The following is a 51386-nucleotide window of genomic DNA, read 5'->3' as shown; positions in this document are numbered from 1 at the left end:
TCATCCCCTAATCTTTTTAATTTCATTGCAGTAAATTTAAAGGCTTATATTTTCAGCAGTCTCTCTAGAAGGTGCTTTTATTTCTTTTTTGATTGGTACAGTTGCCCTGTTCTTTTTAGTAGTGTTTTTCGGCAAGGGTAATTTAGGAGGGATGTTCGCAGTCCCTAAATGGCAGCTGCTCGGTGGTTTGCTCGGTGCGCTCTATGTAAGTATCATGGTTGTTGCTGTCCCCAACATTGGTGTTGCCCCCGCGCTTGTGGCGGTCATTGCTGGACAGCTGATGTTCGGGGCGGTCATTGATCATTTTGGGTTGTTCGGTGGGAAATCTATTCCCCTGGATATAAAAAAGATGGTTGCTATTGTGCTGTTATTTGTATCGCTATTCTTGTTTAACCATAAGTAAACGGCAAAACTCCACTTCCAAAAGGTTGTGGAGTTTTCGCTGTCAAAGCTGTTTATAAAATACTTTTTCGATATTGTATTTAGACTGTAGTTTATTGATTATGTAGGTTTCATAAATTTCTCTGTCCATTGGGTCTTCCACAATGCAAATTTCGATTTTATAAACCTCATCCCTGTGGTTTTTGATCGGTGACACATTATCCTCAAAATGTTTCTTCACTCTTTGTCTTAATTTCCTGGCTTTGCCAACGAATAAGAGTTCATCATTGATATTAAAAAATAGAAAGATTCCCCCTTTGTCCCTTGGGATCTGGTGCAAATCTATGAATCCATATATGCTTTTAATTTCCGGTTCGTCAGCCTGTCTTATTTGCGTGCGCTGTGTAATCGTAATATCAGGTTCTGGTATTTCTATTTTTATCATATTAGCACTTCCTCTTTTTTTAATCACTCATGCAGGTTAGAGTACATTTTATTTTATCCCATTATGTGTACTCAATTCCAGTATATAGCGGGTGAACCGGAGAATTTCATATAAATTGTCTCCGTAAAGCATGAATTCAATTGTGTTAGGGAAGATAATAATTAGGCAACCGCATACCAGTATGGAAATTAATCAGATAGGGAGTGGCGGAATGGAAAAAATTCAAGTAGGCGAAATTTTTACAATTAGCGACGAAACTGAACAGGAGCAGGAAGTTGAAGTTTTGGGGCTATTGACGATTGAAGATACAGATTATGTCGCTGTAAGCTTCGTGGAAGACATCGAGCAGGCGGGTGAAGACGATATTGATGTTTTCTTTATGAAGGTCGACAATGATGGTGATTTATCAGCAATCGAAACTGACGCGGAATTTGAGAAAGTATCCGCTGCTTTTGAAGCAATGATGGAAGAAGAGGATTGATTTCTGAGAGAAGAGGGGTGTGATATCCCTCTTTTTTCTATTCACCAGCTTCTTGAAAAGGAATGTCATCATACAGATCTGATTCCTTGCTAAAAGCCCTACCGTATGATCTTCCCAGTCCAGCGCCTCCGGACTACTGGAGTCCAGGTTCAAACGCTAAACTCCCGGATGGACACTCCTGCTCCCCTTTTGATGACAACGGCAAGCATACCAGTATATTTTTGTTTAGAACAAGGAACAATTAAACAGTATTGGTAATGGGACAGTAAAGAACTGTTGAGGGGGAATTTGAGTGGCTGAATTTTACAGGATGCCTTCAGCTGAGGCTTTGAGAGTCCTGGAAGTTTCGGATGAAGGATTAAAAACGGCTGATGTGCAAAGCAGGCGTGAAAAATATGGCTTTAATGAACTGGCGGAAGCAGAACGCATAAGCACTATTCAAGTGTTTTTTGAACAGTTCAGGGATTTCCTTGTTATCATTCTATTAGTGGCTGCCATTATTTCCGCTTTCTTAGGAAAGTATGAAAGTACGATTGTGATTTTAATCGTAGTTATCCTGAATGCTATCCTTGGGACAGTACAGCACGTTAAGGCAGAACAGTCTTTAAACAGCCTGAAGGCTCTGTCTTCTCCAACAGCAAAGGTGCTGAGGGATGGGCAAAAAATTGAGATACCGTCACGGGAACTTATAGTCGGGGATATATTGTATCTGGACGCAGGTGACTATGTAAGTGCAGATGGCAGGATCATCGAAAACTACAGCTTGCAGGTCAATGAGAGTTCCCTGACAGGCGAATCGGTAAGTTCGATAAAGTCGACAGAGCCAATTGACGACGATAATGTGCCGCTTGGTGACAGAAAGAATATGGTATTTTCGGGTAGTTTTGTCACTTATGGCCGGGCCGTTGTGCTAGTGACAGAAATAGGGATGAAGACAGAGATTGGCAAAATTGCGAACTTGCTGGAGAGTGCACAAGATAAGAAAACCCCCCTGCAGGAGAATTTGGACAATTTTGGGAAGAAGCTTGCCATTGTCATTATTGCAGTATCATTAATTATTTTTGCACTTGATATTTTTAGAGGGCGGGAAATCGCTGCGTCATTTATGTTCGCGGTCTCACTTGCAGTTGCGGCAATTCCGGAGGCGTTGAGCTCGATCGTAACGATTGTGCTCGCCTTTGGAACCCAGAAAATGGCGAAGGAAAATGCGATTATCAGGAAGCTCCATGCGGTGGAAAGCCTTGGCAGCATTTCAGTCATTTGCTCTGACAAAACAGGGACCCTTACGCAAAATAAAATGACGGTCCAAAAGGTGTATGTCCTGGACAAGGTACTTGAGTACGACAAATTGGACAGGGAAAATCCCGTCGAGAAGGATGTCATATTAAAGGCCCTTTTGTGCAATGATGCCCTGACGACGGAAAAGAAAGAAATAGGGGACCCGACAGAAATAGCGTTGGTTAACCTGGGCGAAGTCTATAACCTGGACGAACAGGCGATCAGGGACAACTATCCAAGGCTGCAGGAGATTCCGTTCGACTCTGACAGGAAGCTGATGAGTACAGTCAATAGATTCAATGATAAGGTAGTGATGATAACGAAGGGAGCCCTCGATGTACTGCTGTCAAAGGTAATTAAGATAGAGACCTCTGAAGGCGTCAGGGATTTTACGGACGATGACAAGAAAAATATTGAAAGCGTCAATCAGGATTTTTCGAGCAAAGGTTTAAGGGTTTTGGCGTTTGCTTATAAAGAGGTGGACGAGCATAAAAAAGTCGGCCTTGACGATGAAAACGACCTAATATTTGCAGGATTGACAGCGATGATGGATCCCCCAAGAGAGGAGTCGAAGGGAGCGGTCGAAAGCTGTATTCAGGCAGGCATCAAGCCAGTGATGATAACGGGAGACCACAAAATAACGGCAAGTGCGATTGCCAGCCAGATCGGAATTTTGAGGAATGCGTCCGAAGCGGTTGAGGGATCTGAACTCGATAAATACAGTGATTCAGAACTGATGCAAAAAGTAGAGGAATACTCTGTTTACGCAAGGGTATCCCCAGAACACAAAATCAGGATCGTCAAAGCATGGCAGGAAAAAGGCAATGTAGTTGCCATGACAGGTGACGGTGTAAACGATGGACCTGCCCTGAGACAGGCGGACATTGGGATTGCAATGGGAATAACCGGAACGGAAGTGGCAAAGGACGCGTCATCAATGGTATTGACAGATGACAATTTCTCCACGATTGTCAAGGCAATCGCAAATGGGCGGAGTATATACGAGAATATCAAGAATTCGATAAGATTTCTATTGGCAGGCAATACAGCGGGTATACTCTCAGTCCTGTATGCTTCAATTGGGGCTTTGCCTGTCCCGTTTGCGCCTGTCCATCTGTTGTTCATCAATCTGCTCACTGACAGCCTGCCCGCGATAGCGATTGGCCTGGAGCCCCATAATAAAAATATTATGAAAGAAAAGCCCAGAGATATAAAACAGCCTCTGTTAAGCAAAGAATTCGCAGCGAGAGTCATCATTGAAGGATTGCTGATCGGGACGGCAACCATCATTGCTTTTCATATAGGCCTGTCAACCGGGGATGCCGGCTTGGCCAGCACGATGGCATTTGCTACGTTATGTCTGTCGAGGCTCATTCACGGGTTCAATGCAAGGTCGACGAAACCGCTTTTCAGGATAGGGCTGTTCACTAATAAATATCTTTGGTATGCGGTCATTCTTGGAGTGGTGCTGCTGCATGCTGTTTTGCTGATAGATCCGCTAAGGGACGTTTTCGAAGTGGAACCTCTCAGCCCCGAACAGCTTTACTATGTATATGGGCTATCGCTGATGCCCCTTATCGTAATTCAATTGTACCGGGCCATTTTTGTACGGGACTGAACCGCCCTCACTGTTTGCGTTTAACTGTTCAAGCTAATATGGATAAAAATTATTTACCCAATAAATACTAATATAAGATGGTTTACAGGGGGTTGAAAACGGATGAACAAGTTGACGACAAAAGAGTTGGCCTTTATTGAGGACGAAATAAGGGCAGAGGAAATTATAGCGAAGACAATGAACTGGTGCGCTTTCCAATGCAAGGATCGGGATTTACGGCACAGACTGGAAAACATGGCAGAGCAGCATCAATTAAAAATTGCTGATCTTGCTCAATATTTTAACCGTTCCCAATTAACTCATTAACGCATGAAAGGGGGTGCAGCGCATGCCAAATAACATAGCAGGCCGCGGATTGACGGACAGGGAAATGCTCCAGCTTTGCCTGGAGCTTGAGAAGGGACGTTGCAGGAGCGTCAGTAATACGATGTTGGAAACAACCCATAAAGAACTGCGTGAAATATATGAACAGTGCTTTGAAAATGCGAGCGCCAATCAATACGAGCTTTTTGAAATCATGAATGGCAGAGGATGGTACGAAACAGAGCTCGCTACAACAGAACAAATGCACAACGTCCAGGAACTTATGCAAAATAACTTGCACCCAGATTCACAGTTCTAGCAAAACACTATTATGATGGCCAAATTTAGGCTGCCGCGTTGATAAACCGCAAAGTGATCACTCATTTTGCGGTTTTTTCATTGCGGTAAACTATATTGAAAAAATAGCAACGTAAACCAAAGAAGAAAGTTTATGGGGAAAATATCAGGCAATAAAAGAAATAGTATTCCTGCTTCATCATACACATTGCCATTATGCTTACTTGTTCATATGTCCATTCGCATCAAAATGCTGCAGGGTAAAAGGATAATCCATCAGGAGGTATGAACCATGCACGAAGAGCTATTAACAACCAGCCACAGGCCTTTTCCGCTCCCTAATCTGCCCTGGGTCATGACGCAAAGATGGGATAATGTGCTGTTTCTCCACTGGCCCGTTCCGGCAGAAGCCCTAATCAATAAAATTCCCGACAGTCTTGAACTGGACTTATATAATGGGACTGCATGGATTGGGATTGTGCCATTTCACGTTAAAGGTATGAGATTAAGGGCAATGCCGCCTGTACCGATGCTGAGCTCGTTTCTTGAGCTGAATGTCAGGACCTACGTAAAATACAAAAGCAGGACTGGTGTGTATTTTTTTTCGATGGATGCGGATAGCCGTTTAGCTGTAATGGGAGCGAAAGCAACGTATAATTTACCATATATGAACGCAAAAATGAGCATTGGGAGAGAAGACGGACTGGTCAAGTTTTTTAGCAAGCGACAGCAAGAAGGCCAGCCTGATGAAAGCTTCGACTGCCATTATAAACCTGTATCATCCATCTATTTCAGTGGAGAAGGCAGTCTTGATGAGTGGCTGACAGAGCGCTATTGCTTATGGACGGAAAATGGCAAGAAGCTGATCAGGACAGACATTCACCATAAAAAGTGGAGGCTGCAGAAGGCAGAAGCACATATCAGGGACAACACCATGGCCCGGTTCCTGCCTCCCTCCATACTTAAAACCGAGCCGTTAATCCATTATTCGCTAACACAACAAGCATTATTTTGGCCTCCAATAGCTGAAGATTAACGTAGTTTAAGCCTGCTTGAGCTGGAATAAATTCGTGGAATGCCAAAACCCTGTTTCACCTGTATATGGAGGTGAAACAGGGTTTTGGCATGTCCTTAATGTAAAAAATCGGGTTTCATTTGCCGCACGCGGGTTTTTTCTATATAGATTGTTGTATGTATGTGTGGCTGTTGTTTGACCTATATGAGGTACTACTTGAGGGATACAACAATTAGTACTTATTGTGTAAATTTATGTATTATTCATGAAACCGCTGGATTTTTTTATATTTTTTGAAATATTATGATTTTTAAAGTATGAATGCGGATTCATTAATTTATTTCCTGGCAGTACTATACCAAATTTATAATGGCGGTCCAAAACCAAAAATGGAGGTGTTAGTATGAATGTTTTCAGCCTGCTAGCTGCTGAGTTTTCAAAAATCGCGGCCAACAAGGCATTGCTGGGGTCCATGATTGCCGCGCTGCTTGTACCTGTGGTGTATGGAGGGATTTTGTTATCGGCTAAATGGGGCCCTTATGACAACCTGTCCAATTTGCCGGTGGCTGTGGTCAACAATGACAAAGGAGCGATGTCCGGGGAAACGCCTGTCAACGTCGGCAAAGACCTCGTTGAGAATTTGGAGGATGGGAAAGCATTAGGCTGGAATTTTGTTGATTCCGCGACTGCGATGAAGGGCCTCCAGAACAATAAATATTATATGGTCATTGTCCTGCCTGAGGACCTGTCGGAACGAGTGAAGACAGTAATGGATCCTGATCCAAAAAAGCTAAAAATCGAATACATCCAAAATGAAGGTCTTAATTTCCTAGCATCAAAGGTTACCGAAACCGCTACTGAAAGAATTCGGGAGCAGCTTGCGGATTCAGTTACAAAAGAATATACCACAACAGTTTTTTCAAGCCTTGATGATGTGGCAGAGGGTTTCCAGAAAGCTGCAGACGGTTCAGCACAGCTTGCAGACGGAACGACCCAGCTCAAGGATGGCACAACCCAATTAAACCAATCAGTTGTTGAAAAATCACCCGATATTGTAAGGCTCGCCGATGGTGCAAACCAGCTGAAAGCTGGGACAGGGCAGATGTACAGCTCGCTTTCTGATAAGCAGGCGGATATTACTAAATTGGCGAACGGCACGAAAGAGCTAAAGAATGGAACCGCCACCCTGTTGAAAGGCCTGCAGGATAAGTCCGGGGACATCGCGAAGCTGGCTGATGGATCACAGCAGCTGCATGCCGGAACTATGACCCTCAAGGATGGAACCGGCCAGATATTAGATGGTTTGAAAAAGGCACAGGCAGGGAGCCAGGGCTTAAAAGACGGCCTTGCCGGGCGTTTACAGTCCGGGACTGCAGATGTTGCTGCTGGAGCGTTGGCATTAGAGGAAGGCATTAAAAAATACCAGGAATTTAATGTCACAACTAAATTAGACCCAAATTTTCAACTAATTGTAGAAGGAGCTGAAAAGTTACGAATAGGTTCAGCTAAAGTTGCTCAGGGAGTTGTAGAAACGGCAGTGCCTGGAGCAACCGATTTAAATGAAGGTTTAAATAAGCTTGTCGCCGGGCAGATAAAAGTAGACGAGGGAGCCGCCAAATTGGAAGCCGGCGCCAGGCAAATCGCTGATGGAAATGGCAAGGTCAACAGCGGCTGGAAGGAACTGACTGGCGGGGTTACCCGGTTGGATGCGGGTGCTGCCCAAATCTCGGACGGCAATGCGAAAGTAGATGAAGGATGGAAAGCGCTTACGGCAGGTGCGGCAAAAATTGATAATGGCATGGGACAGGTCAGCAACGGTACATCAACTGTAAATAAAGGCTGGGGCACCTTGTCAGAGGGCACTACCAAATTGAACGACGGTGCCGGAAAAGTGAATGACGGAAGCAACAAGCTTGCCGCAGGACTGAAGGAAGGTGCCGATAAAACAAGCGGCCTAACACCGGACAAGAAAACGCAGGCATGTTTGCAGCCCCAGTTGAACTCGTAGGCAGCCAAATTAATGGGTATAAACATTATCGTGATTCGACTGCTCCATATGTACTTACATTGGGACTATTTGCCGGAATCCTCGTCATGTCCATGTTTATTGATTTTAACAGGCCGTCACACATTTCAGGTTTCAGATGGTTCGCGGTGAAATTCATGAAGTTGGCCTCACTGGCAATCGCCCAGGCAATTCTTCTGTTGGCAGTTGTTGTTTTACTTCTGAAACTTCATGTGACCAATCCAGTTGGGGTGATCATATTTGCCATTGTAGTGAGCGTCGTGTTTTCATCGATTGTGCTGTTCCTGGCCTCCTTCGGCAAAAACTTCGGCCGGTTTATCGCGTTGGCTTTGGTCGTTCTCCAGTTATCCATTACCGGTGCAAACCTGCCAATCGACATGCTGCCTGAATTGCACAGAGGGATAAGCAAGTTCCTGCCGTTTACTTATTCGATCGCCGGGTTTAAGTCGGTCATCTCGTTGAATGATTTTGGCGGAGCGCTGTGGAACATGGTCATTTTGCTAGGTTACCTGGTAGGCTTTTCAACTCTGTCATTAATTGTGCTGCTCGTCAAAGGCAGGGTCCGTAAACAAGATCCTGAATTAGCTATATCGTAAATGATTTATTCAGGAAAAAGGAAAAGGCAGTACTCCCATCAATCAGAGAGTCCTGCCTTTTCTATATGTCTGCCTTTTCGATTTCTTCCAAAATGGCGGCTGTCAAGCTGTATGGTCCTTTTGAGTCATGCCCCGCTTCCCACAGCATCATGCCTCCGAAACCGTGGTCCAGTGCCAGTCTCGTTTTCTTTTGAACGGTATCGTAACCATTATAGTGGTATGTTGTGCCATTCATGCTGACATTGTCACTGGCTGCTTTGTCTGGATTAGTGTCAATGATTGCATCATATGATACCTGTTTTATCGCCGGGTCTTCTGGCTGGGCGTAAAACGGCACACCAAGCACAAGTTTTTCTTTAGGAATGTCATGAGTATCAAAAAGGCTTGCCCAATATGCTGCTATTTTTTCAGTGAAAGGGTAAGGAGCCAAATTGGCCGCATTGTATCCGCCATCCCACTGGCCGTCATATGCCATGATGTTCACATGGTCGACATGCTTGAACATTGAAGGCTCATATACAACAAAATGAACCTCTGTTTTTGTGACACTATGAATTTTTGAATGGACGGCAATGGATAGCTCCTTGCTTTGAGGATGAAGCCTTTCGCTTAACTGTTTCATAAAAGCAGCCAGATTAGCGGCATCCTCCTGCGAACGGGGGTGTTCATAATCAATGTCGATGCCATCCAGATTTTCACGTTCTGCAAAACTGGCAAGCTCGTTGACCAGTTTTGTGCGTGAGCCCGGATCGGCAAGCGCTGTCCTAAAATACTCGTACGATTCCCCGCCCTTGATGTGGTACCATCCACCAACCGCAAGGATGACTTTTGTGTCATGCTTTTGTGCTTTTTTCACCATCGTACGTAAATTGTTTAACGCATTGTCCCCATTAAGCAATATGCTGCCATCCTTTGCTGGATGGGCAAACGAAAAAATAACGTGAGTCAATTTAGAGTAATCCACTACATCCGGGTTCCGGAAATCCTGTACATATCCCATTAGTACTTTGGATCTCTGTTCATGTTTTGGCATGGCCTTTTGTTCCGGGTTTGTTTGTGATTGTGGTACGCCGCTCGATTTTAACATGTTTTTACTAGGTTGCGAGAATAAAATTCCCGAAATAAAACCTCCTGTGAAGGTAATAACCATTACCACCGCGAGGAGGAAAAATCGTTTCGTCATAAGATGCACTTCCTCTTGATTTCAGTTAACTGTAAAATTGTATCAAAAAAGACATCAGATGGGTTTGGTAATATCAACCGGTGTATCTTTTGGAGGGCTCTGATTATTAAACTCATAACAAATCAAGCATTTTGAGGTATAATATAATCTATTGAATGACTGATACATATTCAACATAAACGGAACGGATTCTTATCGTTTTTTTTAGTTGAAGCTACAGCTACATTCATATTAATATTTTTGTGTAGATTCAATATTGAAAGCGAGTGTTCATTATGGGACGTAAGTGGAACAATATTAAGGAGAAAAAAGCGTCTAAGGATGCAAATACGAGCCGAGTATATGCAAAATTCGGACGTGAAATTTATGTAGCAGCAAAGCAGGGTGAACCTGATCCGGAATCAAACCAGGCGTTGAAAGTGGTGCTCGAACGGGCTAAAACATACAGCGTACCGAAAACGATCATTGACCGTGCGATTGAAAAAGCAAAGGGCGGTTCAGAGGAAAGCTATGAGGAACTTCGTTATGAAGGTTTCGGACCAAACGGATCAATGGTCATCGTGGATGCACTTACGAATAACGTGAACCGGACTGCATCCGATGTTCGTGCTGCATTCGGGAAAAACGGCGGCAACATGGGTGTGAGCGGATCCGTTTCCTATATGTTTGATGAAACAGCTGTCATTGGACTTGAAGGCAAATCGTCAGATGAGGTTCTTGAACTATTGATGGAAGCAGATGTAGATGTACGTGACATTATCGAAGAAGAAGATTCGGTCATTGTCTATGCCGAGCCTGACCAGTTCCACGCTGTGCAGGAAGCATTCAAAAATGCCGGCATTACTGAATTTACGGTTGCAGAGTTAACCATGCTGGCGCAAAACGACGTCACGGTGCCAGAAGATGCACAGGCAAAATTTGAAAAAATGATTGATGCACTGGAAGATTTAGAAGATGTACGGCAAGTGTACCACAATGTGGATTTAGGTGAATAATATTTGCAAAACAGGCATTTGCTTTTGTTAGCAATGCCTGTTTTTTTATATCCTTAACTTCACAGAAATTTTGTCCCATGGCTAAGACTTATTAAACTGATGGCGCAATGTGTGTACCCATTGATTTAATTAATAAAATATTCATTCTTTGGTATTGTATGCTCTTCTATATTTTGTAACAATGGACTTGTAGCAAAAAATAAGAAAGGATGTGGACTATGTCACAGAAGTTACGCGCTGAATCTGTTGAATTACGCACTCTTGGGTACTTAAACAACCGGATGGACCTCCCTGAGAAAAGTAAGCAGTACTATATTCACCTGAAAAAAGGGTTCGAAGGAGAAGTAATGTTTGATTCATTTACACAAAAGCTTCAGTGTGATTGTATAATAATTAATGATTTATTGATTCAAATTAACAGCACTACTTTCCAAGTAGACACGCTATTGATGTTACCAGATACGATTTATCTATTTGAGGTTAAAAATTATGAAGGAGATTATTATTATGAATCGGATCGAATAAATAAGAAACCAAAATTCGAAATAAGTAATCCACTAACTCAATTGAGTAGATGTGAATCTTTGTTGCGCCAGTTACTCAATAGTCTTGATTACAAAATCAACATTGATGCTTCAGTTGTTTTCATCAACCCTCAATTCACCCTTTACCAAGCCCCTCTTGATATGCCATTTATTTTCCCCTCTCAGATTAATTGTTTTTTCAAGAAAGTAAACACAACGCCCGGTAAGCTAAATTAAAGACACAAGGCGCTTGCAGAAAAATTAATATCGCTCCATATTGACGAGTCACCGTACCAACATCTACAACTCTATGAATATGATCAGTTGCGTAAGGGAATCATCTGTTCAAAATGCAGTTCATTTTTGATTTCTGTGGTTGGAAGAAAATGCGTTTGTAATCAGTGTGCGAAACAAGAACTGCTTGAAGACGCAGTATTACGGAGTATAGCGGAATTTAAGCTTCTCTTCCCTGAACGGAAAATCACCACCAGTTGCATTCACGGGTGGTGTAAAATAATAGACTCAAAAAAGTCGGTAAGGAGAATCCTCTTGCATAATTTTAAAGAGAAAGGCTATAAGCGATGGTCCTACTTTGAGTAATTTTATACTAACGATTGACCTAAAACATTTCGGGGCGGAGACACTCCTTGATTAGGTCGAATAGAAAGGTTCAATGGACTCTAGGGATAAGCATTCCCCGAAAAGGTAGAATAGAAAGGTTCTAACCCCATTAGGAATGAGTAATTCCCGGAGAAGGTCGAATAGAACGGTTCTAATGTACTTTAGGCTTAATAAAATCCTTGAGAAGGTCGAATAGAACGGTTCTAATGTACTTTAGGCTTAAAAAAATCCTTGAGAAGGTCGAATAGAGCGATTCAAATGCACTTTAGGCATAAGCAATGCCCCGCAAAGGTCGAATAGAAAGGTTGTAATAAACTTTTAGCATAAGGAATTCCTTGAAAAGGTCGAATAGAAAGGTTGTAATAGACTTTTAGCATAAGGAATTCCTTGAAAAGGTCGAATAGAAAGGTTGTAATAGACTTTTCGCATAAAGAATTCCTTGAAAAGGTCGAATAGAGCGGTTTTAATGCACTGTAAGGCATAAGCTGATTCTTGATAAGGTCTAATACATAGATTCTAGCGGCTTTTAGGCAAGGGAATTGCTTGATTAGATCGAGTTTATTTGAACTGTAGACAGAGGAATGCCTGGATTTTGTCTGATTACGAGGTTCTCAAGGATATTTTAATAGGTTTCTCCGCTCACTGTTCATTATCAGTTCACGTCAATTTACAATTGTTTTTAGAATATTTAGACTAATAGTTGAATATTTTCAAAATGTTGCTATAATAAATTTTATATTACATACTGACCGGTTAGTAGTGCGTACCGGGGTTAGCATAAAATGAGATTAAAAGATAAAGTGGCCATTGTCACAGGGGAGCTGAGGGAACGGAAACAGGACGAACATAAATGGCCGGTCATTTCCAAGCCCAAATGCGCTGGGAAGGATCGGAACTCCTGAAGAAGTGGCTAATGCGGTTCTATTTCTTGCTTCAGAAGAAGCTTCGTTTATTACGCCTGCAACGCTATCTGTTGACGGGGGCGGACTTACATTTTAGGAAGCTAAAATGATAAGAAGCTAAAAGTCCAGGGGGTAAATTATGGTATAATTTACGTGCATACTATGAGATTGCGAGGAAGCAGCATGAAGGAAAAAATAACAGAGCACAGCATAAGATTATTTGAGGAAAAAGGATTTAGCGAGACTTCCATCCAGGATATTGTCGATTCCATGGGAGTGACCAAGGGCACGTTTTACTATTATTTTTCCAGCAAAGAAGAGCTATTAATGGATATTCATCTTCGATACATTGACGAGCTGCTTAGTCGTCAGGAACAGATTATGACGGATGGTCAATTAAGCTGCAAAGGGAAGCTGTTTGAAATTGTCTATATGTTAATAAGCAGTATAAAAACGAAGCGTTCAAGTGCCAAGATTTTTTTCAGGGAGCTGCACAATCTGAGCGGTGACCGACTTGCACAAATCGTCTCGAAGCGGGATCAGTTCCGGTTTAATGTGGAACATCTTGTCACTGAAGGTATGGATAAAAGGGAATTCCGCGGTGATTTGAACGCGGCGATTGTTACTTTTGGCATACTTGGAGCAGCCAATTGGAGCTATCATTGGTTTAATCCAAGCGGCAGTTATTCAGACCGTGAAGTAGCAGGCATATTCGTCGACATGATTTTAAAAGGAGTAGAATTACACAGGTGAACGAGGGAGCTTCCCTCTTATTATTTTATTAACATACTAACTGGTTGGTATGCTGGAGATGCAATTAACCGGGAGCTATGTATCTGGAATGAGGGATGATGATGCACGAGATTAACGTAACGGTCCGTTTTAGCGAAACGGACGCACTGGGGCATATCAATAATACAAGTTATTTTATCTATCTGGAGGAGGCACGGATCCGCTTTATTGAATCTTTGGGCTACAGGATGGATACAAACGATTGGAACTTCATTCTGGCCTCGACCAAGTGTGATTTTATCAGCCAGGGCTATTTTGATCAAACCTTGACAGTCAAGACCTATGTTTCCCGGATTGGCACGAAAAGTTTTCAGCTTGAGCATGACATTGTTTGTGGACAAACATATCAACTGATTGCCAAGGGTAACGCAGTGATGGTTTTCTTTGATTTTAAAAAACAAAAAAGTGAGATTATGCCCGAACTGCTCAAGGAAGGATTAAAAAGCTTCCTGGTGCATAATTAAAATTTTGAATATTCGATATTTATTCAGCTTGTTTGAGGGGGGAGCAAATTGAGGTTCACGGATACCATTGCCGTAATTACTGGCGGAGGGAGCGGAATTGGTAAGGCCGCAGCAATGCGGCTCGCCAATGAAGGCGCGAAAGTGATTCTGGTCGGCAGAACAAAATCTAAGCTGCAGCAAGCTGCGCGAGAAATAAATTCAGATAAAAGAATCCCGGTAGCAGAAATATTTGCTGCAGATGTTTCGGATGAAGAAGATGTTTCTGAATTAAGCGAGTTTGTAAAGCAGCAATATGGAGATTTGCACGTTTTAATCAATAACGCAGGGGGATCCGTCCATTCCAGGATTATGGATACCGCTCCAAGTGATTGGGATTATGTTCATAAAACCAATTTAAAAAGCGTGTTCCTGGTTTCAAAAATGCTTGGGAAATTGATGTCTGAATCTGCCGAGAACGATGGGGAAGTTTCTCAAAACCGTTCAATTGTGAATGTCGCATCTTTATCAGGGCACCAGGCAGGCGCACACATTCCTCACTACAGTGCGGCTAAAGCAGGGGTGATTAATTTTACTAAGGCTTTGGCATTGGAATTATCTACATTTGGAATTCGCGTAAATTCCGTCTCTCCCGGGTTTGTGGATACACCTTTGACAGAGGAGGGATTGAAGAATGAACAGTTTGTCAAAGCGATAAAGAGAAACACAGCCCTGAAACGGGTTGGAAGGCCTGAGGAAATAGCTAATATCATCGCATTTGTCGCTTCAAGTGAGGCCTCATATATGACAGGCTCAGATGTTCTTGTGGATGGCGGCTGGCTAATTACTTAATAGAAAGGAAGAAAAAGGATGTCAAAAGAGAGCACAATGACTAAAGAGCATCTATTGATTCAGCGAAAAGGAGCGGTCCTGTCGTTAATTTTGAACAGGCCGGAAAGTTTGAATGCCTTCAGCCCCGACATGATCCTCGGACTCACTGAAGCACTTCGTGAGGCGCAGCAAAACCCTGAAGTAAAAGTTGTCGTCCTTTCTGGTGCCGGCCGTTCTTTCAGTGCCGGCGGAGATGTCAAAACCATGGGGCAGGCAAATGCCGTACAGGTTTACGACCATATTGGGAGGCTCAATGAATGCATCCTGACAATCAAAGATACGGAAAAACCCGTCATAGCGGCCGTTCATGGATTCGCGGCCGGAGCAGGCTTTAACCTGGCGCTTGCTTGTGACTTGATCGTGGCAGCTGAAGACAGTAAATTCGCGCTTAGTTTTTCTCAGGTTGGGCTTGTATCTGATGGCGGCGGCTCCTATTTTGTTACCCGGCGCCTGGGCCCGTATCTTGCAAAGCAATTCTTTTTCAGTGGCGAGCCGATTCCTGCTGAAAGGTTATACCAGCTGGGTGTCGTCAATCATCTTGTCCCGATTGAGAAGCTGCAGGAGGAAACACTTAAGCTTGCCTCGAAACTCGCCATTGGGCCGAGCCGCGCTTACGGGATGCAGAAAAAGCTTGTCGACCATGCTTTAAATGCTACTTTGGAGGAAATATTGGAGCAGGAACGTATTACACAAACACTGATGGTTGGAACGGAAGACCACCAGGAAGGGATTTCAGCCTTCAAAGAAAAAAGAAAACCGGAATTCAAAGGACGATAAGGAGACTGAACATGAAAGCTATGCAGCTTAAGGAATATGGAGGCCCTGAAGTATTAAAAATGGTTGAGCTTGAAAGGCCAGTGCCAACAGGCCATCAGGTACTCATTGAAATACACGCCATTGGAGCAAATTACGCGGATACAGCAAGAAGGGAAGGACAGTATGTGGTGCCCACACCTCTTCCATTCGTTCCGGGTGCAGAGGTAGCTGGCGTGATTATTGGGGTGGGAGAGGCTGTCAAAAACGTAAATCCGGGGACGAGGGTAGCGACATTAATTGAATCTGGCGGCTACGCTCAATATGTGCTGGCTGACAGCAGAGGCCTTATCCTGCTGCCGGAACAGCTGGATTTTGAGTTTGCTGTTGCATTGCCTTTGCAGGGGTTAAGTGCCTACCATAGTTTAAAAACGATGGGCCGGCTTGATGAGGGTGAATCGGTTTTGATTCATGCGGCGGCAGGTGGAGTCGGCACCCTAGCAGTCCAACTGGCTAAATTATTTGGTGCCGGAAAAGTGATTGCTACAGCCAGTTCGGTTGAGAAGCTTTCCCTTGCTAAGGAAATGGGTGCAGATGTGCTGGTCAATTACACAGAGGATGGGTGGGAAGAAAAAGTACTCGAAGCGACAGGAGGCAAAGGGGTTAATGTTGCACTAGAAATGGTGGGTGGAGATGTCTTTTACAAAACCCTGAAATGCCTTGCAGCTTTCGGGCGCCTCGTTATTTACGGTGTGGCAAGCGGCGAGCAGAGCAGATTCTACCCGTCTTCGCTTATGGCAAGGAACCAGTCGGTTATCGGATTCTTCCTCCCGCAAATTATGAAAAATCCAAAATTAATCCAGTCCAGCCTGGAGGAGATGCTCAACTATTTATCGGAAGGTCAACTAAAACTGACGATAGGGGGTGTATATCCATTAGACCAGGCCGCCGATGTTCATCGATTGTTACAGTCACGCAAAACGAAAGGCAAATTAATCTTGAAGCCATAGAAAGCTCTAATAAACACGACGAAGATCTATTCTCCAACTATTGACCTGCTGCCTTTAATGCATTCTTGAACTCTATCTATTTTGGTATAGGAGAGGATTTTATGAAGCTAGAGGATTTGCTCGAAATTAATATCACTGAATTCGGTGAATACCCATTTTTAATAAGCAAAGAAAAGCAGTATACAAATGTGGAAACAAAAACTTATGCCGATCAAATTGCTAATGGACTAAAACGGCACGGAATAGAAAGAGGGGACCGTGTCGTGGTGTGCATGCCCAATTGCCCTGAGGTCATTTTTGCCTACCAGGGAATTACGAGAAGCGGTGCAGTCATTGTGCCTGTCATGTTTACCCTCCATCCAAAAGAAATCCGTTTCATTATCCAAAACTGCAATGCGAAAGCGGTCATTACCTCAGCATTTGTAGCCGAAAATATTAAAAGCGCCCTAGATGGACTAGACAGTAAGCCGCTTTTGTTTGTGGCAGACCTGCCATCTGGCAATGGCTTATTGAACCTTTACGATATGATGGAACCAGACAGTCCAAACGGGAATGAACCCGATTCGGATAATAATGGGCTGGCTGTCATTTTATACACATCCGGCACGACGGGAAATCCAAAGGGTGTGCTTTTAACCCATAAAAACTTGTACTCCAACGCAGTTAACTCCGTGGCGCATAACGAAACCGAACAAGGTACCACAATAGGGGTCCTCCCCCTTGCCCATGTTTACGGACTTACCATCTCAAATACGTGTTTTTTAACCGGCAGCTCAATTGTCATCTTTTCCAAATTTGACCTCGATGAAGTGTTTAAAGCGATAGAAAAGTATAAAGTCCGGTCTTTTTCGGCTGTACCTGCTATGATCCATGCCATGCTGGCCAGTCCTAATTCTGACAAATACGATACTTCCTCCCTGGAATGGGTAGGGTCAGGATCAGCTCCTCTGCCGGTTGCACTTCTCAATGCATTTAAAAACAAATTCGGGGCCGATGTCCTTGAAGGATACGGATTGTCGGAAGCGGCACCGGTTGTTACCGCCCATAATACAAACATTGCCATTAAGCCGGGATCCGTCGGAACTCCCATACCGGGTGTAGAAGTAAGGATTGTTGACGAAGAAGGTAAACAAGTACCGGTTGGGGATGTCGGTGAATTGCTTGTCCGTGGCGATAACGTAACGCCTGGATATTACAATAACGAACAGGAGACCAATCGTGTGTTAAGAAATGGCTGGCTGCATACTGGCGATATGGCCAGGCTGGATGACGATGGGTACCTGTATATTGTCGACCGAAAGAAGGATCTCATCATCAGGGGCGGCTTCAATGTATACCCCCGGGATGTTGAAGAGCTGCTGAACGGGCATGGTAAGGTATTTGAAGCTGCTGTCGTGGGTGTGCCTGATGAAAAAATGGGTGAAGAAATCATCGCCTGTGTCGTTAAAAAACCTGGTGCAGCCGTTGCCGAAGAAGAATTGATCCAATATTGCCAGGATCATTTAGCAAAGAACAAAACACCAAGGCGCATCGTGTTTATGGATGCCCTGCCACGAAACGGTGTCGGAAAGATTTTAAAGACCCGGTTAAGGCAAACCGCGGCAGAAGTGATTACACCATCCTAGTGTTTACTCCTATTGAATTCATAACTATTTCCAGAGGGGGATTTATCAGTGGAAAAAAGGACCATATTGACCACAAGTAATAGAGGAATTTTGGAGGATTCATTTCCGTATCGGCTCTATCAAAAAGCGAAAAGGTTTGGCATATGGAATCCTGCTGACATTGATTTCACACAGGATGTGCAGGATTGGCAGAACCTTACAGATGTACAACGGTCAGACATTTTGCGGTTAATATCGCAATTCCAGGCAGGAGAGGAGGCGGTGACGCTTGATTTGCTGCCGCTGATAATGGCGATAGCCAAAGAGGGCAGGCTTGAAGAGGAAATGTTCCTGACAACCTTTCTATTTGAAGAAGCGAAGCACACTGAGTTTTTTAGGCTGGTCCTTAACGCTATCGGGGAAAGGGGAGACCTGTCCGTCTATCATACGGGTACCTATAAAACTATTTTCTACGAAATCCTGCCAACTGCGATGGAGCGTCTTGTCACAGACCAGTCCCCTGAAGCAATTGCAGAGGCATCGACCGTGTACAACATGTTTGTGGAAGGTGTCCTGGCGGAAACAGGCTACTATTCCTTTTACCAGTCACTTGAAGCCGATAGCATCATGCCTGGCCTGCTGGAGGGGATCGGAAATTTGAAAAAGGATGAGTCAAGGCATATCAGCTATGGAACTTTCCTGCTTCAAAGGTTAATATCCGAACATCCGCACCTTTTCGATTTAGTCGCAGCCAAAATGCAGGAACTGACCCCGCTGGCGGTTCAGTTGAACCAGGAAGGTTTTGACGGCCGTGATGTTAGCGAATTTGGAAATCTGCTGGAGGACACCATGAATTTTACGATAAAACAGCTTTCTGTCCGTATGGAAATACTCGCGAGGGCAAAGGACAAAAAGATAGAAGAAATTTATAGATTTTCTGAAAGCGAAGTAGAATTTATTTAATAAAGTTTAGGAGGTTAAATCATGACAGTAAATGTTGATGTAAAAACATTTCCGTTATTTATTAACGGAAAATGGGAGCCGGCAGCCAGCCAGGAAACGTTTGAGGTTTTTAATCCCGCGACGGGTGAGCTTGTTGCCAGAGTGGCAAAGGGAACACAGGAGGATGTTGACAGGGCGGTAGAAGCAGCAAGGAACGCTTTTGACAACACTGATTGGAAAAATATGAAGCCTAAAGAGAGATCAAAAGTGTTATACGCAATCTCCCACCAAATTGCTGCCCATGCCGAAGAGCTTGCTTTTCTGGAAGCAGTCAGTTCCGGCGGTACAGTGAGAAGAATCGGCGGGAATGATATTCTTCAAATGGTTGACCTGTTCCAGACCCTGGCAAAGTTTGTAGAGGAATACCCATTTTCGGAAACGCTTCCAAGCCCTCCGTTCCCTGGGCCAGCCCATAACTTTATCTGGAGGGAGCCAATCGGCGTCTGTGCGGCGATTACACCATGGAACTTGCCGATGATGATTGCGACATGGAAAATTGCCCCGGCGCTTGCGATGGGAAATACGATTGTGGTCAAGCCGGCAAGCTATACACCACTGTCAACCTTGAAGCTTGCAGAGATTATCTCAAAGATTGTGCCGCCAGGGGTCATTAATGTCGTGACCGGCCCTGGCGCGGAGGTAGGCGAAGCACTTGTGAGCCATCCAAAAGTGGATAAGGTTGCATTCACCGGTTCAACTGAGGTAGGACGGAAGGTGATGCAGTTGGCAGCCGGTACAGTTAAGAATACTACTTTGGAGCTCGGAGGGAAATCACCAAATATTATCCTTGACGATGCTGATTTAAGTATCGCACTCCCTGGAAGCCTATTCGGTGTGTTCCTTCATTCCGGCCAGCTGTGTGAATCAGGCACTCGGCTGTTCGTTCCAGACCATTTGCATGATGCTGTGGTTGAAGGGCTCGTCCAGTTGGCAGGTAAAATTATGCTTGGGAATCCACTTGACCCTGCTACAGATGTTGGCCCTGTTATTTCGAAAAAACAGAGGGATACGATCCTTTCTTATATTGAAGCAGGGAAAGCAGAGGGTGCGACCCTTGTTTGTGGCGGCAAAGAACTTACTGTAGAAGGTTGTGAAAACGGGCATTTCATTGAGCCGACCATTTTTACCAATGTAACGAATGAGATGAAAATTGCGCGCGAGGAAATATTTGGCCCGGTTTTATCCGTCATCCGATATAAAGATCTCTATGAAGCGATTAAAATGGCGAATAATTCAATCTATGGACTGGCTGCAGGTGTATGGACCCAGGATGTCAACAAGGCATATGAAGTTGCCAGGAAGCTCCAGGCAGGTGTTGTCTGGATTAATGATTGGCATATGCTCCGGAACGATGCCCCGTTTGGCGGCTATAAGCAAAGCGGGATCGGGCGCGAAATGGGCAAGCATTCGCTTGACGCCTATACCCAGGTAAAGCATGTGCATACTTCAATGGTTCCTGAACTTCATAAACGGATTTGGTATGGCCTATTATTTTCCGATACAAACGAATAACAAATAACAAGTTAATGAGGTGAAGAGGATGCAAACGAAAACGATGTCACAGTTCATGCTGCGTTCCGCCATTTACAGCGGATCCAATACACGGGCGCTTGTTCCCGACCTGTTCCGCGGATTGGGTGCCAAAAGAGTAGTATTGTTTAGCGACAGGGGCCTTGAGAAGGCTGGGGTGGTTGAAAAGGTGTCCCAAATCTTTGAATTGACCCCGAATGGCACTGGCCCTGAGATGGCAGGGGTGTTTTTGGACATTTCCCAGGATGCGGAAAGCAGTGCGGTGAACGATGCGGTCCGCTATGCAAGGGAAGTTGGTGCTGATGCGCTTCTTGCAGTCGGGGGCGGAAGCGTCCTGGACACGGTAAAAGGTGTTAAATACGCGTTGCATAAAGGATTGTCCGACATCAAGGAAGCTGTTCCCGGAGGTTTGCTGTTTGAGCAATTTCCAAAAGCCAATTATATCCCGATTCCCCATATCGCCATTCCGACGACGGCGGGAACCGGATCTGAAGTATCACCGATTGCCGTGATTTTTAATGAAGATATCCAAATGAAGGTTAACATCATCAATCCATTCATCAGTGCGGACATGGCTGTTTTGGACCCTGACCTGACCGTCGGACTCCCCCCGGCGATCACCGCCTTTACCGGATTCGATGCACTCACCCATGCCATAGAGGCGTTTGCCTCCCCTAGTGCAACGGCACTGACTGACGCATATGCGCTTCATGCAATCAGGCTGATTGAAAAGAACCTGCCTTTAGTGGTGGCGGATGGGGCAAATGTCGATGCAAGAATGGAAATGCTTCAGGCAAGCTTAATGGGGATCACTGCTTTCAGCTTTGCTTTAAACGCAATTCCTGTCCATAACTTCGCCCATGCCTACGGGGCCTTATTCCGGATTCCACACGGACTCGCTAATGCCGTCTTCCTGCCTGTTGTGGTGGAATTGGTGCAGGGCCTTTATCTGCCAAAAATTAAAGAACTGGCAGATGCATTAAGGGTAGAGACAAAGAGTGCGGATGACGGCCAAACTGTGCTGGCAAAAGTGGTCGAAAAACTGCGCCTGCTCCAGCATAAAACAGGACTGCCATCCGATTTTGCAGAGTACAATCTATCTGAAGCGGATTTGCAGCAGGCCGCAGCTGCAGTTGCAAAGGATCCGGCGGCTGTGTCTTTCCCTATGCCGAAAGAGCTGATCGAGGCTGTAGGGCAAATGGTTGTTCCGCTGGCTGTAAAATAGAACGAACATCAGCTGAAAGTTTAACTGAAGGGGCGGTCGATCAATCGATTCCCCCTTTTGCTTTGTTAATTTCGGGCCTCCAATATGTATATAAGGAGTATAAAAAATGATGGATTTTTCTTTTAGCGAAGAACAGGAGATTTTGAGAAAAACAGTGCGCAGTTTCGTAGATAAAGAGATTATGCCATATATAAAGGAGTGGGATGAAAATCATCATTTCGAGACAAAAATTATAAACAGGCTGGCTGAACTGGGGCTTATGGGCGTGTGCATTCCTGAGCAGTACGGCGGGAGCGGGATGGATTACAATTCTCTTGCGATTGTCTGTGAGGAGCTGGAACGCGGGGATACAGCGTTCAGGACAGCCGTATCCGTCCATTCCGGGCTTAACAGCTTGACTTTGCTCCAATGGGCAAACGAGCAACAAAAGCTGAGGTATCTTATTCCCCAGTCAAAGGGAGAAAAGGTGGGTGCATTTGGATTGACAGAACCTGCCGCAGGTTCCGATGTTGCCGCCATGCAGACGACCGCAGTGGACAAAGGTGACCATTATGTGCTGAACGGGTCAAAAACATGGATTTCACTTTGTGATGTCGCCGATCACTTTTTAATATTTGCTTATACGGATAAAAGCAGAAAGCATAACGGCATATCGGCCTTCATTGTGGAACGCGGCTGGGAAGGATTTTCCTCAAAAGCGATCAAAGGAAAATTGGGAATCCGGGCGGGCAATACTGGAGAACTGTTTTTTGACAATGTAAAGATACCGAAAGAGAATTTACTCGGAAAAGAAGGGGAAGGGTTTAAAATCGCAATGTCTGCCCTTGATAACGGCCGGTTCACTGTCGCGGCCGGTGCGTGCGGGACCATTATGTCAAGCCTCGAGGCGAGCGTGAAGTATTGCCATGAGCGAACTGCCTTCGGCAAGGAAATTGGACGGCATCAGCTTGTCCAGCAGATGATTGCAAAGATGGAGGCAGGGCTGCAGCAGTCACGACTGCTCGTTTATCGTGCTGGCTGGTTAAAAAACAAAGGGAAACGCAATACCCTAGAAACTTCACTGGCTAAATGGTGCGCATGCGACTATGCCTTTGACGCAGCAAACGATGCGGTACAAATCCATGGAGCTTACGGATTTTCAAATGAATATCCAGTAGAGAGATATTTAAGGAATGCAAAAGCTCCTGCCATTTATGAAGGTACACGTGAAATCCATACGGTCATTCAAGCAGAATACGTGTTAGGCTACCGAGAGGACAAACCATTATCAAGCTCACTTCCAGCGTGGCCGTTTCACTCCTCGGATAAGGAGGCCGATGCCTAGCCACCATTTATCTGATCAACTTCAGGCTTTGTTTTGATAGGATCAGAAGGTAAATCAATATAAAACTTGTTTTTTCTGAAATTTCGAATAAAATAGAAATTGACTACATACCAACTGGTAGGTATGTTTTTGCGGTGGCTACACTAAATATTAACCTAGCAGGTTAGAATGGAGTGAAAGGGATGCACTTACGCCTGACTGATGAGCAAAAAATGGTCCAGAAAACAATTCGAAGGTTTGTGGAAAAAGAGTTGATTCCTCTTGAAAACGATGTTCTCAGAAATGAGCGGGAAGGAAGACCAAGCCTTCCGGGAGGGAAGCTGAAGGAACTTCAATTAAAAGCTAAAGAAGCTGGTTTCTGGGGCATCAATACGCCGGCTGAATATGGCGGCGCTGATCTTGGGCAAATGATGATGGCGATTGTTTTCATGGAAGTATCAAAAACATTTGTTCCTTTCCAGTTCGGGGGATCTGCCGACATCATCCTTTATTATGCGAACGACGAGCAGAAGGAAAAATATTTACTTCCGACCATCAATGGAGAAAAAAAATCCTGCTTTGCCATTACTGAACCCGGAGCTGGTTCAGATACCCGCAATATTAAGATGACCGCAGTAAAAGAAGGCAATGAATGGGTGCTGAACGGCGAAAAAACATTCATTACTGGAGGAAACGAAGCCGATTTTGTCATGGTCATCGCGATAACGGATAAAGAGAAGCACCAGGCATCCATGGGCCGCGACGGGGTTACTTGCTTTATCGCAGACCGGGACATGGGCTGGAAATCAGAGTATATACATACAATGGGAGAATGGGGACCAGCCAGCTTGGTTTTTGATAATGTCCGAGTTCCGGAGGAAAATATTTTAGGAGAAGTAGATGGCGGATATAAGCTTGGTCTTGAATGGATCGGTTTCGCCAGGTGGATTGTAGGGGCCAGGGCTGTGGGCGCCGCTGAACGGCTGCTGCAGATGGCGATTGATTATTCGAAGGAACGCGTCACTTTTGGAAAGCCGATAGCCGAAAGGCAGGCAATCCAATGGATGATTGCCGACTCAGCAGTGGAAATTGAAGCAGCAAGATGGCTGGTATTAAATGCTGCGTTTACACTTGATGCGGGTGAGGATAACCGCCACTTGGCATCAATAGCCAAATTGTACGGATCGAATATGGGGAACCGGGTTGTTGACCGAGTGCTGCAAATTCATGGCGGGATGGGTTACACCCGGGAACTGCCGATAGAAAGATGGTACCGGGAAGCAAGGCTGTGGAGAATTTATGATGGTACGGATGAAATTCAGCGCATGATCATTGCCAGGGGTTTATTGAAAGGCCATGTAAAGCTTGGGCAGTTCGTTTAATTTGAAAGCGGTATCAGATGACATCACTTTAGGAGGCATGAAGATGGCAGGAAGATTTGATGGAAGGGTTGCGTTTGTCACCGGCGGAAGCCGTGGGATAGGAAAAGGGATTGTTGAGCTATTTGCAGAAGAAGGTGCAAAGGTTGCGTTTATTGATTTAAATGAGGAAGCTTTGGGGGAAACAGCCAGGGAGCTTCAGGAAAAAGGCTATCAGGTGCTTTCAAAGGTTGCCAATGTTACAGATCCAGAGCAGGTTGAACAGTCTGTAAAAGAAGTGTATGAAAAGTTCGGCTCAGTCGATATTTTAGTGAATAATGCCGGAGTGATCCGCGATAATCTTCTGTTCAAAATGACGGATTCAGACTGGCAAACGGTCATGGACGTTCACCTTAAGGGGTCTTTTAACGCAGCCCGCGCCGTTCAAAAATATATGGTGGAGAAAAAATACGGGCGGATCATCAATATTTCATCTACGTCGGCACTTGGAAACCGCGGTCAGGCAAATTATGCTGCCGCAAAAGCAGGCTTGCAGGGATTTACAAAAACACTTGCTATTGAACTCGGAAAATATGGAATTACTGCCAATTCAGTCGCACCGGGTTTTATAGAAACCGAAATGACAAAGGAAACGGCAAGACGGATCGGAATTTCCTTTGAAGACTTGATTAGCGCAAGTGTTTCAACCATACCAGCCGGAAGAAGCGGGAAACCAGCGGATATTGCCAATGCAGTTGCATTTTTTGCTGATGAAAAATCCTCCTTTGTTAACGGCCAGGTATTGTATGTTGCCGGCGGCCCTAAAAACTAAACATAAAAGTGAGGCGAAAGGTGTTGTTCAGACAATTTATTGGCAAACGATCGAAAAAAGTAACAAACATCGTCGAGAGAGGCGCAGTTAAAAAATTCGCTGAAGCTATCGGCGATCTTCACGCCATTTATGTGGACGAGGAAACGGGCCGAAGGTCGAGATATCAAAATAATCTAGCCCCGCCTACCTTTCCAAGAGTTTTCGACTACGGAAGCATAGACGGGCTGGATCTGCCAAGCAAAGGCTTGATTCATGGAGAACAAACATATCATTATGAAAGGCCCATACTCGTCGGCGAGGAAATTCTCTGCTATTCGGAAGTGAAAGATTACTTTGAAAAAAAGGGAACACAGGGGGAGATGGGATTCCTGGTTATTCAAAGCTATGGAGAGGACAGAGACGGGAAAACTGTTTTTACTTCTACACAGACCGTCATTATTACAGAAGTTGTAAGGAAGGTGTTGACCGGATGAAAACTTTAGGCGAGCTGCAAGTCGGTGAAGCATTGGAGGAAATCATACTTCCGCCTGTCGACAGGCTTGCTTTGATTAAATATGCCGGGGCATCAGGCGATTACAATCCTATCCATACAATCGACGACGAAGCTAAAAAAGCGGGACTGCCAGGAATCATTGCCCACGGTATGTGGACGATGGGCAACCTGGCGAAGTTATTTACTTCATATTATCAAGAAGGCTTTATACAGGACTATTCGATCCGGTTCAAAGGAATGGTATTTTTAGACGACGTAATTACGCTAAAAGCGGAACTTTACGAGCAAAATGGAAATAAGTCACGCTTCCAGGTACAGGCAGTCAACCAAAAAGGCAAAGAGGTACTAAAAGGAGAAGTATTGTACCACCATTACTCCGATTAATGGATTTGGATTTTTAACACAAAGGTGGCAGTGAGCCCGGCACAGGGTGCTGGGTTCATTGCTACCGTTGGATATCGAGTGTCCATCCCATTTTTTGAATTTTACTAATTACATACCAACTAGTTAGTATGTTGTAATTCCGAAAACGAGGTGATAATCATTGAATTTTAATCATTCCGACAAAGTCAAGGAATACCAAGCCAGGTTGACAATTTTTATGGATCAATATGTATATCCAAATGAAAGCCTTTTTGAGGAGCAGCTCGACAAAAATGACCGTTTTTCAAAAGTTCCCACCATTATGGAAAAACTCAAAGAAAAGGCTAAAGAAAAGGGATTATGGAATCTTTTTTTGCCGGACAGTGAATTTGGAAAAGGGCTGACGAATCTGGAATATGCCCCCCTGTGTGAAATTATGGGAAGGTCCAGCCTTGCCCCGGAAGTGTTCAACTGTTCCTCACCTGATACAGGCAATATGGAAGTCCTTGTACGCTACGGCTCGGAGGAGCAAAAAGAAACATGGCTAAAACCGCTCCTGAATGGCGAGATCCGTTCCTGTTTTTCCATGACGGAACCGGATGTGGCTTCATCTGACGCAACGAATATAAGGGCAAGCATTGTCCGCGAGGGTGATGAGTATGTAATTAACGGGACAAAATGGTGGTCATCCGGAGCAGGTGATCCCCGCTGCAAAATTGCCATTGTCATGGGCAAAAGTGACCCATCCGCTCCCCAATATGAGCAGCAAACTATGATACTGGTGCCTTTAAATACCCCTGGTGTGAAGATTAAACGAATGCTGCCCGTCTTTGGATACGACCATGCACCGCATGGCCATGCTGAAATTGAATTCAATGACGTGCGGGTGCCAGCTTCAAACATAATTTGGGGAGAAGGAAAGGGCTTTGCCATTGCCCAGGGCCGGTTGGGGCCTGGAAGGATCCATCATTGCATGAGGACGATCGGGGCGGCTGAAAGAGCGTTAGAAGAATTATGCAAGCGGGTACAGCAGAGGACAGCATTTGGAAAAAGGCTCTCCGAACAGGGAGTTGTCCAGGAATGGATTGCAGAATCAAGAATGGAGATTGAGCAGGCAAGACTGCTTACGCTCAAGGCTGCCTACATGATGGATACTGTCGGCAATAAAGAAGCGAAAGCTGAAATCGCCATGATCAAGGTGATTGCGCCGAACATGGCTCTAAAAGTGATTGATCGTGCCATTCAGGCATTCGGCGCTGCAGGAGTGAGTGATGATTTCACCCTTGCATCAGCATGGGCAAATATCAGGACATTGAGATTGGCAGATGGGCCCGATGAGGTGCACAAAAGGGCGATCGCAAAATATGAGCTGAAGAAACATCAATTGTGATACGGAGGAGGATTTTCTCATGCATGTGAAAGACTTATTTGACATAACAGGTAAAGTGGCGATTGTGACAGGTGGCGGGCGTGGGCTGGGTCAGCAGATCGCTGAAGGTTATGCAGAAGCAGGCGCTCATGTAGTGGTGTGTTCAAGAAACCTTGAAGCTTGCGAAGAAGTTAGCATTCGTATCAGAGAGCTTGGCACGGAATCCTTAGCATTAAAATGTGACATTACCAACCCTGTGGATGTCCAGAATGTTGTCGATAAAACGATGGAAAAATTCGGCCGCATTGACATCCTTGTCAACAATAGCGGTGCTTCGTGGGGTGCACCGGTTGAAGAAATGCCTCTGGAAGCCTGGCAAAAGGTGATGAATGTAAATGTTACCGGAACTTTTTTGATGTCCCAGGCTGGAGGACGGGTGATGCTCGAACAGCAGTCCGGAAAGATTATCAATATTGCTTCTATAGCAGGCCTGAAGGGCTCCGATCCAAAATATATGGATGCCATTGGGTACAGTGCAAGTAAAGGAGCGGTAATTGCTTTTACAAAGGATTTAGCGGCCAAATGGGGGCCGCGGGGTGTTTATGTAAACGCGATAGCACCGGGGTTTTTCCCGACAAAAATGTCAAAGGTCCTGATAGAAAAGGGAGGAGAACGGATTCTTGCAGGAACCCCGTTAAGGAAATTCGGTTCTGACACCGATCTGAAAGGCGTAGCCCTGTTCCTGGCTGCTCCCGCATCTGATTTTGTTACCGGGGATATCATCGAAGTTGATGGTGGAGCCCACGTATTATGAAGTGGTTAGTGAGATTTGCAGGAAAGCTTTCAAGTTTTTAAGAAAAGGAGAGGCATTTATGGCGTCTGATACCATCCCAATCCGAAAAGGTGAAGAATTGGATGTTGCTGTGATTGAGTCCTTTTTGAGATTACATTTACCTGATCTGCCGGAGGAGCCATTGACAATCAGTCAATTCAGTGTCGGCCGTTCCAACCTGACATACGAGCTGAAAATAGGTGGCTGGGAAGCCGTTTTAAGAAGGCCTCCTCTTGGGCCGGTTGCACCGAAAGCCCATGACATGGAAAGGGAATACAGAATCCTCAAAGAAATTCATCCCCACTTCCCGGTGGCTCCCAAGCCATTTATTTTTGCGGAGGAAAGAGTGATAGGCAGCCCGTTTTTCATAATGGAAAGAAAACACGGGATTGTATTGGATACTGAATTTCCTGAAGGTATTATCCCTACAGAAGAAATATGCAGGAGCTTATCTGAAACAATGGTTCATAACCTTGTATTATTGCACAATATTGACTTTAAAAAAACCGGATTAACCGAAATGACCAAACCGGACGGATTCATGGAAAGGCAAGTTACCGGCTGGATAAGACGTTATGAAAGGGTGGAAACGGATCAAATCCATGGCATCGAAAACCTGAAACAATGGCTGTTGAAAAATATGCCGGCATCACGTGAACCAGCAATCATCCACTATGATTACAAATTAAACAATTCCATGTTTGATGAGAAGTTAAGCAAAATGGTCGGGCTGTTCGACTGGGAAATGACTACAGTCGGGGACCCGCTCGCAGACCTTGGTGCTGCGATGAGCTACTGGATTGAACCTGATGACCCCGAATTATTAAAAAAAGGCATGGGTAAACCGCCTGTCACGGCCACCCCAGGGTTTCTGACGAGAAACGAGTTTATGGAGCGCTATGCGAAAAGAAGCGGCAGGGATCTTTCACAGATGAATTTTTATTTAACCTTTGCCTACTTCAAACTGGCAGTAATTTGCCAGCAAATCTATTACAGGTGGAAGAATGGACAGACGCAGGATGAACGGTTTGCGGGCATGAATGCTTTTACAGACAGTTTGATCCAATACTCCCTTTATACAGCTCAAATGAAATGAATGAGGAGCAAAATTCATGTTGAAAATTCACCTTCTGTTGAAGAAGGAAGACATCGACCGGCAAAAAATGCGGGAGAACAAAGTGGCAGTGGTTTTTGATGTTTTGCTCGCTACCTCAACTGTTGCTTCCGCCCTTGAATTTGGTGCAAAAGAAGTCATTCCTGTTTTGGACGGGACCGAGGCAAGGCAGGAAGCGACGGGAAGGGAAGACGGCAGTTTTGTTCTTGTGGGAGAGTACCAGGGGGTAACCATCGATGGCTTTCTGTCACCGAACCCGCTTGAACTAAAACACCTGGTTCAAGGGAAAACCGTTATCCTGTCAACCACAAACGGTACAATCGCCCTCAAGAACAGTTCCATGGCGGGTGCAGTGTATGCGGCGTCACTCCTCAACAGCAGGGCAGTCGTAAATCATATCTTGCAAGATTCCGAGGCTAAAACCATCATATTGGTTTGTTCAGGATCTTCTAATCAATTCAATGTGGAGGATTTTTACGGAGCTGGTTATTTCATCGACTGCCTGACGGACCTGCACAGGGACAAGATTGAAATGACAGATTCAGCGTTTGCTTCCCACCTCTTCTACAAATCGAATAAAGATAACGCTGCATATATTTTATCATGTTCACGTGTAGGAAAAATGCTATCAAAATATGGCTTTGATAAAGAAATTGAATTTGCTGCCCAGAAGAGCCTTTTTGACGTGGTTCCTTTTCTATGTGATGGAAAGCGGATTGTGACAATTTAGCCTGACAGAACACTTTCATTCTATATTAAGGAGATGAGCAAATGTCTTTGAAACCGGAAGCGAAAGCGTTGTTGGAAATGTTTGAAGCAAAGGGCCTTCCCCCCATTGAACAGCAGCCTCTGGAGGCAGCCCGGCATGGGTTCGAAACGTCTTGTAAGCTTTTAAGCAAAGCAGAAAAGCGAGCCAGGACAGAGGACAGAAGAATTCAAGGATTTAAGGGTGACATTGGTATCAGGATTTACACACCTGAAGGAAATGAATCAACAGAAAGTCCCGCACTTGTTTATTTTCATGGCGGTGGCTGGGTAATTGGCAGCATCGAGACACATGATGCGCTGTGCCATAAACTCGCGACAGAAGGAAATTTCACTCTTGTTTCTGTTGATTACAGCCTGTCCCCCGAAAGCAAGTTCCCTGTAGCTGTTGAAGATGCTTACCTGGCTGTACAGTGGGTTTGGGAACATGCTTCTGAATTCGGCATTAATCGTAAGTCCATAGCTGTCGGCGGTGATAGTGCGGGAGGGAATCTTGCAGCTGTCGTCTGTTACTTGGCTATTCAAAGGAAAACACCTTTCATCGCATACCAAATGCTCTTTTATCCCTCGACTGGATTTGAGGCTACTTCCTCTTATGAAAAATATGGAGAAGGCTATTATTTAACAAAGTCAACCATGAGTTGGTTTGTCGAACAATATTTGAATGACCCCTCGGAAACACAAAATCCTTTGGCGGCACCAATTTTAATTCCGGATGACATTACTCCATCCCTTCCTCCTGCCTATATCATGACAGCTGAGTATGACCCGTTATGTGATGGCGGAGAGCAATATGCAAAGAAATTGGAAAAGGCCGGTGTCGATACAAAATATACATGCGTACCTGGCATGATCCACGGATTTCTTTGCATGACTGAATTCCTGGCTGACGGAAAAGAGGCAATTAAACAAGCGGCTAATGAATTTAGGGCGAGGGTTTCTAACAGGGTGCATTCCACTTAATAATGTACTTGTATGGTGGATATTCCCGACCGGGTTCCTTACTGCCGGGTTTTTATGGCCAATACTTGCTGGTGTCCGCCGCGTGTGCAGAAGGGAACCAGCAAAGCATTTACCCAAACAGTAGAATACGTGTTTACAGAGGTGAGTGAAATGGCTCGGAAAGAAGTCTATATTATCGATGCCGTAAGAACGCCAATTGGCCGGTATAAGGGAGCCTTAAAGTCTGTAAGGCCGGATGATATGGCGGCTGCCGTCATAAAGGCTCTGATGAGCAGGAATCCGGAGGTGCCCGTAAATGAAATTGAAGACGTCGTTCTTGGGAATGCAAATGGCGCTGGGGAAGAAAATCGGAATGTAGCAAGAATGGCAGCCCTCCTTGCTGGACTACCTGTGGAGATTGGTGGAACAACGATTAATCGTTTATGCGGTTCCGGGCTGGATGCTGTGAATTATGCGGCGCGGGCAATCATGGCTGGTGAAGGGGATGTTTTTATCGCCGGAGGAGTAGAAAGCATGACAAGAGCACCTTTTGTCATGGGTAAACCGGATACTGATTTCCCGCGCGGCAACATGGAGATTTATGATACAACAATAGGGTGGAGATTTATCAATCCGTTGCTTGACGAGAAATACGGTACGGACAGCATGCCACAAACCGCTGAAAATGTCGCACGAAAATATAATATATCCCGCGAAGATCAAGATAATTTTGCATTTTTAAGCCAGATGAAGGCAAAAAAGGCAATAGTAAATCAGAAGTTTCAAAACGAAATTGTCCCCATTGAAATTATAGGCCGAAAAGGGACTGTGGAAATATTTGCAAAAGATGAACACCCAAGGCCTGCAACTTCAAAGGAAGCCTTGAAACAGTTGAACCCCATTTTCGCAAATGGGACAGTGACAGCGGGGAATGCATCCGGGATCAATGACGGAGCATCGGTCCTCCTGCTGATGAGCGCATATAAAATGGAGCAGTTGGCTATGAAGCCATTGGGGAAATACGTCGTATCGGCTGTCGCAGGACTTGAACCTCGTTTAATGGGCCTGGGGCCCATCTATGCTTCCCGAAAGGCGCTCGCGAGGGCAAACATTTCGATTCAGGATATCGGCCTTGTAGAGCTGAATGAGGCTTTTGCTTCCCAGGCTTTAGCATGTACCAGGCAGCTGAAGCTTAACCCGGAAACAGTAAATGTAAATGGTGGTTCCATTGCACTTGGACATCCTCTCGGTGCAAGCGGGGCCAGAATTTTAACGACGCTTCTGCATGAAATGAACAGACGCGATGACGTAAAATTTGGACTTGCAACAATGTGCATCGGAGTTGGCCAGGGAATTGCCACAATTGTTGAAAAGGCTTGATCGATACTTTTTTAATTCCATTCCAGAGTAGAATAGCAGACATAAGCTCATATCAAATGCTTGTTGTGGCTATCCCAGCTGGCTGTGCCAATTATTAATCCTGACTCAATGTAACTGCGTTGGACATGGCAAAATAATCCCTTCAAACCTCAATAACTAAATGGTATTGTGTATATAACGTTTAATCAAGCCGGTACACAATTAGTGAGTTAACTGGGAAACATCAGGGGGAAAAGGATGTACAAAAAAATATTATTAGCAACAGATGGTTCTGAACATTCCAAAAGAGCAGCTGAAAATGCGATTAACATTGCAAAAAGCAGTCCTGGCTCGAAAATTGAAGTGGTGTATGTGGTTGACCCCGATAAAGTAAAATCCGATGTGTTAAAGAATTGGAATGCTGCAGATTTACGAGATCAACGAAAAGGGCGCATGAAAGATGTAGAAAGAATGGCGCAACAATCCGGTGTATCATATGAAATAATAATTTTGCATGGAGAGCCAGGGCCGGAAATAGTGGAATATGCAAATAAAAACCATATTGACATCGTCGTGATTGGAAGCAGGGGACTGAACGTACTTCAGGAATTTGTGCTGGGGAGCGTCAGCCATAAAGTGGCCAAACGGGCGAACTGTCCTGTATTAATAGTAAAATAACATAATGTGTTGAAATACAGATAAAATCTAAAATCGAGCGGCTGCACACCAAGCCTCGAAAATATTCCTGTCAAAACCCCAGATTGTTTCCTGCATTTACTATATTGTTATTATTCATTTTAAGCATTTCTCCGAAATTAAGAGGAAAATGAAGCATCTCGCCGCAATAAGATTATGTGTCCGTTTACATCGTATTTCACAAATTTGCCACATTCCTTTATACTTTTTATGTTTTGAACGGACCCGGCTTTCATGAGAGTTGAAAGTCAAAACATAATATAAAGGAAGAGGTGCAGATTTGAACATACACAGTATTAAATCTTCTTCATGGTTTGGCAACATCAAGGGAGATATACTCGCAGGTATTGTTGTCGCTCTTGCGTTAATTCCAGAAGCAATCGCTTTTTCACTTATTGCTGGAGTAGACCCGATGATTGGATTATACGCATCATTTTGTATTGCAGTTACAACTGCGTTCGTTGGCGGAAGGCCCGGCATGATTTCTGCAGCAACTGGTGCAACCGCACTATTGATGGTGACACTCGTTAAAGAATATGGACTGCAATATTTGCTTGCGGCAACTATATTGACCGGTGTAATACAAATCATCATGGGAGCCTTAAAGCTTGGACGTTTGATGAAATTTGTTCCCCGATCTGTGATGATTGGGTTTGTAAATGCACTGGCGATTCTCATTTTCACATCCCAATTTCCTCATTTTGCCGGTGAATCATGGCAAATGTATGCAATGTTAGCAGGCGCTTTAGCGATCATTTATATTCTGCCCCGTTTTACTAAAGCTGTTCCATCACCGTTGGTTGCGATCGTTGTGATGACAATCATTGCAGTGATCACAGGAACGGATGTCCGGACAATAGGGGATATGGGCGAGCTGACATCCGAATTGCCTGTATTTTTGATTCCAGATATTCCGTTTACCTTGGAAACTTTGCAAATCATTTTTCCTTATTCATTATCCATTGCGATTGTCGGATTGGTAGAATCCCTGCTAACCGCATCCATTGTGGATGATATGACCGATACAGACAGTGACAAGAATAAGGAAGCACGCGGCCAGGGTATCGCCAATATTGTATCAGGTTTCTTTGGCGGCATGGCTGGATGTGCGATGATTGGACAATCCGTCATTAATGTGAAATCAGGGGGACGCGGCCGTCTGTCCACTTTTGTGGCAGGAGCCTTTTTATTGACATTGATCATATTGCTAAAAGATTTCCTTGTACAAATCCCCATGGCTGCCCTCGTCGGCGTTATGATCATGGTGTCCATAGGAACTTTTGACTGGTCCGCGTTAAAGACAATCCATAAGGTCCCTCTAACAGATACAATCGTAATGATAGTGACTGTAATAACTGTGCTTCAGACTCATGACCTATCAAAGGGAGTATTAGCAGGGATTATTTTAAGCGCGATTTTCTTTGCATCCAAGATTTCGAGAGTAAAAGTAACCAGCCTCTCCGCTGAAGGCTCCCAGAAAAAGATTTACCATGTTTCAGGCCAGCTTTTCTTCGCATCTGTAACTGATTTTGTAAACAGTTTTGATTATAAAGAAGAAGTAAAGGAAGTTGACCTGGATTTGTCAAATGCACACCTTTGGGATGATTCCGCTGTGGGAGCGATTGACAAGATTGTCATCAAGTACGCTCAAAATGGTGTAATAGTGAGTTTAAAAGGACTGAATACAGAAAGCAATAAACTGATTGAAAAACTTGCGGTCCATAAAACTCCTCGCTCACTTGAAAAAGCGGCAAACCACTAATTAGGGATAAAATGCAATCCGCCACGGAGAGAAAACAAACATGATTTTTTGACCAGGTCCAATGGGATTTGGTCTTTTTTTACGCATTTTAATAGGGAAACATAAAATTTGACGTTGGTCATGGTATCAATCGTAATCTGCCCTAAAAATTAACTTAAACCAAAAGAAAGGGATTTGGAAAATCAGAACAGCAAAATTTCGTTGGAGGGACTGAATGCCCAAGCTGTATCAAAAAGATAGCGCTCAAGGTATAATTTAGAGAGGCAATCATTTAACCTGAGTCAGGAGTGATGATCTTAAAATGACGGAAATATACAAATCAGCACTTCTCGTCGGAGCAAGTGGATTAACCGGCAAAGAACTTTTGCATTACCTGCTTGAAAGCGCAGCTTACAATAAAGTAACTGTGCTTGTCCGAAAACACATCAACATTGAACACCAAAAGCTAGAGCAAATCGTCGTCGATTTCGACCAGCTTGAAAACTATGAAAAGCATTTTAAAGTGAATGACGTATACTGCTGCCTTGGAACGACGATAAAAAAGGCTGGTTCACAAGAGACGTTCCGAAAGGTGGACTTTGATTACCCTATTACGTTGTGCAAGCTGGCCAGGAAGAATGAGGTCGAGAAATTCTTGGTCATAACCGCACTTGGCGCCAAAGCAAATTCCCGGATTTTCTATAATCGAATCAAGGGAGAGGTGGAAGAACAGGTTAAGAAAATTGGCATTCCTTCCTTGCATATTTTCCAGCCATCCCTGTTGCTTGGGGATCGGGCGGAATATCGTCCTGGAGAGCATATCGCTGCCTCGCTGACTCCATTCTTCAAGTTTTTTTTAACCGGAGGGCTCAGGAAGTTTAGACCAATACGAGCAAAAGACGTCGCGCTCGCAATGTATTTAACCGGGCAAAAGTCTGTGAGAGGTACTTACACCTATCAGTCCGACCAAATTGAGGACGTCAGCCGGCAGGAGCAACATAAATAAAGGTGTCTATGAATCGATTCCCCAGACCTCGTCCAAAGTTTCACGAAATAGTTTGTTTAGCTGTTCTGTAGGATTGAGGACTCTGAGGTTCAGACTTTTTGCGTATGCTACAAGGCGGTCAATTTCCTCATCAAGGAATTGATTGATGACCTCGATTCTTGGCTCCAGAGCGAGCTCTTCACCCGCCATTTTTCGTTGCAACATGGTCTTTATTCTCCTTTTCAGCTCTCCGTCCGGCAGGATGTCCTCAAGCAATGTTTGAAATTCTATTGGCGGTATGGTGTTATATCACTTTGCCGCGAGAATAGGCCGAAGTACGTAAAAGTAATTTTTAATTTTCACTTCCTGTCCGTTCAGGTAGTCACGGTAATTTCCTTTTGCCATATTCAGATAATGGTGCAAACAGGAAGTCGGTGCGAAAATCCTGGTATCAAATGCTCTCATTTTATCTATCGTCGAGTACGCTTTGTAATAGACGATCCCCGAACGCAGCCATTCCAAAAGGGGCGGGTTGGATTTCCTGAATAACTTAAGCGTCTTAGTCAGTTCCCAGCCGCTCACATCCAACAGTTGGTCCATAGGGATTGAAAGTGAGTCATGTGCAGGGATTTCAATTACATCACGCCCCCGGTCGATGGAAAGATACCAGTCCTTCTTGTGTACATAAATGAACCTGACATCAAAGTCAGAATCATTTGAAGGAAAGCCCCAGGCACGGCTGCCTGATTCACACGTAAAAAGCACTTTGACCTCATACTCTTTTTCAATTTGTTTGATTACTTGCAGAATGTGATCTTTCATCTGGTATTCTCCTCGATTATGTATATGTATGTTATCACGGTTTCTTAATTTTATAATTTTGAATATTCTCATAATATAAGAGCGCATGTTCTGTTTTTCTTGATATAAAGGAGTCGTAATTCATATAGAAATTCAAGGTTGGTCAGCTTTCCCTCCATAAAAAGGGGGCGCTGTATAGTTTGTTTCCATCTCTGATATAGTTGAATGCATTCTCCAGTTGGATTGTATCTATCGTCCGCATTAACACAAAAAAGTAATCCGCACTTGAGCTCCCCAGTATCAGTGCGTGGATTACTTTCTTTTCCTCGCTCATCCCCATAGAGGGAACCTGTCTATTGCATGACCGTATGGTGTATCCAGCACCATCGGTCTTTTTATGTTATGTTTTATATACTTTTGATTGCACCATTTTAATTTAAAAATCAAAACAGGTAGAATCACTTTTGGGCTGGCGTTTATCAAAAATGTGGAAGAAAGGGTTCGAGTGGGGCGTAACCTTAATCTTTTTTGAGCATCCCATCTCCATTATGTTCAATGTACTATATGTTTTGGGTGTTCATACTGAGCGGGTGCAATAACTGAAAGGCTGGCTGTGTTTACACTAAAAAGCCCCCGTTTCACTCCCAGGGGAGCCACCGGAGGGCTACTAGTATAAATCATGTCGGCTCCAGATGAACCGGTACCTATGAACGTTTTGATTGGCCTGCTTCCAGGCCTGGGTCTTGTTAAATATTTGTTTTTGATAAAGCAAGCTGATCCTCGGGGAGTGGCTTGGTTTTGCCATCCTCATTTAGAACATTGCGCCACGTATAACGTGGTTCATAACCAAGGATCTTTTTAGCTTTATCGATTGCCATGAGAGTCTCGTGCCCCTCTACAGGGCGCTTTAGAGGTACTTTTGGGAAAAATCGATTCACTAGATCCTGACTCGGTTCTGGAAAAATGGTGTCCGGGGCAGTGATATGGAATATTTCAAATCCTAAATTGTCTTTTTCTATTGCAAGAAGACACGCCCTTGCCGCGTCCCTTACATCGCAGTAAGCCCACGCATTTTTCTTTTGAATTTCCCTTTGTCCCTCTTCACTCCAATGCATGATGGGGATTTTTTCATACTCATCAGGCTCGTAACAATTTGCAAAGCGAAGAGCAACTACTTGCGTGTTAGCAAGCTGGTTAAACATTTGTGAAAGGTTTTCAGTCAGCCGCTTTGCCATAGCATATGAGGACTTGATTATCGTTGGATGCTCTTCGTCCACAGGAAGGTAGCTCAACTCCTCCGGAACAAAAGGATAGCCCAAAACAGTTTCGCTGGATGCCCAAACAACTTTAGGAATTTTTAAATCTTTACAAGCCTCGAGGATATTAAAATTTACAAGCATGTTATTTTCAAAAATCGCTTGAGATGTATTCCTGACATCGGTAGGAATATTTCCAAGGTGCACCACTGCATCACATCCACTCAATAGCTGGATTACCTGGCCAAAATTGCGTAAATCAGCTTGTATAAAATTTTTGGATGCAGATTCCTCCCTTAATTTCCTATCTGAAGCTATAACCTCATGGCCTGCCTCCAAGATTGTCCTGACGGTCCATCGGCCGATTTTGCCTGCTGCTCCTGTTACGACTACTTTCACTATTTCCCGCTCCTTTTAATGTTAAATTGCCATCTTAGGGTAACCTTCCGAATAAGCATTTATTTCATTCCATGAGCAGGGGTTTATTGCAACCATTGGAATTTATTGTTGCCAACAAAATCAACGTAAGCGACAATAAAATGCTTCAAAAAAAGTTCCACTAATCATTGTTAGAGTTCCCGTTTGTTAACGATTTATTAGCAAGGCGTCCAAATCCGTAAGTAATGGGGAAGCAGTCGGCAAGATTACATTTTCTTCTTGTGTTAAAAACGAGACATCATTCCAGCTATCTTTATAATTTCCTGACGCATTAGTTATATTATAGGGTAGGAATTCGAACATAAATGTTATTCAGGAAAGGGTACTGGTCATGAAAAATGTCATAATTATCGGGGCTGGAATTCTTGGGGCATCCACAGCATATCAGATATCAAAAATGGATGCTCAAGTTCTCATTATAGACCGAAACGATAAAGGGCAGGCCACGGCTGCAGCTGCAGGCATCATCTTCCCCTGGCTCTCACAGCACAACCAGGCTTTGTACCATCTGGAAAAGGAGGGGACACGCTTCTACCCTCGATTAATAGAAGATCTTGAAAGACAAGGCGAAACAGAAACCGGCTATCGCCAAGTAGGGGTTCTCATTATACATAGAGATATGGAAAAAATCAGAGCGATGCAAGAGCTGGCACAAGAACGAAAGGTAGACGCGCCGGAAATTGGAAAAATTACACAGCTTGATGAACAAGAAGCCCGGGAACTGTTTCCACTGCTGACAGACAGCTACCATTCCCTTCATATTAGCGGAGCAGCCCGTGTGGATGGCCGTGCGCTGAGGGATGCATTATTGCGTTCTGCACGGAGGAATGGCGCAACATTTTTAACCGGAGACGCATCGCTGCAATATAATGGCAACCGTGTAACAGGAATTACTCTCGGCGATAAAAGTTATTCGTGTGACAAGGTAATTGTGTGTGCAGGAGCATGGGCAAACCAATTGTTGCAGCCTTTGGGCACTGATTTCAAAGTAAATTTTCAAAAAGGGCAGATTGTGCATGTACACGTTCCTGATGCCGGGAACACAGAAAATTGGCCTATCATCATACCGCCTTCTAATGAATACCTTTTGGCTTTTGACGGCCAGAGGGTCGTCATAGGGGCAACACAGGAAGACGATATAGACGGGTATGATGTTCGGATTACAGCAGGTGGCCTTCAGAAAATCTTAAATAAGGGCTTGGCACTTGCTCCTGGTTTATCGGATAGTACCTTTCAGGAGGCACGCGTTGGTTTTCGACCATTCACACCAAATTCTCGTCCGGTGATTGGCCCACTGCCAGGCTGGGATGGCATAATAGTTGCAAATGGACTTGGGGCGTCCGGTTTGACCATGGGGCCATATATCGGGAGCCAACTGGCAAAACTGGCACTCGAAATGGATTTGGATATAAATTTGAATGATTATGATATGCGATGAGCAACAGAGGAGAAATGATGTCCTGTTGCTTTTTAAATTGACGATTCAAGCATCTGTCAGTTTGATTAAGAAGGTCACTGACTGACAATGTTTGCTTAACTTATGTCCAGGTGCTATCCTTAAAATAAAATTTAGGGAGACGATTATTTGGTTAAAGAAATTCTCTTAAATGACACGTTAATTCATATAAACAGTTATCAACAGGAAACAGTGAATGGTTTAATTAAAATTTCAGTGGAGTTTAAAGTGACAAGCAAGGAATACCATGACATAACCACGTTGCTGTATGAAGAAACGTTTGATGTAAACGTCCCAGAGAGAGATTTGTCGTTTAAGGGCAAAATCCATCAATATTCCACTTCAGTGACGAATTTATACGAAAAAGGCCGTGTTGGAACTTATAAACTCAGTTTGATTGAAACAGAGAATTAGGAAGAAGGCATGTTCATGAAGATAAGCATTTTAGATCAATCGCCGATTTCTACGAATCAGACGGCAAAAGAGGCATTGTTTGAATCAGTGAAACTGGCCCAAGTGGCAGAAGCGCTTGGCTATGAGCGCTACTGGATTGCTGAACACCATGATTTAGCAGGTCTTGCGTGTTCTGCACCTGAAGTGATGTTAAGTCTCATTGGCGCCAAAACAAATACCATCCGAATTGGCTCTGGCGCTGTTCTGTTGCCTCATTATAAGCCATATAAGGTTGCGGAAGTATATAACATGCTGGCGGTGTTGTTTCCCGGCCGCATTGACATCGGCATTGGCAGGGCCCCTGGTGGTTCTGCTGAAGCGACCAATGCTTTGTCAGATAACTTCCTTCAGCAAGTGTGGAGAATGCCTGAACTGGTGAAGGACCTGCTATGTTTCTTGGACAATGATTTTCCTTCAGGCCATGAGTATGTTAAATTGACCGCTGCGCCACTTCCAGATAAATCTCCTATGCCTTTCCTTCTCGGCACAGGTAAAAAAAGCGCACTGCTGGCTGCGGAAAATGGCATGGCCTACACATTCGGAAAGTTTATGAGCGACAGCGACGGTACGGCTATCATTAAGCAATACATAGATTCCTTTCAACCCAAAAGAGAAAATCAACGACCCTATGTAATCCTGGCTGTTTCAGCCATTTGCGCGGAGACGACAGAAAAAGCAGAAGAGACTGCGTTAAGTCCGCTTATTTGGGGACTGCAAAAGAGTGGCGGGCAGGGGGCGAACCGTGTTCCTTCTATATCGGAAGCAAAGCAGCATAAGTTGGATGACAAAGAAAAAGTTGCATTTGATAAAATGAAACAGAATTTGATCATCGGCAATCCAGCTGAAGTGACAAATAAACTCAATGATCTAAGAGATAAATATAAAGCGGATGAAATCATGATTGTCACCATCACGCATTCCCCGGAAGACCGAATCCAGTCCTACCGTCTGATTGCAAACGAATACTTACAACAAGAGAAAATGCATTAAGAAAGAGAGTTGACATGCAAATGAGAGCAGTAAACAACATCGCAGATTTAATCGGAGATACACCATTGGTGAAATTAAACAGGCTTGCGCCCGAGGGCGGCGCCTCTGTTTATCTTAAACTGGAATTTATGAATCCAAGCAGGAGCGTGAAAGACAGGGCCTCATTTAACATGATTGAACAAGCTGAAAAAGAAGGAAAGCTGATACCTGGATCGGTCATTATCGAACCGACCAGCGGCAACACAGGAATCGGGATCGCAATGAACGCAGCGGCACGTGGTTATAAGGCTATTCTCGTAATGCCTGATACGATGACAGCAGAAAGAATTAATCTATTAAAGGCATATGGGGCTGAAGTTGTCCTGACTCCGGGTGACGAAAAAATGCCAGGATCTATAAAAAAGGCATTGGAAATTGCCGCTGAAATTCCAAGCAGCTTTGTTCCAATGCAATTTGAAAACAGCGCAAACCCTGAAGCCCACCGAAAAACGACCGCGTTGGAAATTATCGAAGCTATGCAGGAGCTTAAAAGGCCTTTAAGTGCCTTTGTTGCTACATCAGGAACCGGTGGAACAATCACCGGTACAGGGGAAGTTTTAAAAGATGCATACCCTGGTTTAGAGGTGCATGTCGTTGAACCGGCTGGATCTCCTGTGTTGTCCGGCGGAAAACCAGGTAAACACAAGCTGGTCGGAACAAGTCCCGGATTCATACCTGCCATACTTAACCAAGATGTCTATGATGAAATCCATCAGATTAAAGATGAGGAGGCATACGATATCACTAGGCGCCTCGCGCGGGAAGAAGGAATCCTGGTCGGACCTTCCTCGGGCGCTGCCTGCTTTGCGGCCATCAAAGTGGCAAAACGGCTGAAGCCGGATGAAGTCGTTGTCTGTATCGCATGTGATACAGGGGAACGATACCTTTCAAGTGATTTATTTTCGTTTGGCGAAAGATAAAATTATGCATAATAAAGCCCTTGGTATCTCGTATCGCAGCATCCAGGGGCTTTATTGTGATTTTGCCTAGGTTAAAATTTGTTTGACTATTATAAAAGTTCTGTAACTTTATATTTAAAGTACAGGAAAAATAGGGTATATTCTTAATGTAAGTGCTATCCGATTATGAAGTTATTTTTATTGAAAAAATAATGTATGTCAGAAAAGGAGTTGTGATAATGTGATTTCTGCACTCACCCCACTGGATTGGAAGCGAAGGGCGGTAAAATATTACCCCCAAAAAACAGCTGTTATCGATGGAGAGAAGGAATTTACGTACAAAGAATTCGCAGAGCGTACAGATCGGCTGTCAGCGGCATTACATAATGCAGGTATCCGCAATGGTGACCATGTTGCGGTTATGCTGCCCAACACACATTATATGCTGGAGTGTTTTTATGGAATCTGCCAGCTTGGTGCTGTCATGGTGCCTTTGAATTACCGTTTATCAGCAGGAGATTTGGAGTACATAATCAATCATAGTGATGCGAAAATGCTGATTATTGATGAAGAATTCAGCGGTCCAATAGAGGAAATAAAAGGAAACCTTTCCCTGGAACAGATTGTGGTCGTTTCTGTACAAGGCCATAGTAGTTCTTTAAACGGGGTTGATTATGAGGCGTTTCTTCAGCACGCTCCGGAAAATTATGAAATCCGATTGGCAGAAATAGATGAAAATCAGCTGCTCACGCTGAATTATACTAGTGGTACAACTTCAAAACCAAAAGGCGTGATGTTAACCCATAGAGGAAATTACCTGAATGCGGCCAATTTCATGTACCACCTGGGAGTTCACCATGACGATGTTTATCTCCATACTTTGCCGATGTTCCATGCAAACGGATGGGGCGGTGTGTGGGCGATTACTGCAGCCGGTGCCACGCATGTATGCTTAAGGAAGGTGGATCCGCCTCTTATCCTGGAACTATTCAACAGTAAAAATATCACTCTATTATGCGGTGCACCAACTGTCGTCAATATGCTTATTAATGATCCAAAAGCTAGGGAGTTCACAATCAAGACCCGCCTGCGCATGGCCACAGCTGGTGCACCGCCATCAGCGGCTGTGATTCAAAAAGCCCAGGAAATACTAGGACTGAATATGATCCATGTTTATGGCCTTACGGAAACCTCTCCATTCATCCTGTATTGTGAATGGAAAAAAGAATTTGAGGGAAAATCGGCGGATGAACAGTCTTCTATCAAGGCAAGACAAGGGATCGAGCTTGCTTTTAACGGTGAAACAAAGGTCGTCCATGCAGACGGGCAGGAAGTTGCCTGGAATGGGAAGGAACTTGGTGAGATCATTACCCGTGGAAACGTTGTAATGAAGGGATATTATAAGGATCCTGAAACGACAGCGGCCGCCATCAGGGACGGCTGGTTCCATACGGGGGATTTGGCAGTTACCCATCCGGATGGCTTCATTGAAATACAGGACCGGGCGAAGGATTTGATTATATCCGGGGGAGAAAATATTTCTTCAACTGAGGTGGAAGGTGTTCTTTACAGGCACCCTGACGTACTGGAGACTGCGGTGATTGCCATTCCCGACGAAAAATGGGGAGAGGTACCAAAGGCGATCATTGTACTGAAGCCAGAGGCAATTGTAACAGAAGAAGAGATTATTGAGTTTTGCAGATCCAAAATGGCCCATTTCAAAGCGCCTAAAGCGGTAGAGTTCGTACATTCCCTGCCAAAAACTGCAACTGGCAAACTTCAAAAATACCGTTTGCGGGAAATGCATTGGAAGGGACCAAAGAAAGTAAATTAGTAATGTTGATTTGGACATTGAATAATGCATAACCGAAGGAGAAGCTTCCTGCAGTGGAGTTCGATGTTAATATTTAAAGAAAAGAAAGCCAAAGTCGTGAAGCTGCCTCCTTTCCCAATTCAATTGCTCTATGGTTCCAGCGGATGGAGCCAGCCCGTCTCTTTGGGTGTTTATGCCGGAACCAAACACATAGGTTGCCGGCCACAACCGATTAAAGTAATTCCATACTGACAAAAGCAATCCTTTCATATTCCAGCATCCTCATATTAAAATTAGATATTTCATAGGGAACAGGTTATACTTATTTCCTGTGTTTAACTGTGTTAGGATGGTGTACTTCAAAGCTACAGGATACATAATGACCCGGGCTGAACCGTTAACTTCACTGGAGTTGAACCGACAATCTCCCCGTCCCCATGCGCAATCATTGGGGAACCTGAGAGAATATCTATTTCTCTGCCTTTTAAAATAGAAATAGAAGGGTGAGAAATGTGTTTCCCCTTAAAAACCAATGGAAGCATCCGCAAAAGTCCCCATCTGCTGATTCCCTGCACAATACAAATTTCAAATAACCCATCCTTGTTTGTCGCATTTGGACAAATTAACATGCCTCCCGCATAGTAAGGTGAGTTTGCAACTGCTATAAGCCATACTTTTGGAATTTTGAACTGTTTTTTATCGATCTCTAAAACCACATCGGTAGGTTTATAATACAAAAGCACATTCACTACTCCGACTATGTAAGAAATTCCTCCCATCCGCATTCTATTCAACAGTTTTTTATATTTTGAGCTATTTGTCACTTTAGCTACTTGTCCATCAAATCCAATTCCCACCACTGTAGCAAAGTATTCGTTATTAACTCGGCCGATATCAATTAGCTCTTTGTCATGTTTTAGAATGCGTTCTAAAGCTTGATCGAATTTCATTGGCACCCCCAGTGCTCTGCAAAAATCATTCCCTGAACCAGCCGGGATGATCCCCAGCGGTACCTGGCATCCGACTAGACCATTAATTACCTCATTGACCGTCCCATCCCCGCCAACTGCTATTATTACAGAAGTTTCTTTATCGTTTATCAGTTCCATGACTATTTGCGTAGCGTCTTTACGTTTTTGGGTAAAATGCACGGAATAGACGATATGTTTTTGCTGCAGGATCTTTTCAATAGCAGTCCAGACTTTTAGTCCTCTTCCATTACCAGAAACTTTATTGACAATAAAACAATGCAAAAATCTCACCTGTCCATTTTTAAAATAATCTTTCCATGGTTATGTTTTCTCCCATAATCAACTAAAAAATGCATAGAAAGGAAGGGACAGGGACAAATTATCATTTGAAATCCAAAAACGAAACCAGGTGATTGAGTTGAAGGCTTTGCAGTTCGATTATAAGATGCACCGGTATATTTTCAGCAAAATAGCGGGCAGGTTTGTTCCCTCTTTTTATTGGACTCCTCAGCTTTCTTGTTTGCGGTCTGATGAAGGGGTGGAACCGAAGCTTCCCAATGAAAATTGGGTCAAAATAAAAGTGAAGTATAGCGGCATTTGCGGCAGTGACCTGAATCTTTTATTCCTGAACGATAGTCCATCTACTTCTCCATATGTCTCTTTTCCGTTTACAATTGGGCATGAAATTGTCGGTGAAATTGCCGAATTAGGTTCACAAATAACAGGTTTGAATATTGGAGACCGGGTTGTGGTAGATCCGATTTTATCATGTGCCACCAGGGGAATAACTGAGCATTGTCCCGCATGCCTCAATGGCAATTATAGCTTGTGTACCAGAAAAACCGAAGGATACTTGTCGCCGGGTTTATTAATAGGCACTTGCAAGGATACAGGAGGCGGCTGGAGTTCTTGCCTGGTAGCCCATAAAAGCCAGGTTTTTAAACTGCCTGCAGCAGTAAGCGATTTAAACGGAGTGATGGTAGAGCCATTTAGCTGTGCTTTACATAGTGTTTTAAGGAATCCGCCTCGCGAAAATGACACGGTCCTTATCATAGGCGCGGGGGTTATTGGAATATGTGTTGCTGCAGCCATCCGCGCTCTTGAAATCCCATGCAAAATAGTAGTGTTGGCAAAACACCAATTCCAAGTTGATCTAGCTAACCATTATGGGGCAGATGAGGTCATTCTCCTACAAAAACAATCATACGTGGATAATTTGACAAAAGCCTTGAAAGGACAGGTATTAAGGCCGATTTTTGGCCCTGAGGTAATACATGGAGGGGCAGATATTGTATTTGAATGCGTAGGGAAAAAACAAAGCGTGAATGATGCCCTTCGGTTTTCAAAAAATGGGGGAAAAGTCGTCCTGTTGGGATTAGCCGGCATTCTGGATGCAATTGACTGGACGACAGTCTGGCTCAACGAGTTGGAAGTAAAGGGGAGCTTTGCTTATAGTACTGAGGATTATAAAGGAAAAAGGGTAAGAACATTTGACATAGCAATAGAATTGATGCGTGCCGGTAAAGTCGATTTATCCAGGATGGTAACCCATAGATTCTCGCTGGAAGATTACAGGGACGCACTTGATACAGCTTCGAATAAGAAAAACCGTTCTGCAATAAAGGTTGTTTTTGAACCATAAATCATTACATTTTTTCAAATCAACTAGGGAGGCGTAAATTATGAACCATCAATTTACCATAACTGGGGCAGAAAGGACTCCTTTTCTTACATGGTTTACAGAAGGGATAAAAGAAAAGTTTTCATCTAATGGATACCAATATTGCAAAGAGCCACTAGAGGATATAAGGATTGTATTTAATGTAATTGATAAAGATAAACCGAGGCCATTTCGCCGAAAGGCACAGGCTACTTTTGTAGTATCGATATTAGAGGAACATCGTGAATCAGAACATACTTTTAAAACTGCATATCCATACTTAATCAGATCAATATCGAACCATTTAATATATATTATCCACACAAAAGAACAAACGGAAGTGTCATTCATAACCCCGGAACAGGGTTTCTACAAAATTACATATCAGAATGAAAGTGAAGAGGATTTTTTTCAAAAGATTTTTGAGAGGCTCGAACCGGTGGCGTCATCTGAATTAGTAATTGACAATGAATTTATCCAGGATCTAGATGAAGAATTATGGAGCGGCAACGAAACTACAAGAAAAATGTACCAATCAGGCAAAAAATTAGATCAAATGAACCTATTGCCTGCACCGTTTCCGCTTGAGAAATATTTAGACGAACGTGATATGCGCCATCTGAAAAAACTGTACAGTATCGGTGGTTTAAGTTACGGCAATCTTAGCAGCAGGCACAGTGAAAACAATTTTTGGATGAGTGCGAGCGGAGTCAACAAAGCAGATATGCGTGTAATCGGACAGGATATTTTGTATATCAAAGGATTTAATGTTGAAAAAAAGGCAATGGAAATAAGCGTTCCACCTAATATTTCCCCTAAACGAGCATCCGTTGATGCGATTGAGCATTGGATGATTTATAAGGAACATCCTGAGGTAGGAGCAATTGTGCATATACATGCGTGGATGGATGGAATAAAGGAAACAGTAATCAATTTTCCATGCGGCACCATTCAACTGGCTGAAGCTGTCGCAGACTTGGTGCGTAAAGCTGAAAATCCATCGCGAACTATTATTGGACTGAAAAACCATGGACTGACTATCACTGGTCATGATCTAGAGGATATTTTTAGCCGGATTGATGGAAAAGTAATCGCCCAAGTTCCAATGTCATAGTTGTTTTATAATAAAAGCGGGGTATTAACAATGATTCAAGTTGTCAAGATAATAATCGATAATATCAGTCGCATGATCATAGCATTAGTTCAATTTGACTAAGAGCAGAATTCCAAAATGAAAAAAGTAGTGGATGAGCTCATACCCGACATTTTATAGATATGAGATGCCAAAAGACGTTGAACACGAGGAGTTTACAATGGAGAAGCACATACCTAATGTATTAACTTTAGGGAATTTATACTGTGGATTTTTATCAATCAATTATATATTTAGTGTTGATGTCAAAAATGCGACCGTGTGTATTTTCATTGCCTTGATCCTGGATGCGCTGGATGGCCGAGTGGCAAGGATACTGGGTTTAACAAACGGTATAGGAAAAGAATTAGATTCTTTAGCCGATATTGTATCTTTCGGTGTGGCGCCTGCGTTATTATCCGCATATACGTATTTTGCTGATTTACAAATGATTGGGATCATTATGTCTGGATTGTTTCCGGTGTTTGGGGCTTACCGGTTAGCCCGTTTCAATTTAACCCCGCAAGAAGAATCACTTAAATATTTTAAAGGGATTCCCATAACAATAGCCGGTGCGATCATTACATTTCTAGTCCTATATGTAAAAATAATTCCGCTGTGGATATTCTCTATTTTATTCTTCGGCTTAAGTATCTTGATGATTAGTACAATAAAGATTCCAAGTCTAAAAAAGATGAATCTGCCTAAAAATAGCATGATCATTGCCTTATTTTTTTTCTATCTATTTTATTTAGTTGTGATGACGACTTTTGAGTACATACCAGTATTCTTTTATATTGCAATGGCGACGTACTTATTATTTATGGTGAATAGGCAGATTAAAAGAAAGGAACCTCATTTAAGGAGAAAGTAGCAAAAGGAAAGACCCCCTATCTGGGACCAAACCGATGCCCAGCGTGAGGATGCCCTGTTTGTTGTCCTGGCTGTTGCCATGGCTGTTGTCCCTGTTGTTGCCATGCCTGCTGTCCTGCCTGATATCCCGTTTGATATCCTGCTTGATACCCCTCTTGATACCCTGCTTGTTGCCTAGCTTTTTCCCCGCCCGGCTGTACCATCTGTTGCTTTGCATCGTAATTATCTAATTTCTTATGTTGTTGTGCATACATCGGATTGACAGAGTTGTAATAGAATTTATTTTGATTATGCATTTACTCACCACCTCATGTATGTTATTCACTTTAACAATAATTGAGCCTTTCCATGAAAAAACACGCCCCAAGTTGTTATAAACTTTCCTCATCCGAATACAAAGCTAGCCCCACTACACGTTTCTTCTAATGAGCATTTTTTATGTGGAGTACGAGTATATGGTGGTTTTACCACCTTAAAAAGTGAACGAGACACTTTCTACCTTTAATTGCTTCTAACGTTTTTGCGATCCCCGCTGTGCATGAAGAGAAGTTTTATCAGGAATACTGAAACAAAGACAATTTTACTGGAGTGGGTAAATGTGAAAAAAGATAAGAGCACGTCTGTTCATGTCATACTGCTGTTAATTGTAATTGCCGTTTTAATCTGGTCCGTCATCAAACCTTATCGCTATCATTCGTGGCTGATGGAGGCGGGACCAACCATTTTAGCCTTAATTCCTGTAGTGGCGACATATAAAAGGTTTCGGTTCACCACTTTGTCCTATGTCATTATTGCCTTATTATCAATCCTAACCTTTATTGGCGGCCATTATGTCTATTCCAATGTCCCAGCCTTTGATTGGCTGAAAGACCAATACGACCTCAGCCGAAACTACTATGACAGATTTGGCCATTTCCTTAAGGGGCTTCTTGCAATTGTAATTAGAGAGATCTTGCTCCGAAAAACCCCCCTCAAAAAAGGTGCATGGCTATTTGCTATTGTTATTAGTATGGTTACTACGATTGCAGCACTCTATGAAATCGCTGAATGGCTGAGCTCATACGTTAATAATGGCGGGAAAGTGCAAAAGGACTTTTTAGGGGCTCAGGGATCTACTTGGGATACACAATGGGACATCTCACTCTCACTTACAGGTGCACTTCTATCGCTGCTGTTATTAACAAAATTGCATGACAGACAGCTTGAGAAAAAGAGTTGATGTAACCGAAGGCTATATACGTGATGACATAGATGTATTTTGTCTTGAGTTTCTTCTCCGTAGGTAATGTAAAAATTCTTTGTGCGGAGCAGGCGGCTTTAAAGAACAAGACACGGTCTTTAAAGCCGCCTTCTTTGGTTTCAAGTACAATTCAGTTGGAAATGTTTGAACCTCATAAAAATCTTTAAGAAAACAAAATTTAAACAGGTACCAAGCAATTTTTATCTGGAGGTGATTAAAGTGAATAATCAACAAAGATGGTTACCATTATTAGCATCTGTTGGCATTGGTGCAGCTGCTTATTATAGTATGAGAAGAGGGGGCGGCATCAGTAAAACCGTTCAACGATTCGTTCCATTAGCTTCTGGAATGCTTAATCAAAATAATGTCCCTTCACCAAAATAGATTATAAAACCAAATTGAAACTTAAAAAATAACTTACAATCCCTTAAATGTTATTAACAGGGTAGTCGATTTAAAGGCTATCCTTTTTTATATACAAAATCAGATGGTACGAAAAATTATAGATCAGAGGTTGTACGATTTTCTAACTTATTTAAGAAGTTTGGCTAGCTCCTTTAGATACTTAATTTTCTTTTCTATATGTCAATTTGATCTGGATGATATTTATGAGAAAGAAGAAATTGATATTATGATTCGGAAAATAACAATAGAAGAAGAATAATTTGATTTAGCCATATTCTTTTACAGAGCCATCCTTTTAAGGGTGGTTTTGTATTTTGGAGTTGAAGCATATTATATGATAATAGAAAAGAAAAATAATAGATGCTGGATAGTCGAAGAGGCTATCCAGTTTTTATTACACGGGCAGTGCAAAGGAGGTTATTGAGATTTGCTTTTTCGTTTCTCATAATGAATTATTTTGTGTTTTTTAAAAATGGTCACAAAATGCCTTCTTTAATCGTTATTGTATAAAACGATAAAAAGGAGACGATTACAATGAAAAATGTAAAGACAATTGTTGTTGTAGGTGGGGGCTATGCAGGGATCAATCTTATAGAATCATTAAAGAAAGAGTTTCATATTGAGCTAAAGAAACACATCAGGATTGTCCTGGTTGACAAAAACCCATTTCATTTTAAAAAGGTAAAATTATTTAAAGGGATCGTAAATGAAGATGTGACTGATTTATTTGTTCCACTCAACCATTATTGCGGCTCAATGATTGAGTTCATCGAGGGAGAGTTAAGAACAGTAAATGCTGATAACCAGACGGTAAACATTGCCAGGGAGGGTGGGGAATTGATGCTTCTGGAATATGACCAGCTCGTACTAGCCCTGGGAAGTGTGGTACGGGAAGT

Annotated in this window: 49 protein-coding genes and 3 pseudogenes (1 of these 52 only partly in view); 46 read left to right on the top strand and 6 right to left on the bottom strand. The window is 43.5% G+C overall.

Annotation, left to right across the window (positions count from 1 at the left end; translation table 11 throughout):
- Positions 1-64 precede the first annotated feature (64 nt).
- A pseudogene (locus CVD19_RS15250) lies at positions 65-403 on the top strand (DMT family transporter); the annotation flags it as partial.
- Positions 404-445: 42 nt separating this feature from the next.
- Here the strand turns inward: CVD19_RS15250 and CVD19_RS15245 are convergent.
- Positions 446-826, bottom strand: coding sequence for a nucleotide excision repair endonuclease (locus CVD19_RS15245; RefSeq protein ID WP_101582834.1), 381 nt, complete (start codon positions 824-826; stop codon positions 446-448).
- Positions 827-1037: 211 nt separating this feature from the next.
- Here CVD19_RS15245 and CVD19_RS15240 point away from each other — a divergent pair, with 211 nt between their 5' ends.
- The 7 genes from CVD19_RS15240 (at position 1038) to CVD19_RS15210 (ending at position 8440) form a co-directional block, all read left to right on the top strand.
- Positions 1038-1307 (top strand): DUF1292 domain-containing protein, encoded by a 270-nt coding sequence (locus CVD19_RS15240; RefSeq protein ID WP_101582832.1) that lies wholly within the window; start codon positions 1038-1040, stop codon positions 1305-1307.
- A 292-nt stretch (positions 1308-1599) separates the two neighbouring features.
- Positions 1600-4203 (top strand): cation-translocating P-type ATPase, encoded by a 2604-nt coding sequence (locus tag CVD19_RS15235; RefSeq protein WP_101582829.1) that lies wholly within the window; start codon positions 1600-1602, stop codon positions 4201-4203.
- A 102-nt stretch (positions 4204-4305) separates the two neighbouring features.
- A complete protein-coding gene (locus CVD19_RS15230; protein ID WP_101582827.1) occupies positions 4306-4509 on the top strand; it encodes a hypothetical protein in 204 nt (67 codons plus the stop codon).
- Between the two features lie 22 nt (positions 4510-4531).
- Positions 4532-4825 carry a spore coat protein gene (locus CVD19_RS15225; RefSeq protein WP_101582824.1) on the top strand — a complete coding sequence of 98 codons (294 nt, stop codon included), beginning with the start codon at positions 4532-4534 and terminating at the stop codon, positions 4823-4825.
- A gap of 270 nt (positions 4826-5095) precedes the next feature.
- Positions 5096-5839, top strand: a complete 744-nt coding sequence (locus CVD19_RS15220; RefSeq protein WP_101582821.1) for a YqjF family protein — start codon at positions 5096-5098, stop codon at positions 5837-5839.
- Positions 5840-6221: 382 nt separating this feature from the next.
- Positions 6222-7826 carry a YhgE/Pip domain-containing protein gene (locus CVD19_RS15215; protein WP_101582818.1) on the top strand — a complete coding sequence of 535 codons (1605 nt, stop codon included), beginning with the start codon at positions 6222-6224 and terminating at the stop codon, positions 7824-7826.
- Complete coding sequence (locus tag CVD19_RS15210; RefSeq protein ID WP_101582815.1) at positions 7799-8440, top strand: YhgE/Pip family protein; 642 nt, start codon at positions 7799-7801, stop codon at positions 8438-8440. Before CVD19_RS15215 ends, CVD19_RS15210 begins: the two co-directional genes overlap by 28 nt.
- 61 nt (positions 8441-8501) lie before the next feature.
- Here CVD19_RS15210 and CVD19_RS15205 read toward each other — a convergent pair whose 3' ends face one another.
- The gene (locus tag CVD19_RS15205) at positions 8502-9623 is read right to left on the bottom strand and encodes a glycoside hydrolase family 18 protein (protein ID WP_101582814.1); all 1122 of its coding nucleotides are present in this window, start codon (positions 9621-9623) and stop codon (positions 8502-8504) included.
- A gap of 275 nt (positions 9624-9898) precedes the next feature.
- Here CVD19_RS15205 and CVD19_RS15200 point away from each other — a divergent pair, with 275 nt between their 5' ends.
- From CVD19_RS15200 to CVD19_RS15075, 26 genes and pseudogenes are all read left to right on the top strand, one after another.
- Positions 9899-10618, top strand: a complete 720-nt coding sequence (locus CVD19_RS15200; RefSeq protein ID WP_101582811.1) for a YebC/PmpR family DNA-binding transcriptional regulator — start codon at positions 9899-9901, stop codon at positions 10616-10618.
- Between the two features lie 218 nt (positions 10619-10836).
- Positions 10837-11379, top strand: a complete 543-nt coding sequence (locus tag CVD19_RS25740) for a nuclease-related domain-containing protein (protein WP_308314875.1) — start codon at positions 10837-10839, stop codon at positions 11377-11379.
- Positions 11380-12596: 1217 nt separating this feature from the next.
- Positions 12597-12762, top strand: a pseudogene (locus CVD19_RS15190) (SDR family oxidoreductase); the annotation flags it as partial.
- An 86-nt stretch (positions 12763-12848) separates the two neighbouring features.
- Complete coding sequence (locus tag CVD19_RS15185) at positions 12849-13418, top strand: TetR/AcrR family transcriptional regulator (RefSeq protein ID WP_101582891.1); 570 nt, start codon at positions 12849-12851, stop codon at positions 13416-13418.
- 101 nt (positions 13419-13519) lie between these two features.
- Complete coding sequence (locus CVD19_RS15180) at positions 13520-13921, top strand: acyl-CoA thioesterase (RefSeq protein ID WP_101582809.1); 402 nt, start codon at positions 13520-13522, stop codon at positions 13919-13921.
- Positions 13922-13969: 48 nt separating this feature from the next.
- Entirely contained in the window at positions 13970-14749 is a 780-nt protein-coding gene (locus CVD19_RS15175; protein ID WP_101582806.1) for an SDR family NAD(P)-dependent oxidoreductase, read from the top strand.
- A 36-nt stretch (positions 14750-14785) separates the two neighbouring features.
- Positions 14786-15565, top strand: coding sequence for an enoyl-CoA hydratase/isomerase family protein (locus CVD19_RS15170; RefSeq protein ID WP_101582889.1), 780 nt, complete (start codon positions 14786-14788; stop codon positions 15563-15565).
- A gap of 11 nt (positions 15566-15576) precedes the next feature.
- Entirely contained in the window at positions 15577-16551 is a 975-nt protein-coding gene (locus CVD19_RS15165; RefSeq protein WP_101582803.1) for a quinone oxidoreductase family protein, read from the top strand.
- A gap of 101 nt (positions 16552-16652) precedes the next feature.
- A complete protein-coding gene (locus CVD19_RS15160) occupies positions 16653-18176 on the top strand; it encodes a class I adenylate-forming enzyme family protein (protein WP_101582800.1) in 1524 nt (507 codons plus the stop codon).
- Positions 18177-18224: 48 nt separating this feature from the next.
- Positions 18225-19118, top strand: coding sequence for a R2-like ligand-binding oxidase (locus tag CVD19_RS15155; RefSeq protein WP_101582796.1), 894 nt, complete (start codon positions 18225-18227; stop codon positions 19116-19118).
- A gap of 21 nt (positions 19119-19139) precedes the next feature.
- The gene (locus CVD19_RS15150) at positions 19140-20669 is read left to right on the top strand and encodes an aldehyde dehydrogenase family protein (RefSeq protein WP_101582788.1); all 1530 of its coding nucleotides are present in this window, start codon (positions 19140-19142) and stop codon (positions 20667-20669) included.
- Between the two features lie 28 nt (positions 20670-20697).
- Positions 20698-21912 (top strand): iron-containing alcohol dehydrogenase, encoded by a 1215-nt coding sequence (locus tag CVD19_RS15145; protein ID WP_101582785.1) that lies wholly within the window; start codon positions 20698-20700, stop codon positions 21910-21912.
- Positions 21913-22021: 109 nt separating this feature from the next.
- Positions 22022-23236 carry an acyl-CoA dehydrogenase family protein gene (locus CVD19_RS15140; protein ID WP_101582886.1) on the top strand — a complete coding sequence of 405 codons (1215 nt, stop codon included), beginning with the start codon at positions 22022-22024 and terminating at the stop codon, positions 23234-23236.
- A 182-nt stretch (positions 23237-23418) separates the two neighbouring features.
- The gene (locus CVD19_RS15135) at positions 23419-24597 is read left to right on the top strand and encodes an acyl-CoA dehydrogenase family protein (protein WP_101582782.1); all 1179 of its coding nucleotides are present in this window, start codon (positions 23419-23421) and stop codon (positions 24595-24597) included.
- Positions 24598-24640: 43 nt separating this feature from the next.
- Complete coding sequence (locus tag CVD19_RS15130) at positions 24641-25405, top strand: beta-ketoacyl-ACP reductase (protein WP_101582780.1); 765 nt, start codon at positions 24641-24643, stop codon at positions 25403-25405.
- A 23-nt stretch (positions 25406-25428) separates the two neighbouring features.
- Positions 25429-25878, top strand: coding sequence for a MaoC family dehydratase N-terminal domain-containing protein (locus CVD19_RS15125; protein WP_101582778.1), 450 nt, complete (start codon positions 25429-25431; stop codon positions 25876-25878).
- Complete coding sequence (locus CVD19_RS15120; RefSeq protein WP_101582774.1) at positions 25875-26282, top strand: MaoC/PaaZ C-terminal domain-containing protein; 408 nt, start codon at positions 25875-25877, stop codon at positions 26280-26282. Before CVD19_RS15125 ends, CVD19_RS15120 begins: the two co-directional genes overlap by 4 nt.
- 160 nt (positions 26283-26442) lie before the next feature.
- Positions 26443-27651 carry an acyl-CoA dehydrogenase family protein gene (locus CVD19_RS15115; protein WP_101582771.1) on the top strand — a complete coding sequence of 403 codons (1209 nt, stop codon included), beginning with the start codon at positions 26443-26445 and terminating at the stop codon, positions 27649-27651.
- Positions 27652-27670: 19 nt separating this feature from the next.
- A complete protein-coding gene (locus CVD19_RS15110; protein ID WP_101582769.1) occupies positions 27671-28444 on the top strand; it encodes an SDR family oxidoreductase in 774 nt (257 codons plus the stop codon).
- Positions 28445-28502: 58 nt separating this feature from the next.
- Entirely contained in the window at positions 28503-29558 is a 1056-nt protein-coding gene (locus CVD19_RS15105; protein WP_101582767.1) for a phosphotransferase family protein, read from the top strand.
- Between the two features lie 16 nt (positions 29559-29574).
- Complete coding sequence (locus CVD19_RS15100) at positions 29575-30306, top strand: 2-phosphosulfolactate phosphatase (RefSeq protein ID WP_101582764.1); 732 nt, start codon at positions 29575-29577, stop codon at positions 30304-30306.
- A gap of 41 nt (positions 30307-30347) precedes the next feature.
- The gene (locus CVD19_RS15095; protein WP_101582761.1) at positions 30348-31304 is read left to right on the top strand and encodes an alpha/beta hydrolase; all 957 of its coding nucleotides are present in this window, start codon (positions 30348-30350) and stop codon (positions 31302-31304) included.
- Positions 31305-31454: 150 nt separating this feature from the next.
- Positions 31455-32663, top strand: a complete 1209-nt coding sequence (locus CVD19_RS15090; RefSeq protein ID WP_101582884.1) for an acetyl-CoA C-acyltransferase — start codon at positions 31455-31457, stop codon at positions 32661-32663.
- Between the two features lie 237 nt (positions 32664-32900).
- On the top strand, positions 32901-33320 hold the full coding sequence (locus CVD19_RS15085) for a universal stress protein (RefSeq protein WP_101582759.1): 420 nt from the start codon (positions 32901-32903) through the stop codon (positions 33318-33320).
- A gap of 298 nt (positions 33321-33618) precedes the next feature.
- A complete protein-coding gene (locus CVD19_RS15080; protein WP_101582756.1) occupies positions 33619-35100 on the top strand; it encodes a SulP family inorganic anion transporter in 1482 nt (493 codons plus the stop codon).
- A 301-nt stretch (positions 35101-35401) separates the two neighbouring features.
- Positions 35402-36085 carry an oxidoreductase gene (locus CVD19_RS15075; protein WP_101582753.1) on the top strand — a complete coding sequence of 228 codons (684 nt, stop codon included), beginning with the start codon at positions 35402-35404 and terminating at the stop codon, positions 36083-36085.
- 6 nt (positions 36086-36091) lie between these two features.
- Here CVD19_RS15075 and CVD19_RS15070 read toward each other — a convergent pair.
- Both CVD19_RS15070 and CVD19_RS15065 read right to left on the bottom strand, forming a co-directional pair.
- Positions 36092-36886: pseudogene (locus CVD19_RS15070) on the bottom strand (nucleotidyltransferase domain-containing protein).
- Between the two features lie 725 nt (positions 36887-37611).
- A complete protein-coding gene (locus tag CVD19_RS15065; protein ID WP_101582749.1) occupies positions 37612-38520 on the bottom strand; it encodes an NAD-dependent epimerase/dehydratase family protein in 909 nt (302 codons plus the stop codon).
- Positions 38521-38890: 370 nt separating this feature from the next.
- Between CVD19_RS15065 and CVD19_RS15060 the strand changes: the two genes are divergently transcribed.
- From CVD19_RS15060 to CVD19_RS15035, 6 genes are all read left to right on the top strand, one after another.
- Positions 38891-39997: an NAD(P)/FAD-dependent oxidoreductase gene (locus CVD19_RS15060; protein WP_101582747.1), complete on the top strand. Its 1107-nt coding sequence runs from the start codon at positions 38891-38893 to the stop codon at positions 39995-39997.
- 147 nt (positions 39998-40144) lie between these two features.
- A complete protein-coding gene (locus CVD19_RS15055) occupies positions 40145-40429 on the top strand; it encodes a DUF3219 family protein (RefSeq protein ID WP_101582744.1) in 285 nt (94 codons plus the stop codon).
- A 15-nt stretch (positions 40430-40444) separates the two neighbouring features.
- A complete protein-coding gene (locus CVD19_RS15050) occupies positions 40445-41458 on the top strand; it encodes an LLM class flavin-dependent oxidoreductase (protein ID WP_101582741.1) in 1014 nt (337 codons plus the stop codon).
- A 20-nt stretch (positions 41459-41478) separates the two neighbouring features.
- Positions 41479-42417: a cysteine synthase A gene (cysK, locus tag CVD19_RS15045; RefSeq protein ID WP_101582882.1), complete on the top strand. Its 939-nt coding sequence runs from the start codon at positions 41479-41481 to the stop codon at positions 42415-42417.
- Between the two features lie 220 nt (positions 42418-42637).
- The gene (locus tag CVD19_RS15040; protein WP_101582739.1) at positions 42638-44230 is read left to right on the top strand and encodes a long-chain-fatty-acid--CoA ligase; all 1593 of its coding nucleotides are present in this window, start codon (positions 42638-42640) and stop codon (positions 44228-44230) included.
- Between the two features lie 24 nt (positions 44231-44254).
- On the top strand, positions 44255-44461 hold the full coding sequence (locus CVD19_RS15035; RefSeq protein WP_101582735.1) for an RRXRR domain-containing protein: 207 nt from the start codon (positions 44255-44257) through the stop codon (positions 44459-44461).
- Positions 44462-44574: 113 nt separating this feature from the next.
- On the opposite strand, the gene CVD19_RS15030 is transcribed toward CVD19_RS15035, so the two are convergent.
- Entirely contained in the window at positions 44575-45471 is an 897-nt protein-coding gene (locus tag CVD19_RS15030) for a diacylglycerol/lipid kinase family protein (protein ID WP_308314874.1), read from the bottom strand.
- Positions 45472-45598: 127 nt separating this feature from the next.
- Between CVD19_RS15030 and CVD19_RS15025 the strand changes: the two genes are divergently transcribed.
- From CVD19_RS15025 to pssA, 3 genes are all read left to right on the top strand, one after another.
- Complete coding sequence (locus CVD19_RS15025; RefSeq protein ID WP_101582731.1) at positions 45599-46822, top strand: zinc-dependent alcohol dehydrogenase; 1224 nt, start codon at positions 45599-45601, stop codon at positions 46820-46822.
- A 40-nt stretch (positions 46823-46862) separates the two neighbouring features.
- Positions 46863-47954, top strand: coding sequence for a class II aldolase/adducin family protein (locus tag CVD19_RS15020; RefSeq protein WP_101582728.1), 1092 nt, complete (start codon positions 46863-46865; stop codon positions 47952-47954).
- 199 nt (positions 47955-48153) lie between these two features.
- Entirely contained in the window at positions 48154-48846 is a 693-nt protein-coding gene (gene pssA / locus CVD19_RS15015; RefSeq protein WP_101582725.1) for a CDP-diacylglycerol--serine O-phosphatidyltransferase, read from the top strand.
- Between the two features lie 16 nt (positions 48847-48862).
- Here pssA and CVD19_RS24820 read toward each other — a convergent pair whose 3' ends face one another.
- Positions 48863-49141: a hypothetical protein gene (locus CVD19_RS24820; RefSeq protein WP_180953643.1), complete on the bottom strand. Its 279-nt coding sequence runs from the start codon at positions 49139-49141 to the stop codon at positions 48863-48865.
- Between the two features lie 302 nt (positions 49142-49443).
- Here CVD19_RS24820 and CVD19_RS15010 point away from each other — a divergent pair, with 302 nt between their 5' ends.
- From CVD19_RS15010 to CVD19_RS15005, 3 genes are all read left to right on the top strand, one after another.
- Complete coding sequence (locus CVD19_RS15010; RefSeq protein ID WP_101582722.1) at positions 49444-50064, top strand: DUF2238 domain-containing protein; 621 nt, start codon at positions 49444-49446, stop codon at positions 50062-50064.
- A gap of 240 nt (positions 50065-50304) precedes the next feature.
- Entirely contained in the window at positions 50305-50469 is a 165-nt protein-coding gene (locus tag CVD19_RS24815; RefSeq protein ID WP_180953641.1) for a hypothetical protein, read from the top strand.
- Between the two features lie 555 nt (positions 50470-51024).
- Positions 51025-51386, top strand: partial view of an NAD(P)/FAD-dependent oxidoreductase gene (locus CVD19_RS15005; RefSeq protein WP_101582719.1) — the beginning only. 802 nt of this gene lie beyond the right edge of the window; 362 of the gene's 1164 nt are visible here — the first part of the coding sequence; the start codon lies at positions 51025-51027; its stop codon lies beyond the right edge, outside the window.

The organism is Bacillus sp. T33-2, assembly GCF_002860205.1.
Lineage (GTDB): Bacteria > Bacillota > Bacilli > Bacillales > Cytobacillaceae > T33-2.
Note: the sequence above shows the minus strand (reverse complement) of the source record. Positions and strands in the feature narration are given on the sequence as shown.

Bases quoted from the DNA above. Each gene is read 5' to 3' on its own strand.
- CVD19_RS15245 (WP_101582834.1), bottom strand. From the start codon at position 826: ATGATAAAAATAGAAATACCAGAACCTGATATTACGATTACACAGCGC.
- CVD19_RS15240 (WP_101582832.1), top strand. From the start codon at position 1,038: ATGGAAAAAATTCAAGTAGGCGAAATTTTTACAATTAGCGACGAAACT.
- CVD19_RS15230 (WP_101582827.1), top strand. From the start codon at position 4,306: ATGAACAAGTTGACGACAAAAGAGTTGGCCTTTATTGAGGACGAAATA.
- CVD19_RS15225 (WP_101582824.1), top strand. From the start codon at position 4,532: ATGCCAAATAACATAGCAGGCCGCGGATTGACGGACAGGGAAATGCTC.
- CVD19_RS15220 (WP_101582821.1), top strand. From the start codon at position 5,096: ATGCACGAAGAGCTATTAACAACCAGCCACAGGCCTTTTCCGCTCCCT.
- CVD19_RS15215 (WP_101582818.1), top strand. From the start codon at position 6,222: ATGAATGTTTTCAGCCTGCTAGCTGCTGAGTTTTCAAAAATCGCGGCC.
- CVD19_RS15210 (WP_101582815.1), top strand. From the start codon at position 7,799: ATGTTTGCAGCCCCAGTTGAACTCGTAGGCAGCCAAATTAATGGGTAT.
- CVD19_RS15205 (WP_101582814.1), bottom strand. From the start codon at position 9,623: ATGACGAAACGATTTTTCCTCCTCGCGGTGGTAATGGTTATTACCTTC.
- CVD19_RS15200 (WP_101582811.1), top strand. From the start codon at position 9,899: ATGGGACGTAAGTGGAACAATATTAAGGAGAAAAAAGCGTCTAAGGAT.
- CVD19_RS25740 (WP_308314875.1), top strand. From the start codon at position 10,837: ATGTCACAGAAGTTACGCGCTGAATCTGTTGAATTACGCACTCTTGGG.
- CVD19_RS15185 (WP_101582891.1), top strand. From the start codon at position 12,849: ATGAAGGAAAAAATAACAGAGCACAGCATAAGATTATTTGAGGAAAAA.
- CVD19_RS15180 (WP_101582809.1), top strand. From the start codon at position 13,520: ATGCACGAGATTAACGTAACGGTCCGTTTTAGCGAAACGGACGCACTG.
- CVD19_RS15170 (WP_101582889.1), top strand. From the start codon at position 14,786: ATGACTAAAGAGCATCTATTGATTCAGCGAAAAGGAGCGGTCCTGTCG.
- CVD19_RS15165 (WP_101582803.1), top strand. From the start codon at position 15,577: ATGAAAGCTATGCAGCTTAAGGAATATGGAGGCCCTGAAGTATTAAAA.
- CVD19_RS15160 (WP_101582800.1), top strand. From the start codon at position 16,653: ATGAAGCTAGAGGATTTGCTCGAAATTAATATCACTGAATTCGGTGAA.
- CVD19_RS15150 (WP_101582788.1), top strand. From the start codon at position 19,140: ATGACAGTAAATGTTGATGTAAAAACATTTCCGTTATTTATTAACGGA.
- CVD19_RS15145 (WP_101582785.1), top strand. From the start codon at position 20,698: ATGCAAACGAAAACGATGTCACAGTTCATGCTGCGTTCCGCCATTTAC.
- CVD19_RS15140 (WP_101582886.1), top strand. From the start codon at position 22,022: ATGGATTTTTCTTTTAGCGAAGAACAGGAGATTTTGAGAAAAACAGTG.
- CVD19_RS15135 (WP_101582782.1), top strand. From the start codon at position 23,419: ATGCACTTACGCCTGACTGATGAGCAAAAAATGGTCCAGAAAACAATT.
- CVD19_RS15130 (WP_101582780.1), top strand. From the start codon at position 24,641: ATGGCAGGAAGATTTGATGGAAGGGTTGCGTTTGTCACCGGCGGAAGC.
- CVD19_RS15120 (WP_101582774.1), top strand. From the start codon at position 25,875: ATGAAAACTTTAGGCGAGCTGCAAGTCGGTGAAGCATTGGAGGAAATC.
- CVD19_RS15110 (WP_101582769.1), top strand. From the start codon at position 27,671: ATGCATGTGAAAGACTTATTTGACATAACAGGTAAAGTGGCGATTGTG.
- CVD19_RS15105 (WP_101582767.1), top strand. From the start codon at position 28,503: ATGGCGTCTGATACCATCCCAATCCGAAAAGGTGAAGAATTGGATGTT.
- CVD19_RS15100 (WP_101582764.1), top strand. From the start codon at position 29,575: ATGTTGAAAATTCACCTTCTGTTGAAGAAGGAAGACATCGACCGGCAA.
- CVD19_RS15095 (WP_101582761.1), top strand. From the start codon at position 30,348: ATGTCTTTGAAACCGGAAGCGAAAGCGTTGTTGGAAATGTTTGAAGCA.
- CVD19_RS15090 (WP_101582884.1), top strand. From the start codon at position 31,455: ATGGCTCGGAAAGAAGTCTATATTATCGATGCCGTAAGAACGCCAATT.
- CVD19_RS15085 (WP_101582759.1), top strand. From the start codon at position 32,901: ATGTACAAAAAAATATTATTAGCAACAGATGGTTCTGAACATTCCAAA.
- CVD19_RS15075 (WP_101582753.1), top strand. From the start codon at position 35,402: ATGACGGAAATATACAAATCAGCACTTCTCGTCGGAGCAAGTGGATTA.
- CVD19_RS15060 (WP_101582747.1), top strand. From the start codon at position 38,891: ATGAAAAATGTCATAATTATCGGGGCTGGAATTCTTGGGGCATCCACA.
- CVD19_RS15050 (WP_101582741.1), top strand. From the start codon at position 40,445: ATGAAGATAAGCATTTTAGATCAATCGCCGATTTCTACGAATCAGACG.
- cysK (WP_101582882.1), top strand. From the start codon at position 41,479: ATGAGAGCAGTAAACAACATCGCAGATTTAATCGGAGATACACCATTG.
- CVD19_RS15035 (WP_101582735.1), top strand. From the start codon at position 44,255: ATGCATAACCGAAGGAGAAGCTTCCTGCAGTGGAGTTCGATGTTAATA.
- CVD19_RS15020 (WP_101582728.1), top strand. From the start codon at position 46,863: ATGAACCATCAATTTACCATAACTGGGGCAGAAAGGACTCCTTTTCTT.
- pssA (WP_101582725.1), top strand. From the start codon at position 48,154: ATGGAGAAGCACATACCTAATGTATTAACTTTAGGGAATTTATACTGT.
- CVD19_RS24820 (WP_180953643.1), bottom strand. From the start codon at position 49,141: ATGCATAATCAAAATAAATTCTATTACAACTCTGTCAATCCGATGTAT.